The 57,671-nt window shown below is 42.2% G+C and carries 47 protein-coding genes and 1 tRNA gene (1 of these 48 running past the window's edge); 29 read left to right on the top strand and 19 right to left on the bottom strand.

Annotated elements, in window-relative coordinates; all coding sequences use genetic code 11:
- Positions 1 to 1,397, bottom strand: the 5' portion of a protein-coding gene (gene menD, locus V7K49_RS26780; RefSeq protein ID WP_335208333.1) for a 2-succinyl-5-enolpyruvyl-6-hydroxy-3-cyclohexene-1-carboxylic-acid synthase. 364 nt of this gene lie to the left of the window's left edge; 1,397 of the gene's 1,761 nt are visible here — the first part of the coding sequence; the start codon lies at positions 1,395 to 1,397; the stop codon falls past the left edge of the window.
- 365 nt (positions 1,398 to 1,762) lie between these two features.
- On the opposite strand from menD, the gene folB reads away from it, so the two are divergent.
- The 3 genes from folB to V7K49_RS26765 all read left to right on the top strand — a co-directional run bounded on the left by folB (position 1,763) and on the right by V7K49_RS26765 (position 5,919).
- Positions 1,763 to 2,131 (top strand): dihydroneopterin aldolase, encoded by a 369-nt coding sequence (folB, locus tag V7K49_RS26775; protein WP_335208332.1) that lies wholly within the window; start codon positions 1,763 to 1,765, stop codon positions 2,129 to 2,131.
- Between the two features lie 917 nt (positions 2,132 to 3,048).
- The gene (locus V7K49_RS26770) at positions 3,049 to 4,332 is read left to right on the top strand and encodes a GGDEF domain-containing response regulator (protein ID WP_335208331.1); all 1,284 of its coding nucleotides are present in this window, start codon (positions 3,049 to 3,051) and stop codon (positions 4,330 to 4,332) included.
- Between the two features lie 1,026 nt (positions 4,333 to 5,358).
- Positions 5,359 to 5,919 carry a sugar O-acetyltransferase gene (locus V7K49_RS26765; protein ID WP_335208329.1) on the top strand — a complete coding sequence of 187 codons (561 nt, stop codon included), beginning with the start codon at positions 5,359 to 5,361 and terminating at the stop codon, positions 5,917 to 5,919.
- Positions 5,920 to 5,922: 3 nt separating this feature from the next.
- Here the strand turns inward: V7K49_RS26765 and V7K49_RS26760 are convergent, their stop codons facing one another.
- Both V7K49_RS26760 and V7K49_RS26755 read right to left on the bottom strand, forming a co-directional pair.
- Positions 5,923 to 6,303 carry a calcium-binding protein gene (locus tag V7K49_RS26760; RefSeq protein WP_335208328.1) on the bottom strand — a complete coding sequence of 127 codons (381 nt, stop codon included), beginning with the start codon at positions 6,301 to 6,303 and terminating at the stop codon, positions 5,923 to 5,925.
- A 222-nt stretch (positions 6,304 to 6,525) separates the two neighbouring features.
- The gene (locus tag V7K49_RS26755) at positions 6,526 to 7,509 is read right to left on the bottom strand and encodes a DUF1517 domain-containing protein (RefSeq protein ID WP_335208326.1); all 984 of its coding nucleotides are present in this window, start codon (positions 7,507 to 7,509) and stop codon (positions 6,526 to 6,528) included.
- 855 nt (positions 7,510 to 8,364) lie between these two features.
- Between V7K49_RS26755 and V7K49_RS26750 the strand changes: the two genes are divergently transcribed.
- The 4 genes from V7K49_RS26750 to V7K49_RS26735 all read left to right on the top strand — a co-directional run bounded on the left by V7K49_RS26750 (position 8,365) and on the right by V7K49_RS26735 (position 11,857).
- Complete coding sequence (locus tag V7K49_RS26750; RefSeq protein ID WP_334874156.1) at positions 8,365 to 9,597, top strand: glycosyltransferase family 4 protein; 1,233 nt, start codon at positions 8,365 to 8,367, stop codon at positions 9,595 to 9,597.
- A gap of 294 nt (positions 9,598 to 9,891) precedes the next feature.
- Entirely contained in the window at positions 9,892 to 10,569 is a 678-nt protein-coding gene (msrA, locus tag V7K49_RS26745; protein ID WP_335208325.1) for a peptide-methionine (S)-S-oxide reductase MsrA, read from the top strand.
- 113 nt (positions 10,570 to 10,682) lie between these two features.
- The gene (gene msrB / locus V7K49_RS26740; protein ID WP_334874160.1) at positions 10,683 to 11,171 is read left to right on the top strand and encodes a peptide-methionine (R)-S-oxide reductase MsrB; all 489 of its coding nucleotides are present in this window, start codon (positions 10,683 to 10,685) and stop codon (positions 11,169 to 11,171) included.
- A 53-nt stretch (positions 11,172 to 11,224) separates the two neighbouring features.
- Entirely contained in the window at positions 11,225 to 11,857 is a 633-nt protein-coding gene (locus V7K49_RS26735; protein ID WP_335208324.1) for a glutathione S-transferase family protein, read from the top strand.
- Between the two features lie 355 nt (positions 11,858 to 12,212).
- Here V7K49_RS26735 and thiS read toward each other — a convergent pair whose 3' ends face one another.
- Both thiS and V7K49_RS26725 read right to left on the bottom strand, forming a co-directional pair.
- A complete protein-coding gene (gene thiS, locus V7K49_RS26730; protein ID WP_334874164.1) occupies positions 12,213 to 12,425 on the bottom strand; it encodes a sulfur carrier protein ThiS in 213 nt (70 codons plus the stop codon).
- Positions 12,426 to 12,514: 89 nt separating this feature from the next.
- Positions 12,515 to 13,633 (bottom strand): thiamine phosphate synthase, encoded by a 1,119-nt coding sequence (locus tag V7K49_RS26725; protein ID WP_335208323.1) that lies wholly within the window; start codon positions 13,631 to 13,633, stop codon positions 12,515 to 12,517.
- 960 nt (positions 13,634 to 14,593) lie between these two features.
- On the opposite strand from V7K49_RS26725, the gene V7K49_RS26720 reads away from it, so the two are divergent.
- Positions 14,594 to 16,507 carry a DUF1565 domain-containing protein gene (locus tag V7K49_RS26720; RefSeq protein ID WP_335208321.1) on the top strand — a complete coding sequence of 638 codons (1,914 nt, stop codon included), beginning with the start codon at positions 14,594 to 14,596 and terminating at the stop codon, positions 16,505 to 16,507.
- A 172-nt stretch (positions 16,508 to 16,679) separates the two neighbouring features.
- Here V7K49_RS26720 and V7K49_RS26715 read toward each other — a convergent pair whose 3' ends face one another.
- Both V7K49_RS26715 and V7K49_RS26710 read right to left on the bottom strand, forming a co-directional pair.
- Entirely contained in the window at positions 16,680 to 16,883 is a 204-nt protein-coding gene (locus tag V7K49_RS26715; protein ID WP_335071880.1) for a hypothetical protein, read from the bottom strand.
- Positions 16,884 to 17,126: 243 nt separating this feature from the next.
- Positions 17,127 to 17,681, bottom strand: a complete 555-nt coding sequence (locus V7K49_RS26710; protein WP_335208319.1) for a hemerythrin HHE cation-binding protein — start codon at positions 17,679 to 17,681, stop codon at positions 17,127 to 17,129.
- Positions 17,682 to 18,851: 1,170 nt separating this feature from the next.
- Here V7K49_RS26710 and V7K49_RS26705 point away from each other — a divergent pair.
- From V7K49_RS26705 to V7K49_RS26695, 3 genes are all read left to right on the top strand, one after another.
- Entirely contained in the window at positions 18,852 to 20,447 is a 1,596-nt protein-coding gene (locus tag V7K49_RS26705; protein ID WP_335208318.1) for an AAA-like domain-containing protein, read from the top strand.
- A 3-nt stretch (positions 20,448 to 20,450) separates the two neighbouring features.
- Positions 20,451 to 23,108 (top strand): AAA-like domain-containing protein, encoded by a 2,658-nt coding sequence (locus tag V7K49_RS26700; RefSeq protein ID WP_335208317.1) that lies wholly within the window; start codon positions 20,451 to 20,453, stop codon positions 23,106 to 23,108.
- Positions 23,109 to 23,567: 459 nt separating this feature from the next.
- Positions 23,568 to 23,990, top strand: coding sequence for a hypothetical protein (locus V7K49_RS26695; protein WP_335208316.1), 423 nt, complete (start codon positions 23,568 to 23,570; stop codon positions 23,988 to 23,990).
- Positions 23,991 to 24,127: 137 nt separating this feature from the next.
- Here the strand turns inward: V7K49_RS26695 and V7K49_RS26690 are convergent, their stop codons facing one another.
- Positions 24,128 to 25,357, bottom strand: coding sequence for a TetR family transcriptional regulator (locus tag V7K49_RS26690; RefSeq protein WP_335208315.1), 1,230 nt, complete (start codon positions 25,355 to 25,357; stop codon positions 24,128 to 24,130).
- A gap of 129 nt (positions 25,358 to 25,486) precedes the next feature.
- Between V7K49_RS26690 and V7K49_RS26685 the strand changes: the two genes are divergently transcribed.
- The 4 genes from V7K49_RS26685 (at position 25,487) to V7K49_RS26670 (ending at position 28,259) form a co-directional block, all read left to right on the top strand.
- On the top strand, positions 25,487 to 26,344 hold the full coding sequence (locus tag V7K49_RS26685; RefSeq protein ID WP_334874182.1) for an acyl-CoA desaturase: 858 nt from the start codon (positions 25,487 to 25,489) through the stop codon (positions 26,342 to 26,344).
- A gap of 421 nt (positions 26,345 to 26,765) precedes the next feature.
- The gene (locus tag V7K49_RS26680; protein ID WP_335208314.1) at positions 26,766 to 27,179 is read left to right on the top strand and encodes a hypothetical protein; all 414 of its coding nucleotides are present in this window, start codon (positions 26,766 to 26,768) and stop codon (positions 27,177 to 27,179) included.
- A 17-nt stretch (positions 27,180 to 27,196) separates the two neighbouring features.
- Positions 27,197 to 27,925, top strand: coding sequence for a PepSY-associated TM helix domain-containing protein (locus V7K49_RS26675; protein WP_335208313.1), 729 nt, complete (start codon positions 27,197 to 27,199; stop codon positions 27,923 to 27,925).
- A gap of 112 nt (positions 27,926 to 28,037) precedes the next feature.
- Entirely contained in the window at positions 28,038 to 28,259 is a 222-nt protein-coding gene (locus V7K49_RS26670; RefSeq protein WP_335208312.1) for a type II toxin-antitoxin system HicB family antitoxin, read from the top strand.
- 66 nt (positions 28,260 to 28,325) lie between these two features.
- Here the strand turns inward: V7K49_RS26670 and V7K49_RS26665 are convergent, their stop codons facing one another.
- Positions 28,326 to 29,633 (bottom strand): pentapeptide repeat-containing protein, encoded by a 1,308-nt coding sequence (locus tag V7K49_RS26665; RefSeq protein WP_335208311.1) that lies wholly within the window; start codon positions 29,631 to 29,633, stop codon positions 28,326 to 28,328.
- A 241-nt stretch (positions 29,634 to 29,874) separates the two neighbouring features.
- Here V7K49_RS26665 and V7K49_RS26660 point away from each other — a divergent pair, with 241 nt between their 5' ends.
- The 4 genes from V7K49_RS26660 to dhaL all read left to right on the top strand — a co-directional run bounded on the left by V7K49_RS26660 (position 29,875) and on the right by dhaL (position 33,784).
- Entirely contained in the window at positions 29,875 to 30,636 is a 762-nt protein-coding gene (locus V7K49_RS26660; RefSeq protein ID WP_335208309.1) for a 3'-5' exonuclease, read from the top strand.
- 227 nt (positions 30,637 to 30,863) lie between these two features.
- Positions 30,864 to 31,739 carry an MBL fold metallo-hydrolase gene (locus tag V7K49_RS26655; RefSeq protein ID WP_335208307.1) on the top strand — a complete coding sequence of 292 codons (876 nt, stop codon included), beginning with the start codon at positions 30,864 to 30,866 and terminating at the stop codon, positions 31,737 to 31,739.
- A 301-nt stretch (positions 31,740 to 32,040) separates the two neighbouring features.
- Positions 32,041 to 33,114: a dihydroxyacetone kinase subunit DhaK gene (gene dhaK, locus V7K49_RS26650; protein ID WP_335208305.1), complete on the top strand. Its 1,074-nt coding sequence runs from the start codon at positions 32,041 to 32,043 to the stop codon at positions 33,112 to 33,114.
- Positions 33,115 to 33,142: 28 nt separating this feature from the next.
- Positions 33,143 to 33,784 (top strand): dihydroxyacetone kinase subunit DhaL, encoded by a 642-nt coding sequence (gene dhaL, locus V7K49_RS26645; RefSeq protein ID WP_335208304.1) that lies wholly within the window; start codon positions 33,143 to 33,145, stop codon positions 33,782 to 33,784.
- A gap of 155 nt (positions 33,785 to 33,939) precedes the next feature.
- Here the strand turns inward: dhaL and V7K49_RS26640 are convergent, their stop codons facing one another.
- On the bottom strand, positions 33,940 to 36,234 hold the full coding sequence (locus V7K49_RS26640; protein WP_335208302.1) for an IMS domain-containing protein: 2,295 nt from the start codon (positions 36,232 to 36,234) through the stop codon (positions 33,940 to 33,942).
- 767 nt (positions 36,235 to 37,001) lie between these two features.
- Here V7K49_RS26640 and pdhA point away from each other — a divergent pair.
- The 7 genes from pdhA (at position 37,002) to fba (ending at position 44,322) form a co-directional block, all read left to right on the top strand.
- Positions 37,002 to 38,036 (top strand): pyruvate dehydrogenase (acetyl-transferring) E1 component subunit alpha, encoded by a 1,035-nt coding sequence (gene pdhA, locus V7K49_RS26635; RefSeq protein ID WP_334874196.1) that lies wholly within the window; start codon positions 37,002 to 37,004, stop codon positions 38,034 to 38,036.
- A gap of 93 nt (positions 38,037 to 38,129) precedes the next feature.
- Positions 38,130 to 38,999: an aldose epimerase family protein gene (locus V7K49_RS26630; RefSeq protein ID WP_334874197.1), complete on the top strand. Its 870-nt coding sequence runs from the start codon at positions 38,130 to 38,132 to the stop codon at positions 38,997 to 38,999.
- 73 nt (positions 39,000 to 39,072) lie between these two features.
- Positions 39,073 to 39,144: transfer RNA gene (locus V7K49_RS26625), tRNA-Lys, on the top strand.
- Between the two features lie 262 nt (positions 39,145 to 39,406).
- On the top strand, positions 39,407 to 40,243 hold the full coding sequence (locus V7K49_RS26620; protein WP_335208301.1) for an RNA polymerase sigma factor: 837 nt from the start codon (positions 39,407 to 39,409) through the stop codon (positions 40,241 to 40,243).
- Positions 40,183 to 41,781 carry a tetratricopeptide repeat protein gene (locus V7K49_RS26615; protein ID WP_334874201.1) on the top strand — a complete coding sequence of 533 codons (1,599 nt, stop codon included), beginning with the start codon at positions 40,183 to 40,185 and terminating at the stop codon, positions 41,779 to 41,781. Before V7K49_RS26620 ends, V7K49_RS26615 begins: the two co-directional genes overlap by 61 nt.
- Positions 41,782 to 41,955: 174 nt before the next feature.
- Positions 41,956 to 42,504: a hypothetical protein gene (locus tag V7K49_RS26610; protein ID WP_334874203.1), complete on the top strand. Its 549-nt coding sequence runs from the start codon at positions 41,956 to 41,958 to the stop codon at positions 42,502 to 42,504.
- A 738-nt stretch (positions 42,505 to 43,242) separates the two neighbouring features.
- Positions 43,243 to 44,322, top strand: coding sequence for a class II fructose-bisphosphate aldolase (fba, locus tag V7K49_RS26605; RefSeq protein ID WP_335208300.1), 1,080 nt, complete (start codon positions 43,243 to 43,245; stop codon positions 44,320 to 44,322).
- Between the two features lie 382 nt (positions 44,323 to 44,704).
- Here the strand turns inward: fba and V7K49_RS26600 are convergent, their stop codons facing one another.
- Positions 44,705 to 45,517, bottom strand: a complete 813-nt coding sequence (locus tag V7K49_RS26600; protein WP_334726356.1) for a carbon-nitrogen hydrolase family protein — start codon at positions 45,515 to 45,517, stop codon at positions 44,705 to 44,707.
- Positions 45,518 to 45,727: 210 nt separating this feature from the next.
- Between V7K49_RS26600 and V7K49_RS26595 the strand changes: the two genes are divergently transcribed.
- A complete protein-coding gene (locus V7K49_RS26595; RefSeq protein ID WP_273763648.1) occupies positions 45,728 to 46,321 on the top strand; it encodes a MarC family protein in 594 nt (197 codons plus the stop codon).
- Positions 46,322 to 46,475: 154 nt separating this feature from the next.
- Here the strand turns inward: V7K49_RS26595 and trxA are convergent, their stop codons facing one another.
- The 5 genes from trxA to V7K49_RS26570 all read right to left on the bottom strand — a co-directional run bounded on the left by trxA (position 46,476) and on the right by V7K49_RS26570 (position 53,242).
- A complete protein-coding gene (gene trxA, locus V7K49_RS26590; protein WP_069070846.1) occupies positions 46,476 to 46,799 on the bottom strand; it encodes a thioredoxin in 324 nt (107 codons plus the stop codon).
- A gap of 337 nt (positions 46,800 to 47,136) precedes the next feature.
- On the bottom strand, positions 47,137 to 48,300 hold the full coding sequence (locus V7K49_RS26585) for a GuaB3 family IMP dehydrogenase-related protein (RefSeq protein WP_298910068.1): 1,164 nt from the start codon (positions 48,298 to 48,300) through the stop codon (positions 47,137 to 47,139).
- Between the two features lie 553 nt (positions 48,301 to 48,853).
- The gene (locus V7K49_RS26580; protein ID WP_334874539.1) at positions 48,854 to 49,384 is read right to left on the bottom strand and encodes a YdcF family protein; all 531 of its coding nucleotides are present in this window, start codon (positions 49,382 to 49,384) and stop codon (positions 48,854 to 48,856) included.
- A 612-nt stretch (positions 49,385 to 49,996) separates the two neighbouring features.
- On the bottom strand, positions 49,997 to 51,250 hold the full coding sequence (locus V7K49_RS26575) for an exonuclease SbcCD subunit D (protein WP_335208299.1): 1,254 nt from the start codon (positions 51,248 to 51,250) through the stop codon (positions 49,997 to 49,999).
- Positions 51,251 to 52,123: 873 nt separating this feature from the next.
- A complete protein-coding gene (locus V7K49_RS26570; RefSeq protein ID WP_335208298.1) occupies positions 52,124 to 53,242 on the bottom strand; it encodes a PepSY-associated TM helix domain-containing protein in 1,119 nt (372 codons plus the stop codon).
- Between the two features lie 63 nt (positions 53,243 to 53,305).
- Here V7K49_RS26570 and V7K49_RS26565 point away from each other — a divergent pair, with 63 nt between their 5' ends.
- Positions 53,306 to 53,641, top strand: coding sequence for a DUF433 domain-containing protein (locus tag V7K49_RS26565; protein ID WP_335208341.1), 336 nt, complete (start codon positions 53,306 to 53,308; stop codon positions 53,639 to 53,641).
- Complete coding sequence (locus V7K49_RS26560; protein ID WP_335208297.1) at positions 53,641 to 53,955, top strand: hypothetical protein; 315 nt, start codon at positions 53,641 to 53,643, stop codon at positions 53,953 to 53,955. The genes V7K49_RS26565 and V7K49_RS26560 overlap by 1 nt, the downstream gene beginning before the upstream one ends.
- Positions 53,956 to 54,054: 99 nt before the next feature.
- Here the strand turns inward: V7K49_RS26560 and V7K49_RS26555 are convergent, their stop codons facing one another.
- The 3 genes from V7K49_RS26555 to V7K49_RS26545 form a co-directional block, all read right to left on the bottom strand.
- Entirely contained in the window at positions 54,055 to 55,824 is a 1,770-nt protein-coding gene (locus V7K49_RS26555) for a TonB-dependent siderophore receptor (protein ID WP_335208295.1), read from the bottom strand.
- Positions 55,808 to 56,830 carry an AMIN domain-containing protein gene (locus tag V7K49_RS26550; protein ID WP_335208293.1) on the bottom strand — a complete coding sequence of 341 codons (1,023 nt, stop codon included), beginning with the start codon at positions 56,828 to 56,830 and terminating at the stop codon, positions 55,808 to 55,810. Before V7K49_RS26550 ends, V7K49_RS26555 begins: the two co-directional genes overlap by 17 nt.
- 108 nt (positions 56,831 to 56,938) lie before the next feature.
- Positions 56,939 to 57,556, bottom strand: a complete 618-nt coding sequence (locus tag V7K49_RS26545; protein WP_335208291.1) for a helix-turn-helix transcriptional regulator — start codon at positions 57,554 to 57,556, stop codon at positions 56,939 to 56,941.
- Positions 57,557 to 57,671: the final 115 nt, after the last annotated feature.

Genomic DNA, 57,671 nt, shown 5'->3' with positions numbered 1-57,671 from the left:
GTTAAGATCACACTACTTTGCTGACGATGGGCAATTCCTAAAGCTGTGGATAATGTGCCATCAATACCATTTGCACCCCGGTTAAAGTGCGATCGCACTCCTAAATTATTCGGTTTCCAGAAATATTCCACATCCCGCACAGGCATACTATTGGCAATAAATAGAGGCGTTCCTGGCGGTAAAATCTGAGAAATTAACCAAGCCGCTTTACTCTCAATTATTTCATCTATTTTCCCCATCGTCTGGTCAACAACTAACCTGACTTTAGCTTCCGCATCACACCATTTCTTTCCATAGTCTGAGGAGAAAGATAAATTTCTCTCCTCTGCCTTTATATCTTCTACAGATATCCGTAAATACGTTGTCCTCCCGTGCAAAGGGTCTAGGTTTTGGTCGCTCTTGTCAATTATCCAGCGTCGGGGTTGGGTTGCATCTATCCAAGTACGCAGTTCTTTACTCGTAGGCATTTCTCCCACCTGAATCACCATTTCGGGCGCTAACTGCTTTGCTAGTTGCTGATTTCGCAAAATCAGGTCATAAGTGGAAATCAAATAAGGGTTGAGTTCGGCATAATTTCTCACTGGGGAGAGTCCCTCAGCTAGCACGGGCCATTTGAGAGTTTGGGAAAGTTGCGCGATCGCTCCACAATATTCCTGTGGTTGCTGTGGTTGGGCAACACCTGCGATAATAATGCCGCGATCGCATTCCTTCCATTCTTTGGGAATAGAGAATCGAGAATGCGGAATTGCAAATGGGGTGGTGTTTACTATTCCTGCGAAGAAGTCTTCTGGTTGAAACTGTGATTGCAAATAACTCAAGTCAGTTCCATCAGGAACAGGCGCTAAGGGATCGCGAAAGGGAATATTCAAATGTACTGGCCCCTTCGTAGGAGTTTGCGCCCTTTCCCAGCTATGAATTACCATTTGTCGCAGGTAAGCTAGCATTCCCAGATCAGCGGAGGGTAAGGCTAACTCTGTTTGCCAATTTGGGTAGTTTCCATATAATCTCAATTGATCTATAGTTTGCCCAGAGTGACAATCTCGCAATTCTGGCGGTCTATCGGTAGTTAACACCAACAGTGGTACGCGACTATATGAGGCTTCAATGACTGCTGAATAAAAATTTGCTCCTGCTGTACCAGAGGTGCAAACTAGTACCACAGGGCGTCCGGTTGCTTGAGCTTGTCCCAAAGCAAAAAAGGCGGCGGAACGTTCATCGAGAATGGAAATCGCTTCAATCTCAGGTACTTGTTGAGCAAAGGCGACTGCTAAGGGTGTAGAGCGTGAGCCAGGACAAATGATCGCACAACTCAATCCCAACCGCTTTAGCGTCTCTGTTAAGATATAAGCCCAAAGTTGATTAACATTCCTATAAGCGATCGGTATTAAATCAAACATAGCTATAAAACAATCTTAAATTTTAGATTTTTTCTAAGGAAATTCAATTTAAAATCCATTTGGGAAAGTTGAGCAAACAGAAGACCGAAGGAGGGAAGCCGAACCTCGGAACTTCCAAAGCAGCTTGACCTCAAGGTGGATTACAAGCCTGACAATTCAGGTTATCTGGAAAAGCCAACGTGAAACCTAACTCCCCAGCCCCCAACCCTTGTAGAGTTGGGAGAGAATTCAAAGCCTCTCCCTTAAAAGGGGAGAGGAATGGAAATGAGGTTTTCCAACACTGCTACGCGAGTTTGTGAGAAAGAAAATCTCCAAGCAAACTTGCTCCACTTTCTACAAAATGCACAATTTGCTCTCAAACTTTTATGGACTGCATTCATTTAACGGGAATTCGCTGCTATGGTTACACTGGGTATCTGCCAGAAGAAAAGGTGCTAGGACAATGGTTTGAGGTGGATGTAAGGTTATGGTTGGATATCTCCACAGCAGCCAAGACTGACGCGATCAAAGACACTTTAGATTATCGCAGTGTCATTAGCTTGATACAACATCTGGTCAAAACGTCTAAATTTGCTTTGATAGAGAAATTGGTAACAACGATCACAGATTCTATTCTCCAAGAATGCGATCGTGTAACCCAAGTCCAAGTCACTCTAAGTAAACCTGCTGCACCTATTCCAGACTTTAGTGGCAAAATTAGCATTGAACTAACTAAAAGTAAGTCCAATCTCTAAAGCACAAAATGTGTTTTTTTAAATATCTATAAGCCAGCAAAGAAAGGGGGTTTAAGTAAGTCGGCACGATAAAAACCATGTATATTTAGTTTTGTAAAAACTGTGGAATGATCAATTTTTTAGCTATTCGCTGATTTTATATTTACTCACATTGCTTGATTTTTTAACGCCAACTTACTTACGTAGATCGTGGAAGTATATCAAGAGAATCTTTCCTCCGATTACCCCCAGCACCCGCTCATTACCAAAAAATTAAAAAATCCCGTGATCTGCTGATGAGCATTTAACTTGTATATTTTCAGATCACAGGATTTGTGATTAAGTATTAACCAGAAGCGATGAGTAGTTCTAAGTAACACCATTTCACTCACTATTCAAAATTTAAGATAGTTTCAGACTGTAATTTAGACCCAGGCTGAGACAAAAACTATTTGTAGACAAAGCAGTATTAAACTCTTTAAGTGCAAATAAGGATTAATTTTTAGTAGTAATTTAGGGAATGAATATTATTATATATAAAATACAGTATATGATTTTTCTTAACTTACATAAAAATCATATACTGTAATTTTATGAACTTTTCTTATTGATTAATTTTTACATCAATTCTAAGTATAATATTTATACTTCTCTAAAGAAAAGCTATTACATATTTTTGAAAATCACTTTATAATTACTGATAATTATACACTAATTTATACGTGATCTTGATGACATGATATTAACTGTATAAACTAATCATAATTAGGTTTGACAAGCACAAAAATTCTAGTAGGTTAATAACACGTTATTTGCTTATTAGTCAGTATTTACATGAAGACAGGTAGTTACAGATTGTTTATGATAAGATAGTAACTTTTAGAGCGAGTTGACACTGACCACACAAATCTGAACCTTAGCAAACAGGTTATTGTAACATGTTCGCCCGTAAAATCCTAGTTGTTGAGGATGAAGAATTTTTTGCCTCAAATATTAGAAAAAGTTTACAAAAACTAGGTTATTCTGTTTCAGAAATAAATAAGTCTGGTGAAGATGCAATAAAAAAGGTAGCAGAAACTCATCCCCATTTAGTATTAATTGATATCTGCCTAGCTGGAGAAGTTGACGGTGTGCAGGTAGCGGATATTATCGAGAATCACTTCCATGTGCCTGTAGTGTATCTAACAGAGGGTTCAGAATATAAAACATTACATAAAAATCAGCTAAGTGAGCCTTTTAGCTACATAGTCAAACCATTTCTTGAAAGTGATTTACATTTTGCGATTGAAATGGCTCTGTATAAACATCAGAATAAAAACATATTATACGAAGAAAAACAGAGGCTGGCGGCAATTATTAACAGTATGGGCTGTGCAGTGATTGTCACATATGCAAATGGTTGTATTCAAATGATGAATCCCATAGCAGAACTAATCACTGGCTGGAAGCAAAGTGAAGCCTTAGGTAAAGATTTAGTAGAAGTCGTTAATTTAGTTGACAAAGATGTAGGAGAAACAATTAAAAATTTAGCCAGATATGTAATCGAAGCAGGTGAAGTTTTGAATCTCCCAGAAAACTGTACACTGATTACCAAAGATGGCAAAGAAATAGCGATTGGAGATAATGTTTCACTCATCCGTGATCAGAATGGGAATATTACTGGCGCGGTTTTAGTTTTTCAAGACATCACCAAACGCAAGCAGACAGAGGCGCAACTGATCCGCAATGCGTTTTATGATGGGCTGACAGCATTACCGAATCGTGTTTTATTCATAGATAGGCTCAGACAAGCAATTGAACGTAGCAAACGTAGAAGCGATTATTATTTTGCAGTTTTATTTTTGGATTTAGATGCCTTCAAGGAGATTAACGATCGCTTTGGGCATGGAATAGGGGATGATTTTTTAGTAGCGATCGCTCGACGCTTAGAGTCGTGTTTACGCGGTGGCGATACTGTAGCACGATTTGGTGGTGACGAGTTTACTGTTCTTTTAGAAGATATTAAAGACATTACCGACGCCACCAATGCTGCCAAACGTATTCAAGACTCTTTACAATTGCCACTTAACCTGAATGGATATCAATTATCTACTACAGCTAGCATTGGTATTGCTTGGAATTTTAGTAATTATGAGGAGCCTGCAAATATGTTACGGGATGCTGATATTGCTATGTACCAAGCTAAACGGCAGGGAAAAGCTACTTATGCCATATTTAGTTAATTAGTCCTTTCTGCCACCACTTAAATCAAATTACTACAATTTTCTTTACAACGAGAAGTAAATTTTATATAAATGCCAGTTGCAAAGATACGTTGTCGTCTAATTCTCTGACCGAAGAGGCAGGGGAGCATACTTCGACTTCCTTCCCTACGGGACGCTGCGCGAACGGCTCCTTTCGGCAACTCTTGGAGACGCTATGCGTAGCTTGCTTCCCCGTAGGGGTACGCTCAAGGCAATACTTCGGCTACAGGTCCGCTCAGTAACAAGGGGAGCAGAGCGCAAGGAGAGAAAGATTCTAGAATTACCCTGCCAAAAGCGTCTCAAGCCTCTAAATTTATTTATGAGCAAGAGAAATATTTATTTCGAGATGCTACGATTCTGCCCGCTTAAACTTATACAAAATCCAGCAGTATAATCTAAAAATTGTAAATATTTATAACAAACTCAAACTTTATCCACTTATCTTATACATCTTAAACTTGGGGTAAGACTTGATCTCAAACAGACATATGTAATGCTACATACAGATTGAGAGCTTACTTATGAATACTTACTATCTCAAATTACCAATTCATATAAATACGCCTAAGCGGCGTTAACAAAAAGAGTGGTTCGCGTAAATTAGGCATTAAGCGCGTATAAGCATTAATTATAAAAAAGGTAACTTATTTTAAAATAAGTAGGTGCAGCACTTCTCTACGAGACACTGCGCTCAGTACAAGTGCGCTCACCAGCTGCTCAGTGACCACACTTCGGCAAAGCTACTTCGACTGCGCCCAACTCACCAGAGGCTGCGCCAACGACTACGCCCTTCGGCTACGCTCAGGCTAAACTCAGGACAAGCTTAGTACAAGTCAGTGGCCGCCGCAGGTATTGCTCTTTGGGAAAAACTTTTTGGTTAACAACTATAGTAATCCTATTTGATTTGCTCTTCACCGAGAAACTCAGATCCCCCACTTCTTCAAGAAATCGGGGATCTTTTTGTTCGTAACTGATTTAAGATTTCTATATCTAGAATTTTTATTCATGGAAAAAACCGAAAAACAGAAAATGCTCGCAGGCGAATTATATTTGGCGGAAGATCCAGAATTGGCTGCCGAAAATAAGCGAACTAATCGTCTGTTGCGAAGGTATAATTCCACAACAGAAGAACAGCAAGAGCAACGACAGCAAATTTTGCAAGAATTATTTGGAAAGATCGGTGATAAAGCATCAATTGTGCCACCCTTTCACTGTGACTATGGTAGTAATATTTTCGCTGGCGACAGATTTTATATGAACTATGGCTGTGTAATTTTAGACTGTAATACAGTTAATATTGGTGAAAATGTCTTATGCGCTCCTTATGTACAAATTTATACTGCTTATCACCCTATAGAGCCGGAAATTCGGCTTTCTGGTAGAGAATTAGCTGCCCCAATTAAGATTGGTAACAATGTCTGGATTGGTGGCAGCGCAATTATTTGTCCGGGTGTAACTATTGGTGATCACACAACCATTGGTGCTGGCAGTGTAGTTGTCAAAGATATACCTGAGAATGTTGTAGCTGCTGGCAATCCTTGCCGCGTCATTCGGTATTTATCCTAGAATTTAAAACTTATAACCTCTGGCAATCCAATAGAGCCAGTCTGCGATCGCTTCTTGAGTCTCGCTGTCAGCATCAATGGCTGCTATTTCAGATAATTTTGCAGAATATACATCTTCATCCTTACCATTAATGTAAGCAACTTCTACAAACATATCTTTTAAGCACTCATCATCTGGGGCCATTCCCAGCACTTCGACTTGTTTTTCCTCGCTAGCAGCTGATTTACGTCCCTTCTTAGTCCATTTAGCCAGAAAGGGAAAATTCAGAGCCTCTTCCAGGTAGTAGTACCAACCCATGGCCCGGTCTTCTTTGTCTTCAGCATCTACAATTATCTCTGTTTGAATACGATGCTCTCGGTTTATGTCGGGTTCAACACTAGGCATAAGACAAGGCTTTGCGGATGATGCATTTTTGATAATACTACACTACCAGAGTTTTGACTAGGAATAATTTTTCTAAAATATAGTTAAGTATATCTAATCTCTACAAAAAACCGCTTGTTATTGACAAGCGGTTTTCTAGTTATTGCCCTCAAGGGGAAACTTATTTGTTGCACCAAGATGCAAAGTTTTTTCTTAGCATTAAAGCACGAAACTTTTTAGAGATTAAACAAGTCTCAAATCAGGATAACTTGCCAACACATCATCAGATGTCAGCGTATCATTTTCAGCTTGCGGAGTCCAAAGAACTTCAATTGCCAGAAGTTTTTCGCTAGGGATACTACCAATTTGGCGCAAAGCTTGACGCAAATCATCAGCACTGTTAATCGCTGTTGGAATTTCAAACTTGCCTAATGTCGCCGCCAGCAAGGTGACGATAATGTATTCTCCAGCGCCTTCGGTAAATAGACGGGTCGGGTTGTCGAGTTCACCAGCCGGGGGTAAAGCATCTTTAGCTAAGGCTGCTTTTAGCTGGTTGTTGACATTAGAAAGAGTTTCTTCGCTAAACTTGCTGCGTTCTGCCAGTGACAGCCGATTAAACTGACCTTCAGCTGAATTTAAACTGGCTTGTTGAGTGCCTCCACCTGCATATACAAAGTATTCGGGATGACGGAGTAAAGCTAGGCTGGCTTCTTGCAGAACTTCTGCTCTCCCCTCTGGGGTGTTAGTATCAGCAGTTTCAGCAATGTGGTTGAGTTCATTTTGCAATTCACGGGCTTGAGCTAACAAACCTACTTGCAAACGAGTTACAGAAACAGGAGAGTTACTGCTGTAATCTGCTTCTCCAGTTTCACCGCCAGAGACACGGCGGAAAGTTTGCAATAAGAAATTAGCGAGCGCAAAGAAAATTAAGACGCCAAATAGACCACCAAATCCTCCCCCAATACCCCAGAAGGGAAGTAGGAAGGGAAAGCCAAAACCACCACCAAAACCACCACCAGGATAGTATCCGCCCCCGCCAGGAGGTGCATAGGTGCGCGGTGTATATGTGCGGCTGGAAGGCGCTCTAAAGGAGCCGCCACCGATCCGACCTCCACTACGGGCCGCTAATGCGCCATCGGCGTGACTAAGAGCCAAAGCTAACACCAGGACTAGGGCTAAGAAGGTTTTTAACAGCGGTTTGATGGTTTGTTGTAGTTTTTTACGCATAATACAATCGCTTGGAAAACGGAATTTTTAATGATTTATCCCCATGCTCTTAGGAGTGTTGCGGTATGTCGCTTACGCCAGCCCGTAACAAGTAAGCTTTGTAGCATTCACTTTTAGAGGCTACATATTCAATTTACCGCGTCTTATTTTGGGTAGGCAGCGATCGCAGGGGGGATTTCTCGACTGGGGAACCGTACCTTAAGACTTCTTCATCATCACATAAATTTGCGATGTCTACGACGGGCTACGCCTACGGCCAATTCTTGCTACGTCTTGGACTAGCACTTTCAGACTACAGTCTTGGATTATACTGATAATTTTGACTGTTCTTTTTAATACTTTACGCTGCTTATTTTATTACAAGCCGGGAGGATATTTTTAAATTATCAAAAGCATTTACTAACATCTGGCGGCTTTTAATTTACGTATACGCAGTAGGCTAGCAAGTGTCCATGATGCCCATCAGTAAGCGCAGCCAGCTCCTAAATAGCTATCAAATACTTATCCAATTTTTTGGCATTTTGGCACAACAGTCCAGAGGATTCAGGATATTCTATTGAACGGAGCTAAATTTCGTAATTTTCGCAACAGTTGTTTACTGAGCAATTTGGCTATAAGTGCTAGTTTCTATTTATTGTTCATTATGCACAGAAATTCTCAAGGATTGAGAAATTTGCAGCAAAAATAAAATAAACACAATAAAAAAATAATCTTCCTGGCTAATCTTGTAAAATCGGCTTTAAATTTGTCTACCACATTCGTTTTAAAAGAAATAAAATAGTAATTAGGGCTTTGAAAATAATCCTAATTGTAAATAAATTAAAAATTATTTGAAATATAGTCATCAACTTTGTTATGGAACATATTTCTCAACTTACAGCCGAAATCAGAGACAAAGCTGCATACCCAGATATCCTAGTCATATCCAGGATCTTCCTACCGAAAGAAGCTGTAATTGGGGAATATATCTACAATCGCTGTCTCCAAGATCCAGAACGAGTTATTGTGCTGGCGGCTAGTTGCTCAGGAGATCAAGTATTTGATCAAAGTCAACAGTTTCCCGTGTATCGCTGGTTTTACCCTAGATACTGGCGTAGTGGCTTTGTGGGGAGTATCCTGAAGCCTTTGGTCAATATCCTCTGCTCATTTGTACTAGCAATCAAACTTTATTTTCGCTATCACTACCGTTATATAGAGTGGGGTCACGGCTATGACTTTCCTTCACTGTTGCTATTGAGCTATTTGCTACCTATTCGCTTTTTTATCTATCTGCACGGTAATGATCTTCTTTATGTATTACACAATCCCGTGCTGCGATCGCTCTTTAAATTAACACTCAAACGAGCCGAAGGCATTGTTTGTAACAGTTCTTATACAAGAGACTACCTCAGAACTGCTTTCCGATTAGATACTCCTACCCACGTGATTAACCCAATAATCAGACCAGAAAAATTTGGTAATAATGTAGCGAGTCCCAGTAGCCTTGATGATTTACGTGTTCGCGTGCGTCAGACTTACAACATTCCCGAAACAGCAATAGTTATTCTTTCCATCGGAAGGTTAGTAAAACATAAAGGTTTCGACCGAGTAATTGATAACATCCCACTATTGCTAACTTTTGGGGTCGATGTCCACTATATACTCTGCGGTCAAGGGCCAAGTGAATCGGAACTGAAATCTCTGGCGCATCGGTTGCGGGTAGATAAGCGAGTCCACTTTGCCGGATATGTGCCAGAGCGAGAATTAGCAGGTTATTATGCAGCTTGCGACATATTTGCGATGCTGACTTTATCGGATACTAAAGCTAATAGTATGGAGGGTTTTGGTATGGTTTATTTAGAAGCAAGTTACTTCGGTAAACCTGTAATTGCCCCTCGCTTAGGCGGTGTTTTAGACACAGTTCAGCATGAAGAAAATGGGATACTGGTTAATCCCAATTCTGGTTATGAAGTTTTTCAAGCTTTCAATCGGTTGTGCAAAGACCAGCAACTACGTGAGCAACTCGGTCGCAAAGGTAAAGAATTAGCCAAGCGGAGAATCCTTCATCGATCGCTTTACAAATCAGAGGGGAGAAACGCGATTTTGTAAGATGAATACACATTGAAGACATTTGTAGGGGAGTAAGTCCTTACGCCCCTACGATGGGATGTTTTTTAACTGGAAGTCCCTTAGTGAATTACCGAATTGTATTACTAGTCCTTCATGGTAGCAACTTCTAAAATGGATTGCCGATCCGATTGGATTTCAGCCAAAATATTTTTAATAGATAGTGCCCACCATCGACATCTAGGATTATCTCGGCAACTTCTAATGTTTCTCTAATGTTGCTTTCAGAAATTAATCTTATGGTGATGACTACACTAAGAAAGAATCAGCTATTTTATGTCAACTCGTAGTTTTACCCTCAAGGGATACTTACTAGTTAGTTTGTCCATTATTTTACTGATATCGGTTGTACTCGTGCGTGGTGCGTCGGAAGCAGTCCTTCCTAATCCCGCCACCGATATCTCAAATTCTACAGCGAAGGGAAAACAGACGGCAGTTTTCGCAGGAGGATGCTTTTGGGGAATGTCAGCAGTTTTTGAGCATCTCAAAGGTGTTTCTGATGTTGTCTCTGGTTTTTCTGGTGGGAGTGCAGCAACAGCAGACTACGAACTTGTCAGTTCTGGGTTGACAGGTCATGCTGAGTCAGTAAAAATCACCTATGACCCATCACAAATATCATATGGCCAACTGCTGAAAATTTACTTTTCTGTGGCACATGACCCAACACAGTTGAATAGACAAGGCCCTGATTCAGGGAAGCAATATCGTTCAGTCATATTTTTTGCCAACGATGAGCAAAATCAGGTTGCGCTTAATTATATTAATCAACTCAACAAAGCACATATTTTTCATCAGCAGATAGTTACTCAACTACTCCCTTTGAACGGTTTTTATAAAGCCCAGGAGTACCATCAGCACTTTATTGATCGCAATCCGAATTATCCCTACGTGGTGGTAAATGATTTGCCGAAGTTAGCTCAATTAAAATCACAGTTCCCCAATCTGTATAAGTAGGTGTCGCTTTCTGGCAAAGATACTTTTGCTACTGTTCAATACCGCTCACCTTGACTTGAAAAATTCTCTTCGCTTATGTTAGTGATTCAAGTAATTAAATCAGCCACTGAATTATGAAAAAACGATATTTTTTACAAGCTGGCGCAGCACTTGTTGGTACAGGATGGTTATCACGGTATTTAACTGGGAGGTCACAAGTTATGGCAATTACAAAAGAGGAGTTTGAAATCACTAAAACTGAGGAAGAGTGGCATCGGATTTTAACGCCCCAACAGTTCGATGTGCTGCGGAAACATGATACTGAACTAGCTAACACCAGCCCACTTGATAAACAATATGCAAAAGGGACTTATGAGTGTGGTGCCTGCGACTTACCATTGTTTACATCTGAAACTAAATTCAACAGCGGCACAGGCTGGCCTAGTTTTTATGCACCTATTGATGGGGCAGTTAGTACATCAGTAGATAACTCCTTTTTGACGACCCGAACTGAAGTACATTGCCATCGTTGTGGTGGGCATTTGGGTCATGTCTTCGATGATGGACCTGCGCCTACTGGCAAACGTTACTGTATGAATGGGGTGGCGATGAAGTTTGTTTAAGATTAAGTCTTACCAATTCTACTGTGGAAATTTTAATTGAGAATTTGAAAATAATGGTCAAACTCATACTTTACGGAACTCCAGTCAGTACTTATGTTCGCACTGTCCGGTTGCTGCTAGAGTCAGCAGGTGTAGATTATACCCTTAAAAAAATTGATATCTTCAATGGAGAAAACCAGTCAGCAGAGTATTTGTCCAAAAATCCTTTTGGTAAAATACCGACTCTGGAAGTGGATGGAGAACTGCTTTACGAAACAGCAGCAATTACCGAATACCTCAATATAGTGTTTGCTGCTCACAAGTTCAGCCCATCTGAACCGATGCTCCAGGCGCGGATGCGTCAGATAATAGCGATTATTGATAGCTATCTTTATGCTCCTGCTATTAGAACAATTGTGATTGAGCGCTTGATTGTACCAAGTCAGGGCGGCAAGACAGATTCTGACTTAGTGAAAAAGGCACTCACGCCTGCACAAAGGGCTGTAGAGGCAATTGAATCGCTAGCTGTTGCTAGCCCGTATCTACTTGGCAGCGAAGTAAGCATTGCCGATTTCTACCTGATTCCCATCTTCATCTACCTATCACAGACTTTGGAGTTTGAGGCAATTACTGTTCAAACTCCGAAACTGCGGAGTTGGTGGGATGAGGTCAATCAGCTTGAGAGTGTGAAAAAAGTGTCTGCCTAACTTCAAAGTCCTGAACGTAGTCGTTGGCGCAGCCTCTGGTAGAGTTGGGCGCAGTCGAAGTAGCTTTGCCATATCTCTACGGGGAAGCAAGCTAGCAAGAGCGTCTCGTAGAGAAGTGCTGGCTATGACGCTCTCTTACCAGACGCTGCGCGAACGAATACTCGCTCTAAGCGTACCCCCGCAGGGGTACGCTATCTGCGTCGCATGGCGCTTTCATCAAGGGCAGTGGTAAAGATGTAGTGATAATAAATTTAAGCGCTACAACTCTTGAGATGTATAAACCAGAGGATGCACCCGCCCGCATCGAGATTACACGACGCAGCCTCAAGGATTTGGGCTTGCTGGCTCAAATTAACTAACCACCACCGACAATAGTTACCACTTCTAAGCGATCGCCTGGTTGCACTTTTGTTTGCGGCCAAAACTGGCGGTGTAAAATTTCGCCGTTATATTCTACAGCCACCAAGCGGGGGTTAAAACCCAACTGTTGGATCAAATCGGGTAAAGAAGTTTGAAACGAGCAGCTATGGGTTTCCCCATTTACCTGAACCGTAATTTCATTGGACATAAGTCATGTTAGAAATTGGGCATTGGGCATTGGAGCCTAGTTTTTCATCGTTTGTGCTAAGTTGCAGAAAACCATTTTGAATTTAGAATTTATAAAGGTTCTGGTTTAATGCGATTGAGTTGGGAGAGGAAATATTGTGTTACTAGGGTAGGCTGTTCGGCTTGCATGAGCGATCGCACCACTGCTACACGTTCGGCTCCGGCATCGATCACATCATTGATGTTATTGGCATCTATTCCCCCAATAGCAAACCAGGGAATTGAGCAATTTTTGGCAGCATAGCTGACATATTCTAAACTTGTTGCTGCCTTACCTACTTTCGTGGGAGTTTCATAAACTGGCCCTACCCCAATGTAATCTACACCTTCAGCAATTGCTCCTTGCATTTCTTCTTTATTTGTGGTAGAAAGACCTATCAGACGTTGCGAACCGAGTAATTGCCGAGCAACAGCAATGGGCATATCTTGTTGTCCCAGATGCACCCCATCTGCATCGACTGCCAAAGCCAGATCCACGCGATCGTTAACAATGAACAAAGCACCGTAGATATGGCATAACTGCCGGAGTTTTCTAGCTTGTTCCAAACGCAAAGAATCATCGGCGGTTTTGTCGCGGTATTGTAAAAGCGTTAATCCACCTTTAAGTGCAGCTTCGACGTTGTTCAATAAATTTTCCCTAGGGGAAGTAACAAGATACAAACGCGATCGCCACAACAATTGATGGCGCTGATGACCCATTAAACTACTTTCTAGGGTATAAACCTGATAGCGCATCTGCTTACAAGCTTTAGCCATAGTTGGGTGGTAAAGCTTGCCATATTCTTCCAGTACCCGCAATGCTTCTTCTATGCGGCAAAAGTTAGCTTGCAATACTGATTTTATACTAGCTCGTTGTTCTTCCTGAGGATGGGTTAACTCAGTTCCAGGATCGCCTGGTGTATCTCGCGCCGCCCGCAATTCCGGGGTATGCAACTTGGCTACCTCTTGGCGCAAGCGCTTGCATTCAAGAGCCAACTGGGCATTATTCAATCCAAAGCGACACCATTCCTCAATAATTCGCAAGCCTTCACGAGCGCGGTCTAAATTGGCATCTAAAATGCGGTAGACAACCTGCTGTATTTGCTCTTTTTGGCTGTATGGCTCGACCATTACAACAACCCCGTTAGTGCTTTCATCGAAGTGTGAATTATCATATATCCTAGTAACCATAATTAATTAATTTGCTTTTTTTTACTCAAATATTGCGTATTTTACGCAAAACAACGTAGCAGTGAGGGTTACGGTAAATTATCCCATGTTCCTATAGGCAGTGATAAGGGTAGTTTGAGGCTACAGTTTTGCACTAAGGTTAGTCAAGTATTTTACGGTAAACGACAAGCTTACAAAGGACTGGTAAGAGCAGATACACCAGAAAATCCCCAATGGGCAAATTAAACTTGAGACTGCATGGATACTATTTAGAGAGCATTAGTCTTTGAGGATAATTTAAATATCAATGTTGGTATCAAGGTGGAATGCAAATAGTTTCCGTTAGAGAACTTGAGAATGTTCTTAATTCAAATACTGTAAATCAATCGCGACGAATTCGTTACAACTTCTTATTAAACGTTTCCCAAGAGATTCAAAATATTATCAAAAATCAACGTTTTATCTGGGAAGGAAACGACCCTCTAAATGCGTTTCCTGTTTTAAACGCCAACCTGATAGCCGAAAGCAAATTTTTGATGTAAATTCACTAGTACGTCACGGCGTAAATAGAGCAACCATTTAAAATTCCTAAAGAGCTTATTCCATAATACTTTTGACTTTTACTTCCGCTACGCCCAACTCTTAGAGAGGCTGCGCCAACGACGCCGCCCTTCGGCTACGCTCAGGCTAAACTCAGGCTAAACTCAGTACAAGTGACTTTTTACCCAACTCTTAGAGAGGCTGCGCCAACGACTTCTCTACGAGAAGTCGAACCGTTGACTTTTGACTTCCGCCTTGCGGTACTAGCTGCCACCCCGAATACTACCATCTGGGATGATAGTGCTATAAAGAATAACTCAATATCAATTATTACTATGTATTAAAAATCGCCAATTGCACAATATATGGGTAATATTATCGACATAATACTTTTTATAGAGTATAAGAATTTATTGTTAATTATAAGGAGTTGTGTTAAAGATGATTCCCCCTAGTGTGTTTACTGAGTACCTGAGAGTAGATGTTATGCTTGCAAAGCTGAAGTTTCTGAAATCAGCAAGACTTTTATTTTTTAGTTTTTATGTATTATCTTTTACCGTAGGCATGGTAGCGGTAGGTATAGCGTTCTTGGGTACAAGCCTGGGTAGTGCGATCGCTCAGATTCCATTGACACCAGATTCAGCACCTCTGGGTGAAAAAACAAATTCTCAGGTTAACGTGCTGTTTGTCAACCCAAGTGGCGGAAATGACAGCACAGGTAATGGCAGCGAATCCGCTCCGGTGAAAACAATTACCCAAGCGTTGCGATTAGCTAATACCAATACTGTAATTATGCTCTCCACGGGCACTTATAGCGCCGAGACAGGAGAGATTTTCCCCTTAATACTGAAACCGGGTGTTTCAATTCAAGGCAATCCTAGCAATCAAGGTAAGGATATTATCATTCAGGGAGGTGGTGATTACCTGAGCCGGAGCTTTGCCGGTCAAAATGTCGCAATTGTCGGAGCAAACCAAGCCTTCCTGACTGGGGTGACGGTGACGAACTCCAATCACCGTGGTTACGGTTTATGGATTGAATCTAGCAATCCGGTAATCGCGGAAAATACATTTATTGGTAGTACCCAGGATGGGATTTCTGTCAGTGGTAATGCTGCACCCACCATTAGCAAGAATTACTTTGATCACAATGGAGCAAATGGGATCACAATTGCCGGTAACTCCAGTCCCCAAGTGAAGGAAAATGTCTTTCACCAAACGGGTTATGGGATCAATATTGCCCAAAATGCTGCTCCTATAGTCATAGGCAATCAAATTCAGCACAATAGATCGGGAATTGTCGTGCAAGCAAATGCCCGTCCAATTTTGCGGAATAATTCTATTCAAGATAATAAAGAAGATGGTTTAGTAGCGATCGCTCAAGCAATGCCAGATTTGGGTAATGCATCCGAACCTGGGGGTAATGCATTTCAAAATAATGCTCGCTACGATATTAACGCCAGCGCTGCTAAACAGGTGATTTCTGCTGCTGGTAATAATCTTGTGAGTAGTCGCATCACTGGCAAGGTAGATATTAACGGTACAACAGCACTAGCAACCCAAAATTCTCAACCCGCCCCTGTTCCCAATAATGTGTTAGGAGAAATACCAGCAAATAGTGAAATCACCTTCTCGGCTGCTGGAGTTTCTGAAACTACTAATGGGCAAACCAGCAACAGCATTTCACCAAATAATCCTGTTCCTGGACAATTAAACAGTCAATTGCTGCCATTGCTGCCAGCCAATATACCACTTTCCGTGCCTATATCCAATCAACAGCAAGCAACCTCTAAAGTTGCCGGTTTTCCTACTCCTAGCAGCTTGTCAGGTAGACAAATACCAACTGACACTTCAAGAGTTGCAACTTCCAGTTCAGCACAGCCTCCTAGTACACCACAGTTGAATTATGTGCGGATTGATCCTAATACGATTGAGTTTACTGCTCCTCAGTACCCATCCAATTCAGTAGCACAGCCACCAGTTCCAAGTATGAGGGATCAAACACAGCAGCCATTACCAATACCAGAAGCTGCTACCCCAAATGCTGAAGCCCTTTTACCAGTTCCTGATCGCAATATCTCTACTCGCAATATACGAAAAGCACCAGTACCTACAAGTATGCCCGATGGCGGGAACTCTGCGACACAATTTGGTGTACGCTATCGCGTAGTAGTGCCACTAGCAACTGATAAGGATAAAGATTTAGTACGATTCCTTGCTCCAGATGCGTTTCCCACAGTCTGGCAAGGTCAAAGAGTTATGCAAGCAGGAGTATTTAGTAGTGAATATAACGCTAAAGAAATGCTCAAAACACTCTCTAGCAAAGGTTTAAGGGCCATTATGGAACCGTTGAATTGAATAGGGAATTGTGCATCCCTTCGGCTTCTCTACGAGACGCTACGCGAACGCTCAGGGCAAGTGGGTATGGGGCAAAGATATGCAATTAGCGAGAAAAGCACCTCAAAATGAATATTGATCCACTTGAGAGAGCGATCGCTTTTCTAATGTGGAGGAGGCAATCGCGGTTTCATCAAAGGAGCGATCGCACACCCTTATATCTGCACTGATTTGGCGACTTGCGTCTGGATACAGCAGGCTCAGTTTTTTCCGTTTTACCAACTTTCGGTGATTGGGGATCGGCTAAGATATCCAGGGCAGACAAATGACGAAACTCGACGGAACAAGGGGTAGCGTTACCGCCAGGGCTGCCAGATTTTTCTCGTTTTACCAACATTCGGTTATTTGTTGGGATTTAAGTTCTATCTTTATCAGTAAGCATCACTGTAACTACTGTTACAATGATGCTCATTATGAAACGTAATTATAAAGGTTTCAGTCGGTAAATTTGAGATCCCCTTAATTGGGATAATTGTTTTGAGTTAGAGATGATTCACTCTTGAAAAGTATGCTTCAATGTAGCATAAATCATCTGAATCTATTACGCTCCCATAAATGACGCGCCCTCTGCCACTCATTGCTAGCTTACCGCGCTGCTTACAACACCCTTAAGGGCTGCAATCCCCTGTTCAATGCTAGCCCATAGACCCATGTCAGGTTCCTTACCGGCTATTTCTCGCGTTCCGACGAAGTAAAGAACGCCTTTAAGAATCTCTTGGTGAGCGCGATTTTCAAAATTAACTCGGTTGAGCGGTTCCATCATATCTTGAAGGTCATCATTCAAGGACTGGGCAACCTTGTGTAGAACCAGCCCGGTCATTGTCTGTTGATGCTTTAGCAACTCAAGCTGTAAGTACTTGTCATACAGAGTTAGCTCGGAGCCGCTCATCATTTGGCTTACCTTCTGGGCATGTTGTTGAGTAATGTCGCGAGGTTCTGCTGCGTTGCCGTATCTAGAAATAACTGCTTCGATGATGCCGAGATTTTCGCGATCACTCTTAATCATTCCTTCGAGCCGCTCGCAAATCGTATTGTCCTCCGTCTGTGCGATTAACTTTTGCTCAGTTTCCAACAGAACATTCTGAAAAAGCTTTAGATCAGCAAGCTTAGTCGCTATATTTGTCACATCGGTCATTATTATTAACTCCAGACTACAGGTTTTATCGGTTATCACAAGCAAACTCACTTTTTCCATCTTCTCGTGAGGTTTAAGTAAGTCCGTCCCTCTTCAGAAAGATTTATATCAAGTTCGTCATAGTAGGCTATCAACGCTGAATGGCACGAATAAAAGCGGAAATCCTTGCCAGATTGAGATTACAGCTTTTCATGAATGAGTAGTGAATGAATAGTCAGGCGATAGCCCTTGGTGGGCACTCCGTGCCATCGTGCATCCCCATACCTACGTTGAAGAGGAGACTTGCGCCTGGAAACAGCAGGTTCACTTTTTTCCGTTTTCCCAACAATGGGTCATAAGTTGGTATTTGAGTTATGACTGGATTAATTAGTAATTATGTACTAAAAAAGGTCTAATGAGTTTTTTTCACGCAATCAAATAGGACTCCTATATTGCTTTTCTAATGTGGAAGAGGCAATCGCGGTTTCATCAAAGGAGCGATCGCACAGTTAGCAAAGACTTGTATAAATATACAGTGACAAATTATCTTAGGACTTACGCAAAAATCGCCAACTTCGCTTAATTTATCTAACTGCCAAGACGCCAAGAACGCCAAGAATCGTAGAGTGTTGTTACAAGTTTGTTGTGCTGAGGATACATACATTGCTCCAAAATTTTTACCAACTTTCGGTGATTGGGGATCGGCTAAGATATCCAGGGCAGACAAATGACGAAACTTGACGGAACAAGGGGTAGCGTTTAGGTAGGCATAAAAAAACTAATCTATGTAAAGATAAGTCAATACGGAGAATGTATCTACCGAGGTAACTTAAAGTATGGGCGCTCGTCTAAGAGTATTTTTGACTCCGTTGAATTAGAGTGGCAACATCTCAAAAAAGATGAACTCTCAGGGCAAACATTTGATGATGAATTAGACCTTGCTTATGCCGTAATTAATGGTGTTGAAACTAGGACAGAAAAAGTAAATTACAGTATGCAAGGTGTTAAATTTAACTCTAATTCAGATAGTCAACGTTTCGTAACATGCTTATAAATTTTTCCGCCTACCAACTTCCTATATTATTTATATTAGTTGTGTAGATTAGGATCACAGACAACACGAAAAAAAAAGGGTTGACGTAACCTGTGATGTAGGTTGAAGATAAGCCAAATAATAAGGGAACTTATGTAATGTCCAAAAAGAAAGTATTAATTTTGGCAGCGATTCCTCATGGATTACGTTTAGATAAAGAAATTCGGGAAATAGAAGAAGCTATTAAGCGAGCAACAAAACGGGATTCATTTGAAGTTAAAATTATTACTGCTGTACGTCCTCAAGATATTCGTAGGGCTATTGCAGAAGAACTTCCTCAAATTGTCCATTTTTGTGCACATGGTATGGAAGATGGCAGCTTGGTGTTAGAGGACGATGCTGGAAATTCTAAATATATATTACCAACAGCATTAGCGTCATTATTCCAGCTACATACTGAGTATGTTAAATGTATATTAATAAATGCATGTTATTCCGAAAAATCGGCTTTAGCTATTAGCCAATATATTGATTACACTATTGGTATGAATCAGTCGATTAATGATCAAGTGGCTATTGTATTTGCTAGTGGGTTTTACGATGGGCTAGGGTATGAAAATTTAGATAGTCAAGATATTATTCAAAGAGCTTTTAATGAGGGTATAGTTGCTATTCAAATGGAAGACTTTTCACAAGGAGAGATACCAATATTGAAAAAAAAACTTTTGTGGGTTGAAAATTGCCCCATAACACCAGATAGAAGTATATATATTGAACGACCCCCCACCGAGGATAAATGTTACAAGGCAATTGTACAACCAGGAGCAATGATTCGGATTAAAGCTCCACAGAGGATGGGTAAAACACTTCTGAGTGAGAAATTGCTTGACTATGCTAGACAGCAGGGTTACAAAACAGCAAAATTAGATTTGAAGCTAGCTGATAGTTCTGTCCTTACTAACTTAAAAACTTTTTTACAATGGTTATGTAATAATATTTCTGAGATTTTAGAATTAGAGTCTAAATTGGATGACTACTGGCAAGATGAGACGGGAATAAATACTAGTTGTACTCGCTATTTTCAAAAGTATTTATTACCAAATGTTGATACATCTCTGGTTTTTGCTATAGATAATTTTGAGCTGCTGTTTAAATATAAAAATATTTTTTCTGAATTATGTTTACTTCTCCGTAGTTGGTATGAAACTGCTAGACAGAATGATAGGACGGGGAAAATTTGGAAGAAACTCAGGTTAGTAGTAGTTAATTCTACAGAAGTTTATCCAACCTTAGACACTAATCGCTCACCATTTAATGTTGGATTACCAATTGAGTTACCTGAGTTTAACACTTCTCAAATAGAAAAAATGGCTCAGATGTATAAATTAGATATCAAGTTGGGCGAACAAGGCATAATTAAATTGATGAGATTATTAGGTGGACATCCCTATCTAGTGCAAGAGGCACTTACCAATCTTAATAGTCAGGAAATGTCATTAGAGAAACTATTGGCACTTGCACCGACAGAAGAGGGAATTTTTAATCACCATTTACGACAACAACTGAAGTGTCTGCAAGATGATTATCAGTTAAAGTCGGCATATAAAGAAGTAGTAAGAATTCTTGAACCCATTCAACTTCAGCCCGAAATTATGTTCAAACTGCATAGTCTGGGGTTAGTTAAAATTATTCGCAATGAATGCGTTCCCAGTTGTGATTTATATCGTCAGTATTTCTTAACGTATTTGGGGTAATATATGATTGATAAACATGCTAACGAATATATCTTTTCCGGTACCTTGCCTGGAAACGCCAGCACATATGTGATCCGGTTAGCTGATAACGAATTATTAGACGCACTTCAAAAAGGAACGTTTTGTTATGTACTGAATTCTAGACAAACTGGGAAATCCAGCTTGCGAGTTAGAACAATGAACCGACTTTTATCAGATGGCGTAGAGTGTACATGTATTGATTTATCTTCCATCGATATCCAAAGTGCTACACAAGAAAAATGGTACGCAGATTTGATTGTTAAGCTTATTGACAACTTTGACTTAGATATCAATTTTAAGGAGTGGTGGTCGAACAACCAGTTTAACTCATCTTTGTTAAAATTTGGTAATTTTATAGAAAATAAACTACTTGCACAAGTTCAAAAAAATATTGTTATTTTTATTGATGAAATTGATAGTGTTCTTAATCTCAATTTTCCTACTGATGATTTCTTCGCATTTATTCGTTCTTGTTACAATCAACGTCCTGATAATCCTGAATACAATCGCCTCACCTTTTGTTTATTGGGGGTTGCATCACCCAGTAATTTAATAGAAGATAAACAACGGACTCCATTTAATATTGGGAAAGCTATCTCTCTGACCGGGTTTCAATTACATGAAGTTGAGCCGTTAGAAAAGGGGTTATACCAAAGATATTCTGACGCTCATGGGGTGATGAAAGAAATATTGTATTGGACAGGAGGACAACCGTTTCTAACGCAAAAGCTGTGTCAGTTTATGGTGGAAGAGTCTTTTCAAGATAATTATCGTTCTGTTGAACAGGTAGTGAAATCCCACTTCATTGAAAATTGGGAATCTCAAGATGAACCAGAACATTTACGAACTATTCGAGCTAGAATTTTACGGGATGAAAAACGGGCTGCGTACTTACTAGAACTATATCAGAAAATTCGACAGACTGAAGAACAGTCTGAGATAATAGCAGATAATACTTTAGAACAAAGCGAGTTACAGCTTTCAGGATTAGTTGTTAAGCAGCACAACAAGCTAAGAGTTTACAATCCCATTTATCAAGAAGTCTTTGATTTCTCTTGGATTGAAAATCAATTAAAGAATCTACGACCTTACTCTGAAAGTTTTAAGTTTTGGGTGACTTCGGGAGAAACTGATGACTCACGATTGTTACGGGGTTTGGCTTTACAAGAAGCTTTTGAATGGGCGATTGATAAAAACTTAAGTTATCAAGATAAACAATATTTAGCTGCTAGTAAAGAGAAAGAAATTCAAGAGGCAATTATTGCGAAAGAACAAGAAGCTGCTTTAGAAAGAGAGAGAAAAGATAGAGAAGCAGCAGAGCAAAGAAATCAGGCATTAAGTAAGGCTAATAAGAAAGCTCAACAAAAAATTACTTTTGGGTTCATTATTTTATTTATAACAGTACTAGGAGCAGTAACTGTATGCCTTAAATCTATAAATTTAAATACTGAAAACGAAAAGCTTAAAGAAGATATTGATGCTGTTCAAGAACTAAATCATCAAGCTGCAAATTTACAAAAAAACGCTAACTCAAATAGAGAAAATTTCATTAATTATAATGAAGATATAAGGCGTTCTGCTTTATCATTTAATATTAATGATCACGAGCTTCAAAAAGCATTAATATTTGCTACGCATTCACAAGTAGAACAACAGCTAGGATTACCAAAAGCAAAAGCATATCAAAAAATTAATGAAGCTCAAAAACTTTTATTAAAAGTAGATAAAAAAGCTTTAAATTCTCCTTATGGTTTACAAGCTCAGGTGTTAATTCATAGTTTTCAAGGAAAATTATTATCTCAAAAAAAAGAAACTTATAAAAAAGCTATAGAATCTTATTCTATAGCTTTTGATATTTTGAGACATCATCGACAAGAAACTGGTTTTCCTATGTATAATCAGTTGCTCACTAATGAAAATGTTGAATCTGTTTATCGAGAATTAATTTATCTATACTATAACGATAGGACTTACTTAGAAAAAAGAAAAGAGGTTGAGAAATTTATAACTAAACATCTTTACGATCAAGTTGAAAGTTTATTAAAAGTAAAACAGTGGTCATTAGCTAATGAACAAACATTTAAACTCATGAGTAATATTGCTAAAGATTCTCAAAGAGGAGACTATTTAGATAGCAAAACTGTTAATAGTTTTTCTTGCCCTGACCTACGACAAATAAACAACTTGTGGCTCCAAAATTCAAATAACTTTTATGGCTTTAGTGTGCAAGAAGAAATATGGATGAACACCATCGGAAGTAAGCAATACATAGAACCTAACGAAGGTAAAGATAGTCAGCGGTTTTTTAAAGATTATCTACGGTTTGCTGAGGTAGTTGGTTGGAAAGTTGAAGAAGAAGCAAAAGAAGTAACAGCGCTGGGAACAGGAATGTGGAGGGCGAATCCTAAGATTAAAGGCAGTCTCCCGTCACCAACCTTTTACGGCGCTTTCAACATTCCTCCAGCATTTGATCTAGAACGGCCAATCTCTCTTGCATTGCGATTAAAGAAATGTCAGTTAAACAACTGGCACAATGAAATGATTCTTCCGCCGATGGGCGATCACTTACCGGTTCCTGATCAGAATCGTAGGGGAATATTGATGATTTGTCCAACAAAGACTAAGTGTAAAAGAGGTTGAGCCCAAGAAAACCATCCTCTAATACTCCGACACGATTTCAAAGTACCTCAACATGACTTTGAAGTCCTCCAACACAAATTTCAAGTACTCCAAGACGACTTTCAAGTACCTCGACACAAGTTTCAAGTACTCCAAGACGACTTTCAAGTACCTCGACATGACTTTGAAGTACTCCAAGACGACTTTCAAGTACCTCGACATGACTTTGAAGTACTCCAAGACGACTTTCAAGTACCTCGACATGACTTTGAAGTACTTCAACACGACTTAGAGGTATTTATTACTGAATTAAGTACCTTTTTTGACAAATAAAATAAAAGTTTCAGTATAATTTACTAAAAATAATTAAGTCGATGTCAATTTGCTTTAATTTTTCCGAATTATTTCTCAGAGAAGTTTATGGTTGCATTGGCTAAAGTATATGCAGTAACCCTATAACCTCCTTCAGGAGCGCATTTCATGGCACGACTAAAACGCAGTTCACCTACTCTCGAAAAAGCTCTCCGTCGAATTGCAGGAATGCGATCAATTAGCTCTACGCTAGAATTTGGCAACGGATTGAGTTTGACAGACTACGACAGCCGCATCCTAACTTTGCAAACTCAGCTATCAACCTACAACACTTTACTATCTACCTTGGATGAAATGACAGGTCGCCTTTCTCTCACTGAAGAAGAATTGCGCGGCTATTCTGAAAAGATGTTAATGAGTGTGGCTACTCATTATGGTAAAGACAGTTTGCAATATGTCCAGGCGGGAGGCAAGCAACGCAAAAATTTATCACGCCGTTTGAGCAACACCCAATCCCCATCCGATAGTACAGCTACACTCTTGAATAGTGCAAACAACAATGGTAGAGAAGCCCCTGTTGTATTACCTTAATCGTTTAACTGCATCATGCTGATGATTGCTCCTTTATCTAGTTACAAATGGGGCGATCGCTTTCCTATTTTTCTTCTTCAGTTTTGTTTAAGTTCCCGTTATTCTCCTTATCTCCCCATCTCCCTCATCCCCACTCCCTATCCTGGCTTATGATCCAAACGAGTTGCTTGCTCTAAGGCGGCTTTTTCTCTGGCTCGGCGGGCATAGGGTTGTAATTGGGCGCGATCGCAACTTGTTAAAATACTCAGGTTTTCTAAGGTGATCCCCCGCATTAACATTTCTACGCGCCAGGTTTGTTGTGCCTGAGCTACAGCTGGCCTTTGTGCTTGGGGAGTTAACAGTCCCTCACTCCATACTTGCCAACGTGTCTGAAGCTCTGATTCAGAGAGCGGTTTGCCTATTTCATTCAAAAACATGGCTGTTTGAGCATCTTTACGACTTTTCAGCAATTTGATTAAGGGATTATTGGTGAAAGAGCCATAGCGTTTGCCCAGAATCCACTGATTCACAGGTACTTGACGAACAAGTCCTGGGATTGTGATTTGCAGGAAGTGCCCTTGAGGATCATAGATTTGGTGCGATCGCTCTAAGCTAATTATTTCTGTGGCAGATAATCCAGCCCCAAATAACACATAAGCCAAGGCATAATCTCGTACTCCCCATTTTCTAGCTTGTTGCAGAATTTCATGAACTAAACTAGCTGGTAAATCAGCTACTTCTGTGGTAGGGAAGCCTCCTTGTAAGGAGTTTGTTGCTGATTCCGCTGAAGATGACATGGCTCCATGTAAAAACAACTCCACCAAATTTTCCAGAAAATCATCCCGATCCTCCCAAAGTTCGTGAAATTCGCTGGTAAACTCAATTACGGCATATCCCAAGATCATCCCATTTAGCAAACTAGCTAATTTTTCTGCGGGTAAATAGGTATTTAGGTGTCCTTGCTGGATTACAGTAGCTAAATACTGGGCTACATAGCGGTTTGCTTCTGTTACTCCCCTGCCTAGTGCGCGGCGATTTTCTGCTGGGAATTGGTCGGCTTCACCGACCACAGACCGCACGAACTCTGGCACTCGTTCTAATGCATGTAAGCTATCACTTGCATAATCTTTTAGAGCTTGGTAGACATTGCCGGGAGGCGTTGCCCGCCGCACTAGGGACTCACCTAAATCCTTGAAGGCTGCGGACTCTTCCAGCACAGCTAAAAGCAGTCCATGCTTATTGCCAAAATTCCGAAATAGAGTCACTTCGTTGACTTCGGCTTTTTCAGCAATTTGGCGGGTTGTGGTAGCGCTAACTCCCTGAGCAGAAAACAACTCAAGTGCAGCTTGAATCAGGCGTTGACGAGTGGAAATGAGTTGAGATGACATAGAGAAATGCAAGTGGCACTTGCACGGATATCAGAGTTCTGCTAGCATAACAAATGTAAGTGATACTTGCTTTACTCTCCCCTCCGGGTGACAAGCAAATCGCTTTATCATCCATCAACAGGAATTTTTATGACCGCAAATTTTGGGGCCATCGCCCCTGAGAGAGGCAACTCACCTCGACTCAGTTGGACAAATGTAGTATTTTTTGCTGCATTTCATGCTTTAGCACTTCTGGCTCCTTGGTTTTTCTCCTGGCCAGCATTAGGTTTGCTAGTGTTTCTGCACTGGTTATTCGGGAGTATTGGTATTTGCCTGGGATATCACCGACTACTGAGCCATCGGAGTTTCCAGGTTCCTAAGTGGTTAGAGTATGCGATCGCCCTGATTGGAGCGCTGGCTATGCAAGGCGGGCCAATTTTTTGGGTGGGTGGACACCGCCAGCATCACGCCCACACCGAAGATATCAATTTAGACCCCTACTCTGCTCAAAGAGGATTTTGGTGGAGCCATATCCTGTGGATTTTCTACCCACGTCCAGAATTTTTTGACTATGACACCTATAAAAAATATGCCCCTGATCTAGCAAGACAACCCTTTTATTGCTGGCTGGATCGCTACTTTTTGCTGTTGCAAATACCCTTCGGGCTGCTGCTCTATGCCTTAGGAGGATGGTCTTTTGTGATTTACGGAGTGTTTGTCAGGTGTGTCTTGCTTTGGCACTCAACCTGGTTTGTGAACTCAGCATCACACCTGTGGGGTTATCGCACCTTTGATGCCAATGATGGCGCTCGTAATCTTTGGTGGGTATCCATCGTTACCTATGGAGAAGGATGGCACAACAACCATCATACTTATCCCCACATGGCAAAATCTGGGTTGTCTTGGTGGGAAATTGATGTTACTTGGTGGAGCATCCTAGTTTTGCAGACTTTGGGTTTAGCCAAAAAGGTTGTCTCGCGTCCCCCTCAAGGTGCAACTCACGGCTAAATTGCAACTAAATTACCATGAATTTGTTATGCCGATTGCTTCCCGCAGTCGGCTTACTAATTTTTATTAGTATAGGACTTACGCAAAAATTGCCAAAAAGCTTAATTTATCAGAATCACCAACGCGGAACGTCTCATTAGAGAAGAACGCCGAGAATCGTAGAGTGTACGTAAGTTCTAACTTTTAAGATAGATTTCAATTAACTTAAACAAAAAGGTAACCAAAATTATAGCTGTAAAAGTAAAATCCTGCTGGATGTCATCTCTTTTTGTAAATAAATTATGACAATTATTTGCAATTATTTAGTCATCTCCTGTAATGTTTATTTTTAAGCAGTTGATTATTATTCTTAACAAAGCAGTAAATAGTTGCCGCTTTGTTAAGAATAATAGCAAGTAGAGAGTAGGTGTAGGGGTGGCAAATGGTATTGAAGCAAATATTAAAGATTCTTTTGGTCACAAGCTCTATTTGGTTTTGCGTTGCCAGAAGTGCAACTGCTCAGAAAGTATTCTCTCAACAGATACAAAATGAATCTGCGTTCACTAAAGTACTACTCAATTCCAGGATGATTAGAGAGATTCCACGACTAGGGGAAGTAGAACCAACGATCACCAACGCTCAAACAAGAGTGCAGTCACCAACAGCAGAAACACTGCCAACTCCTGAAGTAGTGCAAGTAATGGGAGTCAAGACAAATTCCACCCCTAAGGGTGTGGAGATTATTTTACAGACTTCCATGAATACAAAAATACTCCGCAATCTGGCATTCCAACGACATCGCTACCTCAGCTTAGTCGTAGGACTGGTAGTGATGTTGAATTTTAATTTTGAGTAATTTTAAGAGTATTTGCCATGAAATCTAAACAAATACGCGATCTGACATTTTACTTACACCGCTACCTCGGCTTAATCGTTGGACTGGTGCTGATTATCATTGGCTTCACTGGAAGTATGCTGGTATTTGAAAAGGAAATCAACCAATTCCTGATCAGTCAACAGTTTGGACAGGTGATTCCCCAAGAACAGCGCCTTCCCTTAGAATCCGTACTGGAAACTGTCAAAACAGCTTATACTTCACAACCCGATCTGAAACTGTTGGGTATTAATTCCCTGCCCGACTCTCACACCCTTGATCGCGTCTTTCTGCAATCTCCTGATGACAAACGTACCGAAGTTTTTGTCAATCCTTACACAGGTAAGATTATGGGTGCGCGTCAGTCGGAAAATACTTTATTTGGGTTGATATTTAAACTTCACTACCAACTACTTGCAGGTGATATCGGCACAATCATCGTCGGGATTGTTGGTTTGTTGCTGTTTATTCTTTGTATTACTGGAATTATTCTCTGGCCTGGTTGGAATAGGCTGATGGCTGGTTTTAAAATTAAGTGGAATGCCCATATTAAACGTGTCAACTTTGACCTTCACAAAGTAGCTGGAATTGTTACAGCTGTTTTTCTGACTATGATTGCCTTTACAGGCTTTTGCTGGAATTTTTACGACTTCACCAAACCTCTTATATATGCTGCTACTCTGACACCGATTCCACCCGATCCCGTTTTTCAACCGATCGCATTTTAAGAAATTAAAAAATATACATAATAATTAGAGTTTGGCGTATTTGCGATTAAAAGCAAAATTTCAATTATAACCAAATTGATTAAAAAGCTGAATGAAGTTGTAAAAAATATAAATGTTGACAAATTACATTCGTACAGCAATGCACAAAGCAACCTACGAGTTGCTTGAGGATGGGATTTTTTATGGCGAAATTCCAGAATGTCAAGGAGTGTGGGCAAATGCTGCAACACTAGAAGCTTGCCGGGAGGATTTGCAAGATCCTCTTGAAGAATGGATTGTACTAGGATTGCGTTTGGGTCATACTCTACCGATACTTGATGACGAAGTTACCTAATTATCAAAACTTGATCAAAAATTATTGCAATCACTCTCTCAGCAAAAATCAATTGAAGCCTAACAACTAGAAATGTTCAGATAACTTGTCTTCAGGACTGCGCTCATAGTCCATACCATTACTCATATCATCATTGTAAACATCTCCTGAAGGTGATATTGTTCCCCTTATGTCCGCCTTCATCTGCATTACACCATGCTGGTCATTACCATAAAGTTCAGTCCCAGTAAGGTCAGCGTCAGTTAAGTCAGCATACTTCATATCTGTATCATCGAATTTGACGTGACTAAGGTTCGTACCCTTTAGAGAAGCATTACTGAGATTAGTACCTCTTAAATTAGCCCCACTTAAATTAATGCTATTCAGGTTAAAGCCGCTCAAGTTTGTGTCGCTCAAATTAGCACCAGTCAAAATGATATTACTTACATCAGTATCTTTGAACTTGGCTTGACTAAGATTGGCTTGAGTTAGGTTAGCTTGGCTAAGATTAGCTCCATTGAGATTTACTCTAGTTAGATTGGCATTAATAAGGTCAGCATTGTTGAGGTTCGCTCTGCTAAGATCAGCCTGATTAAGATCGGCTCTATTAAGATTGATTCTACTGAGATCAGTATCAGTTAGGCTGCCACCTTCTAGCGTTGCATCACTAAGATCAGCATTGATAAGCTTGACTTCACGTAAGTCTACCCAACTCAGATTTGCCTTCCTGAGTTTGGCATTCGTCAAGTCTGCTTGTCTTAAATTAGCTCTGACTATATTTGTATGATTTAATTTTGCTCCTTTTAAGATTGCTCTACTGAGGTTTGCCCATCTTATATCTGCTTGCTCTAGGTCAGTCTCGCTGAGATCAGCCTCAGTCAGTTCGGCATAAATAAGGTTTGCAGAAACTAGTTTAGCTGAACTAAGGTTTGCTGCTCTTAGGCTCGCAGAATTTAGGTTTACCCCTTCCATATCTGCTTGTCCCAAGTCTGCTTGATCCAAATTTGCCTTGCTCAAATCAGCCTTTTGTAGGACAGCTCTAGTAAGAATAGCTCTAGTTAGGTTTACGCCGCTTAAGTTTACACTACTGAGATTTGCCTCTGTCAGGTCTACTCCAGAAAAATCTCTCTCTCCAGCCTGATATTTTTGTAGAATTTCATCCTCTTTTACTCGTGCTGAGGAGCCACCCACAAGTGAAAACAATTCGCCTAAGTCACAGTGGAAGTAGTCGCACAAAGCCGCAGCCGTGTTACAGTCAATTCGGTCAAACTCCTCCTTGTAAAGCCTGCCAATGGCATTAACGCTAATTTTAGTTTCTTTAGCTAGTTGGTACTGGGATAAATGCCGTTTTTCCATAAAATCTTTTAACTTACAGCAAATTTTTATTTTTCTCATAAATACAAATACTCTATTCACTACTTAAAACTTAATCAAGAAGTCTATGAAAATTATAACGCTAGTGGATAGTAATGCCACTTTCTAGTAGGTAAGTTTCAATAGAGTAGTCACGCTAGTGTTGACAAAGTAACATCGGCAAAGTAATCTGTATATATTCGGCTGCAAAAAGCCAAAAAAAATGCCCCCAAGCTTTCAACTTGGTAGGCATGTTTTCAATTATTTATTTCTACTTCCTATTATGACCCAAAATTCCTTCGTTTCATCCAATGCTCAGTTTCCTACACCCGATCAGGTTCTAATCCTTGATACAGAAACCACAGGCTTAGACGTTAAGACAGGGCAGGTTATAGAGATAGCAGCTATTCTGTATTCGGTGAAACATCAAACCACCATCAAACAATATTCAACTCTTCTCCCAGCACAGAATAATCCGGCAGAGCATATAAACCGGATTAAGCCAGCACCATTAATGGAAATAACAGAAGAACAAGCGGCTGAAAGTGTATGGATGATAACTGAGATGGCAAAGAAGGCACAAGTTATTGTGGCACACAATGCTGAGTTTGATCAGAAGTGGTTTGGTTCTTCAAATAGTGGGAAGAGTCTGCTACCTGTTTTGTTGAACTCTAAAAATGAACCACTTCATTGGGTTTGTACCTGTACTGAATTTGAATGGCCTCGTCAAATCCGATCTGGTCAATCTCTTATTGAATTAGCAGCAGCGCATGATGTTGGTATTTTTGGGAATCATAGGGCATTAACAGACTGTCAATTGATCGCATATCTTTTTGATCGGATGGAGAACCTGAACGCCATGTTTCAAATGGCGTTAAGACCCAAAGCTTGGTTTAAAGCTCTTGTAACCTATGACAATAGGGAACTTGCAAAAAAGGCAGGTTTTAAATGGATTCCTGAACTTAAGAATTGGGTGAGGAAAATGGCTGTGGATGATACCAAACAACTTCCTTTTATGGTAAGCCCAATTGAATTTTGTCAGTAATCTAGGCAAAGTTCATGTATTTCCTCAAATAAAGTGATTGCGCCTATGGTATCCCAGCCGTTGACTAAAGGTGTGATCAATCTTTAACTGTAAGTCCAGATAGGCTGTCTTGCTTTAGATAGCCTGTATCTATCCTTCAGGAGTCTACAGTCTCAGTCCGTTTTTGCTAGCGTAGTGATATAGAGTTTATCGCTCCCCGGTAAGCGGCTGGAAGCAAAAGGATTAATATGGCTCATTTAAATCAACGTCGCTCCCAAAATGTCAACGGCGATTTTTATGTAGATACTACCTGTATTGATTGTGATACCTGTCGCTGGATGACTCCTGAAGTGTTTTCTCGTGTTGATGAACAGTCGGCGGTTTATCATCAACCAACGAATGATGCAGAAAGATTAGCAGCACTTGAAGCACTTTTGGCATGTCCTACTAGTTCTATTGGCACAGTTGAAAAACCAAAAGATATCAAAGTTGCTCAACAACAGTTTCCAATATTAGTAGCGGAAAATGTTTACAACTGCGGCTATCATTCTGAAAAATCTTACGGTGCTGCTAGCTATTTAATTCAACTTCCAGAAGGTAACATTTTGGTGGATTCTCCCCGCTTTACACCGCCTTTAGTTAAGCGTTTAGAAGAGATGGGGGGAATTCGTTATATGTACCTAACTCATAAGGATGATGTGGCAGATCATCAAAAGTTTGCCGAGCATTTTCAGTGCGATCGCATCCTTCATACTGATGATATTACTGCGGGTACTCGCAGTGTGGAAATACAGCTAACTGGTTTTGAACCATTTACTTTGACTCCAGATTTATTAATTATCCCAGTTCCCGGTCACACCAAAGGACAAACTGTTCTACTCTACAAAAATAAGTTTCTGTTCACTGGCGACCATCTCGCTTGGTCAGAAAGCTTGCACCAACTGGCTGCATTCCGCGATTTCTGCTGGTATTCTTGGTCAGAACAGACTAAATCAATGCGTAACTTGGCTAATTACTCTTTTGAGTGGGTGCTACCAGGTCATGGGCGAAGGTTTCATGCTGATCGGGAAACCATGCGTCAGCAGATGCACAAGTGTATTGAGTTGATGGAATCTTTGAATTGACCGAATAATTCATAATTATTTGGTTATCTGAAAAAGCCCACGAAAAACCTAACCCCCTAACCCCCTTCCCGTTTCGGGAAGGGGGAAAATTCAAAGTCTCTGACGCCACATGCTTCTCCCTTGGCGCTAGCCTCTCCCTTTGGGAGAACGGGAGACGCTGCGCGAACAAGTCGGCAGAGCCGCCCAACGCAGTGGCTCCTCCTTTTAGGAGAGAGAAATAGAAGTGAGGTCAGACTGTATTGCATACAAACGAGAAGCGCTATAACCTGGGTTTTAGCACCCTTTTAACCAAACACGGATTATGAAAAAGCTGATTAACAAGCCGGAAGACTTTGTGCGGGAAAGTTTAGAAGGTATGGCAGCGGCTCATTCCGATTTAATTAAACTCAATTATGATCCCGTTTTTGTCTATCGAGCTGACCCATCTATACAGGGTAAAGTAGCAATTATTTCTGGTGGCGGCAGTGGACATGAACCAATGCACGCTGGCTTCGTGGGCAAAGGAATGCTTGATGCAGCTTGTCCTGGAGAGGTTTTTACATCACCTACTCCTGACCAAATGCTAGAAGCAGCCAAACGGGTAGATGCAGGCTCTGGTATCCTTTATATCGTCAACAATTACAGCGGCGATGTGATGAACTTTGAGATGGCAACGGAGTTAGCCCGTGGTGAGGGCATTCGAGTGCTAAATATTTTGATTGATGACGATGTGGCAGTGAAGGATAGCCTCTATACCCAAGGACGCCGGGGTGTGGGAACAACAATACTGGCAGAAAAAATTTGTGGCGCAGCGGCTGAGATTGGGTATGATTTGCCACAAATAGCAAATTTATGTCGCCGAGTAAATATGAATGGGCGGAGTATGGGAATTGCTCTAACATCTTGTACAGTCCCCGCTAATGGAACGCCGACATTTGAATTGGGCGATCGCGAAATTGAATTAGGTATCGGTATCCACGGAGAGCCAGGAATAGAACGCACAGCCATCAAATCAGTAGACGAAATCACCGAAATTTTGACGCGATCGCTGATTGAAGATACAGCATACAGCCGCACACTGCGTGAGTGGGATGAAAACAAGGGAGAATGGGTAGATATAGAACTAATAAATCTCCCATTTGCAAAAGGCGATCGCCTGTTAGCTTTCGTCAATAGTATGGGTGGAACTCCCATTTCTGAACTGTATATTGTTTACCGCAAACTCGCCCAAATCTGCGAACAGCAAGGATTGCAAATTGTGCGAAACTTGATAGGCCCTTACATCACATCTCTAGAAATGCAAGGTTGCTCCATTACCCTGCTGAAGTTAGATGATGAGATGATCCGGCTATGGGATGCACCAGTAAAAACGCCGAGTTGGCGCTGGGGAATTTAACTAATTACGATTTATGAATTAGGTTGATATGGTGAGTCAGGCGCAGATATTAGAATGGTTGCAGGCGTTTGCAACCGAGATAGAGCAGAATAAAGCATATTTGACAGAATTAGATGCTGCGATCGGAGATGCTGACCACGGGATCAATATGGATCGTGGCTTCAAAAAGGCGATCGCTCAGTTACCAACTCTTACAGATAAGGACATCAGCAACATTTTCAAAGCTGTGAGTATGACGTTGATTTCTTCCATTGGCGGTGCAAGTGGCCCTCTTTATGGCACTTGGTTTTTACGAGCCAGTACAGCAGTAGTAGATAAGCAAGAATTAACAGTACAAGATGTGTTAGAGCTACTCCAAGCAGGCTTAGACGGCGTGCTGCAACGTGGCAAAGCGCAACTAGGAGACAAAACAATGGTGGATGTGCTATCTCCGGCTGTGGCGGCTTTTGGGCAGGCTGTAGGGGAAAGTAAGCAGACGGTGGAAGCTATGCAACAAGCTGTAGTAGCAGCCCAAAGGGGGTTGCAGGAAACTATACCAATGCAGGCGAAAAAGGGACGGGCTAGTTATCTCGGCGAGAGGAGTATTGGACATCAAGATCCGGGAGGAACTTCTACTTATTTGATGTTGAAAAGTTTGTTAGGGGTGTTAGAAAGTTCTGGGAAATTTTGAGTTGAAATTTATTGCGGTTCTCGGGTGGGTATCAGTTTCAGAGTCAGAGCGATTGAAGAATTCAGGAATGAGAATCACTCTTCCTGGAGGATTGGAACCGCCCACTTCGTACTAAGCGAGCTTATCGTAGACATCGCCTAAAAATTCCAACTTATCTAATTGACAACAGATATACTCTGGATACGCCATTTACCTCGTTCTCGAATCAAATCATACCGAACTCGCAATTTATCATTAGAAGAGTTTTGAAACTGACCATTTTCATATAGCTGTGTCGCTTCCTTAACCGTAGCTTCCACTGCGGCACGATCTGCAAATAAATCAATTTTCTCTACAGATTCCACCTTCAGACTATGGTCGTACTTGCGGTAGCGGTTGTCTGACCTATCCTGTTGAGCAATCAGCCGCCATTGAGATAAAGCTGAACCAGTTAAAATCTGCTCTAAATTATTAATCTCATGATTGGGCCCTAAAGCTGCGGCTTTAGTAGATAGCCAAGTCCGAATAACTTCCTCTGCCGTTGCATCTGTTATAGAACCATCTAGTGCTTGTGGTTTACTATTTGGATCAGGAATGGCTATTGGTGGTTGATTTATTTGTATAAACAACTGTGAGTCACGCACAGATGGTGTCGGAAAAAATAGATTTTTTAACCATCCAAAAGTTGTTGTGGCTAACACCCAGAAAACTAATATACTCACCAAAGAAATAAACACTCTCCATACCAACCGTGTTTTCCCTTCTATGGTGTTAGCAAAAGTTCTCCGCCGCCGAGGACGACGAGACTGAGGACGATTATCTGGTACACGCTCTCGGCTAGCAGATGGAGTCGGTTTTCTCCTTCTACGCTTTTGGTTATGACCAGGTGCAGCAGTCTTAGCTGAACCATTCAAATGCTGATTAGTATTTCTGCTCATCCGTTCGGCAGTAGGAACATCTGATTTTACACTCCCAAATGAATTCCACATGGGTGGTAATAAATTTGAATATTCGGGTGTTTGTTTTGTTGGTGTTTCTGGCAAATCTGGGTCAGGTGTTCTGCTGTGATTAAATTGCCCTGAAGTCCTAGTTGAATTGTTGGGGAAATCGGGATTATTTGTCTGGAACTGGGGAAAATACTGGGGGTTAATTACAGCCCATTCATTAGTTGTTTCTGCATCAGTTGGCAGTGCTTCTAAATAAGCTTGCACCTGTTGGTTAGCAAAGTAATCTTTTAGGAAAGCTTGCTGGTTTACTAAATCTCGAAAATGGGGAAATACTTCGTGTTGCAACCACTGTTCTGCATATAGACACAGCCCCGGTAACAAATCTGGAGAGTCTTGAGATTTTTCCCGAATAAAAGCTAAAGCTTCGTACTCCTGACTAAGTTCTAAAACACGAGTTGCTTCTTCAGTTTGTCCCAAGAGTAATGCACATAGCGACTGCTCTAAATGTACATCTTGGCGTTTGCCCAGGCGCATGAGCATTTGCCTTGCTTGACGAATTAAAGCGGGTTGCCGTTGAGCAAACCCCCGTGCTATCAAGGCATAAACAGCTAAGTAAGTGGCAACAGCAGAAGGACGTTTGCTTTGGGCTTCAAATAACTTGTGCTGCTCTGCGACTGTTAAGTGGTTGCGTAACTGCTGGATAAATCGCAGAAAGTCGTCTATATTTAAACCAGATTCATCATTGCTCGTGCCATCAATGCCGCCACGATCTTCTAAAAGATTTTGCAATAATTCCAAGCCTTGGCGTCGTTCGGCAGTCTTCTCTTGAGGTAGTGCCAGCAACTCCAAAATTCGATATGGTCGCAATTTGTAAAGATCTGCCTGAATTTCTGCCTGTACACTAGAGAACAACCCTTCGCGTGCTAGCAGTTCTTGACCAGTTTCTAGGGATATGGCGGCATTTTCATAGTGACCTTGCTGCCACTGTTCACGACCTAATTCTAGACAAGCAAGGGCAACAGTGAGAACAACATCTGGATGTTCAGCACTTTCGTGTATTTCTTCGTCTGCTAAATTATTGCCTTTTCTTGCACTTGTAGCACCATTTTTATTTACCAGGTACGGACGACCTAGTTTCAATACAAGTTCGTATTCCCCCAACTCTTGCAAAATTAATAAAGCGCCAACTAATTCGTCTTGGGGAATTTCGATGCCCAGACTCTGGGTGTTAATACCTCTTTTGTGGCTCTCTGTGCGATTTTCCAGTGCTACTGCGGCAGCAGCAAGGTTATCAGGGTCATAAGCGTGGGCAAGATAAAGCTGATCGTAGATACTGCGTTCTTTTGGATCTGATAAAACCACGTAAGCTTCTTCTATGAGTTGTTTACGAGAAGAAATTGCTGCCTGAGAATACTCACGTCGTGGCAATTGTACAATGCGATCGCTGTATGCCTGCCGCAATTGTTCATCACTTGCCGCCAACGGTAGTCCTAAAATTCGGTAGTAATCTAGCGGAATTCGCACAGCCTACTTCCCCTGCACCGTGATCAACATAATTCACCTAGAGCTTTCCAGGCCTGTAAAACTGTGCCATAAAAATGCCGTATAGAATTTACTCTACAAGTGTATATTGCAACAACTTGTTTTGTACCTTCCCGAAATTTTGAGTCACATTCTAGTACTAATTTTTTGCTTTCGCCTAGAAAGCCTCAATTGTTTGTCTTAATTCTTAGTATTTTTGTTTAACACGACTATTATCAGCCTTCGATACCACAAACCACAACTACCGCTTTTAATCACGGCAAAAATGTTGTGGTTGCAAGAATCTATTGATGATTGATTTTTTTGGGACTTTCCCAGTAGGTGGTAACAAAAATACCAATATTGGGAGTTTGACTCTGATAACAGGAGAAAAAAATCATATCATAATTAACCTTCAATTACAATTACCTATTTGGATATATAGACTTTTACTTCCTTTTTTTTAAATTGTTAATGAATATGCAGAAAGCAGCCTATCTTGATTGCTAGTCTATAAAGGGCAATCGTGAGAGAGAAAACCCAAAGCGACAGATATTGTCGTTAGAGTCAAATCCTCACGGGGCATGGGCTGAAAACTTAAAAATCAAAAATTAAAAATTCAGCTATTCCCTAAGACCCTTTTTTGGTGCATAAATAAAGTTTGATTGTTGAGTCTTGGAAACGCTAGCCTGTTAAAAGTTGAGGTGTTATCAGACCAACTTATTTTAAGACTGTAACTTTAAGTTGTACAACAGGGATACTCAAAAATAATGGTTCAAGAGCGTACTTTACCCACATTTAATCCTGCTACTACGCACATTACTAAGGAAGAAGGGTTACGGTTGTATGAGGACATGGTGTTAGGGCGCTTATTTGAAGACAAGTGCGCTGAAATGTACTATAGGGGCAAAATGTTTGGTTTTGTCCATTTGTACAACGGTCAAGAAGCCGTTTGCAGTGGGGTTGTGCAGTCAATGCGACCGGGTGAAGATTTCGTTTGCAGTACCTACCGCGACCACGTTCATGCTCTGAGTGCGGGAGTACCAGCAAAAGAGGTAATGGCAGAATTATTTGGTAAAGCCACAGGTTGCAGCAAAGGGCGCGGTGGTTCCATGCATATGTTTTCTGCCGAACATCGCTTGCTGGGTGGCTATGCTTTTGTGGCTGAGGGAATTCCTGTGGCAGCTGGAGCGGCTTTTCAAAGCAAATACCGCCGCGAAGTACTGGGAGATAAAAATGCTGACCAAGTGACAGCTTGCTTTTTTGGTGACGGTGCAGCTAACAACGGTCAGTTTTTCGAGACGCTAAATATGGCAGCCCTATGGAAACTGCCAATTCTGTTTGTAGTCGAAAATAATAAGTGGGCCATTGGGATGTCTCACGAGCGAGCCACTTCCCAGCCAGAGATTTATAAAAAAGCCAGTGTATTTAACATGGTGGGCGTGGAAGTAGATGGCATGGATGTACTAGCAGTCCGAGCCGTAGCCCAAGAAGCTGTAGCCCGTGCCCGTGCAGGTGAAGGCCCAACATTAATTGAGGCACTTACCTACCGCTTCCGGGGTCACTCCTTAGCAGATCCTGATGAAATGCGAAGCAAAGCTGAGAAAGAATTTTGGTTTGCCCGTGATCCAATTAAGAAGTTGGCAGCTTATTTGGTGGAGCAAAACCTGGCGGATGAGCAAGAAATCAAAGCTATTGACCGTAAAATTCAGGATGTAATCGACGAAGCGGTTAAATTCGCCGAAAGCAGCCCCGAACCAGACCCCAGCGAATTATATCGTTTCGTGTTTGCAGAAGACGAATAAAAAGTTAGGAGTTAGGAGTTAACAATTCTTAACTCCTATACAGACGCGATTAATCGCGTCTCTCCTAACTATCCTAAACTCAGGACTAAATTTGTGTTTACCATTGCAGTTCAACAGCAACAATACAAAACCTACATCCTTTCAGATGAAACCGCTGGTTCTCAACTGGAAGTTGTCCCAGAACGTGGTGGGATCATCACTCGTTGGCGGATACAGGGGCAAGAAATTTTCTATTTAGATACGGAACGCTTTGCTAATCCTGAGTTGAGTGTCAGAGGTGGAAATCCTATTTTGTTTCCGATCTGCGGCAATATACCGGATAATACGTATACTCACAATGGGCAGCAGTATACTCTAAAACAACATGGCTTTGCCCGTGAGCTACCGTGGGAAGTGGCTGACCAAGTTACTCAAGATAAAGTTAGCCTCACCCTCGTCCTCAACAGCAACGAGCAAACACGGGCAGTTTATCCTTTTGACTTTCAAGTGCTGTTTACTTACGAACTTCAAGGTAATACTTTAGAAATTCGCCAGCAGTATAAAAATCTCTCATCCACATCACTGCCCTTTTCTACAGGTTTCCATCCTTATTTTCTAACGGTTGATAAAACTGGGTTAGAGTTTGAAATTCCTTCCCAAAACTATCAAGACCAGATAACCAAAGAAATTCACCCCTTCAATGGTAATTTTGACTTTAGCCGCTATGAAATTGACGTTGCCTTTAAGCAGCTAATCAGTCAATCCGCCGCTGTGACAGACAACAGCCGCAAATTGAAACTGACTCTGGATTATAGCAATGAATATCCGATTTTAGTGTTTTGGACGCTCAAAGGCAAAGATTTCTACTGTCTAGAACCGTGGAGCGCTCCCCGTAACTCCCTGAACACTGGTGAAAACCTGACTGTGTTAGAACCAGGAAGCAGCTACACGGCATCTGTGCGGTTAACAGCGAATTTTTTCTAAAGTCCTTCTAAAGTCCTTTACAAATCTATAAATTTATATGATATGATGGCAAAGTTGCGAAAAGCAAATTAACGGGTCGCTAACTCAACGGTAGAGTACTCGGCTTTTAACCGATTAGTTCCGGGTTCGAATCCCGGGCGACCCATATAAAAGTTTAAGGAATACTCGCTGAAGCTTTTGAGATGAAGGCAGAGGCGAGTTTTATTGTTAGTGAAATTTTGTGAATGCGATCGCACTGGGGAATAAAACACCTGAGAAAGAGCGATCGCCTTTTGCTGAAGATAAAAGAAAGATTACGATTAAGGGAAATTAACTAAGTTGTCAGTGTATTTCAGTGATTTTACGGTTATTTAAGTGCGGGCTGAAGGTGAATAACTGAATTTGAGCTTTTCAACTGGAAGTAACAGATGCAGGTGAATTTTGAGCAAAAAGCTTTTATTTCCTTAGCAGGTCTGGAAACTAAGAACTTACCGGCAAAGCAAATACGATTACAGGGTTTGTCTGGGAGCGATCGCGACTTTTGGCACTTATGGGAGCAGTATCAAGATTATCTTTACAGTCGCTGCTTACAGTGGATGGGAGGTAATCGTCATGATGCCGAAGACTTGTTCAGCCTGGCAATGCTCAAAGCCTGGAATCAATGGCCAAACTATGTCAATAAAATCACCAAGCCCAGGGCTTGGTTGAGCCAACTCATCCACAACCTCTGCATGGATCTACATCGAGAACGTAAACGAGAGGCACAAAGGATCAAAAATGTTGAGGACATTCAATTTAGAGATCACGCAGTAGTTACTTCCAGGCTTGAATCTCCTGAGTCAGAAATGTTTGGTCATGAACTGAGGGCATACCTCTGCCATAGAATTGAGTCCTTACCCACGAGACTGCGCGAACCTTTTATCCTTCGCTACTGCCAAGAAAAGTCTTACAGAGACATTGCCAAGCAACTCGCCCTCTGTGAAGACAACGTTTACAAACGGGTTCAACAGGCGCGAACTATTCTGCAAAAGCAGTTAAGCAAATATCTGGCCGGGGAAGATGACACTTCCCTAGATTCCTTCCCACCCCGATTCAAATGGGTGGTTCCGATGGTGGAACCTAAACCTGATCAAAGGGTGATATCTGACTGGGAAGTGCCGATAACAACAAGCATCGAAGAAATTAATTACAAAGTAACCGTTACATGTCTGGAAACCTTGCAACATACTTGGTACAGTTCCCCCAGCCTTCTGGGGTGGAGATGAATGTTCATCTGGTTTTAGACGAAAAGCCAACTAGGCAAGATCAGAAGTTAAAAACATTAAGTAAGTACATCCAGAAGTATCCCCAAGGATGGAAAAAACGATTAGAATTAGCTGATTTGCTGTACACAATGGGAAGCTGGGAGCAGGCGATCGCAGAGTATCGCCAAGTGATTGAGCGATCGCCTCAATTGCTCAATGTGCGGCTGCAACTGGGGAAAATCTTACAAATGATGAAACGAGAGGCAGAGGCTATAGAGGTATATGGGAGCGCCTTACCACTGTCCAGTAATAGAGCAACTCAGCACCACATAGGCGGATTAATTGCTGTCTGTAAAGGTGACACTCAAAAAGCAATCAGAGCTTTTGATTCTGCGGCTGACCTAGAACCTGACAAAATAGTTCACTGGTTGGCATTGGGACAAGTGCAGAAGGGGAGAGAAAATCCGATTGGGGCTTTACGAGCCTTTTCACGGGTTTTGTCACTCAACTCAGATGATATTGTGGCTTTGATTCACAGCTATGATGCACTGATGATAATGGGGGACTTTCAAGAAGCTAGGCAGAAGTTGAGTAGAGCTATCGCCTTAGCTCCCGATGATTTCCAGGTACTCCAACGACAGTTAGATCAGCGTTGCGGGATGAGATTGGTATCCGGTGAACAAGGGAAGCAGACTAAAAAGCTGATTGGTTCTGTGCTGCGACAGGCTCCTCATGCAGCGGAAGCTTACAAATCACTGGCGTATTATCACCTTTATCGGGGAGATTGGGCGCAAGGGGTAGGGGTGTTAGCAGAGTTTGCCGAGCAACACCCGAATAACCCAAGTGGTTGGTATTACTATGGACAGTGCTTGTTCCACAGGGGGGAATATCAGGCGGCGGCTGAGATGATGCTGAAAGCTTATGGTTTGTATCCCAATGATTGTGAAATCTATCGGGCGTTGTGCGAGATTTTGCCTGTTGCTGGGCGACTAGAAGAATTACAACCTCTATTAGAAAAGATGCTTGAGCGTTTTCCTGAACGGTGGAGTCTTTGGGCGACGGTGGGGCGAGTACTGGTGGAAAGCTTTCAAGAGATTGAACGAGGATGTAGTTTCTCTGCCAAGGGAATGCAACTTCAACCCCAATTAGCTGATGCTTGGTTTGGTCATGGGCGGGTGTTGGCTTTAGCGCTTAAATATCAAGAAGCGGTGGCGGCTTTGGAAAAAGGATGGCAGTTTTTGTTAGCAGCGGCAGATGATCTGCAATCTGCGCCTGCTGCGGTGTGGCTGGGAGAAAGTTACCGAGGGCTGGGAGATGATGGGGTTAGTCGGCGGTGGTGGGAAGAGGCTTGTGTGCGAAGTCAGGATTTGAGGTCGTTTAACTGGGCTACAGCTGATTACTGGAAAGGGAGAGCGTTGGATGGGTTGGGGGATACTTTAGGGGCGATAAAGGCTTATCAAAGTGCCTTGAATTTGCAGTTGTTTTATCCGGCTCGTGGGGAAGTTAAGGAAGCTTTGATCCGGTTGCAAGCGATGGTGCAGAAGGGTTCTCATGCTTGAGTCTGGTTTTATCCGGTGGATTTATTTAGAGAAAAAACGCCTCTAACTCGAAAAATTCCAAAATCGACCAGTGGAAACGTCTTATAGATGTGAAGAACAAAAAAAGGCATTCAGATGCTTATTAACAGAGTGCCCTTCTGAACACAACACCAAACACAAGAGGCCAAGAAACTTATGACAAAGCTAAAAGTCGAATTAGTTGACGTTTATTGCCGAGATACCGAAGATGTAACCGGTGCTGACGATTTTTATCTCATCGGTGGTTTGGTTGGAGGACAAACCACCAAGGCAATTCTGACAACTCCGATTAAAATCAATGATAAGCAAAAGAAATCTTTCAAACCAGACCAAACTGTTTTATTTGAGGGCGAAATCCCACAAGGGCAAAGCATCAAAGGCGGACTAAAGGCTTACGACGAAGATGCTGCAAAAGACTGGGCTAAGTACGGTGAGACAGTTAAAAAGATTAGTAGTGCTATTTCAGGTGCTATAGCAGCAACAGGTCCACAAGGAGCTGTTGCGGGAACGATACTTTCAGCAGCTACAACCGCGGCAAGCTGGATCGGTTCTTTGGATAAAGATGATTTACTCGGTACTACCGAATTAGAAATTTCCTCCACAGGACCCTCGCATGAAGAGCGAGCCTGGGTAATATCCAAAAAAAGCGGTACGGGCTGGTCTACCTGGGACTACACACTTACCTATCGTATTAGCCGTTCCTAGAGGACTGATTAATTACAGTATGAGCGCCTGATCTGGGAAGGGGCGTTAGCAAGAAAGCTTACGCACCTTCTTAGGTGTCTGTGCGATGTCTACGATGGTCACTGAGCTTGTCGTACCCCGTAGGGGAAGCAAGCTACGCGCAGCGTCTCGTAGAGAAGTGCGGGCTGTTTGGCGTCGCGTCTTTGTTAAGCATTTGAATTGAGACAGCTTTGAAGATGTAAAGCGATCGCTAATCTTTGCCTTTGCCAGTGCGATCGGTTAACAACACTATACTGATTTTTGATTGTAAAAAGAGCGATCGTGTAGGGCGATCGCTCTTTTAATTGCAGTCAGTGCGATCGCCACTTTATGATAAAATTTTGCTAATTCCGTAGGCTACGCTTAATCTAATCCCAAATGCAATATTTAGGGAAAAACACCCTTACAGCATTTGTCAAAAGTTAGTATCTTTAGGTTGAAGCGATCGCTTTGAGATGACCATTTTGGATACCGGGCTACCAAAACTACTAGTTGCAGGGTAGCTAAATGTACAGCAATACACAGCAAGTATGGGGCATAGTACAGTAGTATAGAGCAAGTATAGGGCGTATTTATAGTAACTATGGCGTAAAGTTTTTCAACATAGACACACCACACTAGTTATAATTTCCTATAAGTTGAAAAAACTCTTAAGATTTAGCGTGATTATTACGCTTCTTTCACACCGACTAGCTGACAACCACATTAGGAGGACTATCTATGGCGCTTGTACCACTGCGGCTGCTGTTGGATCACGCAGCTGAAAACGGTTACGGCATCCCAGCTTTCAACGTTAACAATTTGGAGCAGATTCAGGCGATCATGAAGGCTGCTGTCGAGACAGATAGCCCCGTAATTTTGCAAGCTTCACGCGGCGCTCGTAATTATGCAGGAGAAAACTTTCTCCGCCACCTGATTTTGGCAGCCGTAGAAACCTATCCTCAGATTCCCATTGTCATGCACCAAGATCATGGTAATGCGCCTGCTACCTGCTACTCAGCAATTAAGAACAACTTCACCAGCGTGATGATGGATGGTTCTTTAGAAGCTGATGCGAAGACCCCCGCTAGCTTCGAGTACAACGTCAATGTTACCCGCGAAGTTGTAAATGTAGCTCATGCTTTGGGTGTCAGCGTTGAAGGTGAACTCGGTTGTTTGGGTTCTCTAGAAACTGGTGCTGGTGAAGCTGAAGATGGTCACGGGTTTGAAGGTACACTTGACCACTCTCAACTGTTAACTGACCCCGATGAAGCTGTTGACTTCGTAGAAGCAACCCAAGTAGATGCTTTGGCAGTTGCCATTGGCACTAGCCACGGTGCTTACAAGTTTACCCGCAAGCCGACTGGGGAAATTTTGGCAATCAGCCGCATTGAAGAAATTCACCGCCGTCTGCCTAACACCCACTTGGTAATGCACGGTTCTTCTTCTGTACCTGAAGATTTACTTGCACTGATTAACCAGTATGGTGGTGCAATTCCTGAAACCTACGGTGTACCTGTAGAAGAGATCCAAAAAGGTATTAAGAGTGGTGTACGTAAAGTAAACATCGACACCGACAACCGTTTGGCTATTACTGCTGCTGTCCGGGAAGCTTTGGCTAAAAAACCAGAGGAGTTTGACCCCCGTCACTTCCTCAAGCCTTCTATTACATATATGCAGAAGGTTTGTACTGAACGCTATCAGCAATTTGGTACTGCTGGCAACGCAAGCAAGATCAAGCAAATTTCTTTGGAAGATTTTGCTACTAAGTATGCTAAAGGTGAACTCAACGTTGTTACCAAGTCAGCTGCTAAAGTTTAATTTTGACAACGAATAAATAGGGGCACAGTGCTGCTATGCTCCTAAAAGACTGAGGATTCTTAATATCGGCATAAACCGGGTGGTTACCCGGTTTTTTGTTTTATTCCCAGGTAATGGGCATTGGTTATTTCCCCCCTGCTCCCCTGGTTACTGAGCGACCTGTCCTGAGCTTGCCCTGAGCGGCGTCGTAAAGCCTGCGGCATAGCTTCGCTTAAGGCGCAGCCTCTCGTAGAGAAGGGCGCAGCCGAAGTATTGCCTTGAGCATACCCCTATGGGGATCTTGCTAGCAAGAGCATCTCCAAGAGTTGCCGAAAGGAGCCGTTCGCGCAGCGTCGCGTAGGGAAGGAAGTCGAAGTATGCTTCCTCATCCGCCTTCTAGCACCTAAAATACTCGATGTTGTAAAGAGGGCATTTGACGGCGGACTTGTTCGAGCCTAGTGGGCTTGATTTGTGCGATCGCAATTCCCGGCTTTTCCCCAGCATCGGCTAAAATTACGCCCCAAGGGTCGATAATGACGGCGTGTCCGTGGGTTAGACGGCGGGCGTAGTTATTGCCTGCTTGGGCAGGAGCAATGACGTAAGCGGTATTTTCGATAGCTCTGGCTTGTAGTAGTACTTGCCAGTGGTCTTTGCCAGTAAAGGCGGTAAAGGCAGCGGGAATAAAGATAACATCAGCTCCCTTATCTGCTAGATGACGGTACAGTTCAGGGAAGCGGACATCATAACAAATAGAAAGTCCTAAATTACCGAGTTTTTCTGAGAAATAGACGGGGGGTAGTTGCGTGCCAGCCACAACAGTGCTGGATTCACGATAGGTGTTCCCGTCAGGGACATCAACATCAAATAGATGTACTTTATAGTAGCGGGCAAGTTCTTGACCGTTCGGGTCGATAAGTAGAGTGGTGTTATAAACTTTGCCTGTATTGTCTACAGGAAGTGGAAAGCTGCCGCCCAAGATTGTAATTTGAAAGCGTTGAGCCATTTTTTTCAGAAATTTTTCACTTTCAAGAGCGATCGCATCCCCTTGGGCGAGTTTGTCTTTTTCTTCTCCCATATAGGAAAAGTTTTCTGGCAAACCTACCAATTCAGCACCTTGACGCACGGCAAGCTCGATTAATTCTTCTGCCTGGGCCAAATTTTTCTGTAAATCTGGCACACTGGTCAATTGAATAGCGGCGGCTAAATAAGATTTCATAGGTTCAACAACGAACAGTTGATTTATGGAAGATAGATTATCAAAATATATCGCTAGTTAAACATTTGTGGAATTTAATTAGAAATGTGTTAGCGAAGATTTTCTTTAATAGACTTGTTTTATTGCTGATCTTAATATTCCTCTGGATTCTAGCAAACTGATCAAGATTAAGATTAGGTTGTGATTAAACCCTGATCAAAACTACCCGCTGTGGATATTCCTATTCTCATTCAAACATTTATCGCTGTGTTTGTCCTGGCAGATGCTGTGGGCAATATACCAATTGTTTTAGTTTTGACTAAGGGCATGATGCCAGACCAAAGAAACAAAGTTATAGATAAAGCAATTATCATTGCGATCGCAGTTCTTTTGCTATTTGCCTTTGCAGGGCAAGTAATTTTAAATTATTTGGAAATCAGTATCGGCTCTTTGCGAATAGCAGGAGGACTATTGTTGCTGTTAATTGCTTTGCAAATGCTGCGGGGAGAATTAGATCAGCCGATTATTGAGGAAGGACGCGATGTCGCAATTACTCCACTAGCTTTACCACTGCTAGCGGGACCGGGGACTTTGACAACGGTGATGTTGCTGATGTCGAAATCACAGAGTCCGCATATTGCTGTGGCGGTGGGTATCTTAGGGGCGATGTTTATCACTTGGTTGATTTTGCGTTTAGCAAATCTGATCGACCAGTGGATTGGTGCAGAAGGTGGAATAATTGTGACTCAACTTTTGGGTTTTTTGTTGGCGGCGCTAGCAGTGGAAATTGGTAGTACGGGAATTAGGGAGTTGTTTTTGAGCTAGAAAACTCCTAAAATTATTCGCGATCGCAAACTGTATAGAAATGTAAATAAGTTTGAAAGACGAGAAATTCGCGCCTCTCAAACTTGTTTATAAAAATTAACCTAAACTTAGAACAACATGGATAACTCAAGAGGATTTTATTGCCGATTGAGTTTCAAAGATACTTTTCGAGGGTGGAAGCTAATGTAGTTTTAGGCACAGCGCCCACCACCATATCCACTTTTTGTCCACCCTTAAAAATCATTAATGTGGGAATGCTGCGGATGCCGTATTGACTAGCAACATTAGGATTTTCATCTGTATTGACTTTTACGACCTTAATTTGACCTTTGTACTGTTCGGAGATTTCATCGACAACAGGAGCTACCATACGGCATGGTCCGCACCAGGGTGCCCAAAAGTCAACTAAAACTGGTACATCGCTGTCGAGTACTTCTTGCTTGAAACTAGAATCGGTAACTTGTGCGGCTGTTGACATGCCTAAAACCTTCGCCAATAATATCTGAACTTGGTGAAAATTCTACCATAGCAAAAACCTCAGCTTGGAAGTGCGAGGATGTACATTTGCAAAGAAGCTCTAGAATTTATTTATAAACATAAGGAACCGCCCGAACAGTAGTCCGGGCGGAGTGTGGTGTGAGGAGTGAACGGAAACATGCGTCTCCGCTATTTCTATTGTAGGCGACATATCGGATTTTTCCAGCAATTGTTTAGGGGCCTGGAAAAATTTATTCCAAAATTAGGTATTGGGCACTTGTACATTGGGCATTTATTATTTCTTCCCCATCTCCTTCATCTCCCTACTCCCTACTCCTTTATTTCCCCATACCTAATTGTTGAGCTTTTTGATAAACTTTACCCTCAGTTAATAAAGAAGGCGCAATCACAACTTCCACTTGTTGCATTTCTTTAATATTTTTAGCTCCTAAGGTGCCCATACTCGTCTTTAAGGCTCCTAAAAGATTGTGAGTGCCATCATCTAGTCCTGCTGGCCCAACGAGTATTTGCTCTAGGCTACCAGTGGTGGCAACACGAATGCGGGTGCCACGAGGCAAGACTGGGCTGGGAGTCGCCATACCCCAATGATAACCTCGTCCTGGGGCTTCGGCGGCTCTGGCAAAGGGGGAACCAATCATCACACCATCAGCACCACAGGCGATGCATTTACAAATGTCGCCACCGGTGATTAAACCGCCATCAGCGATGACGGGGATATAGTTGCCAGTTTCCTTGTAGTAATCATCTCGTGCCGCAGCACAATCAGCGATCGCAGTTGCCTGTGGCACACCCACACCCAACACGCCACGAGACGTACAAGCAGCACCAGGCCCAATTCCCACCAGTACCCCAGCCGCCCCAGCTTTCAACAAATTCAACGTGACTTCGTAAGTCACGCAATTCCCCAATACTACGGGGATAGGCATGGAACGGCAAAATTCTGCTAAATCAAGTGGTACTAAAGACTCTGGTGACAAATGTGCAGTAGAAACTACCGTAGCTTGGACAAAAAATAAATCTGCCCCAGCTTTTGCCACCGCCTCACCGTATTTACTTGCACCGGCTGGAGTTGCACTCACCGCCGCAATACCACCTTGTTGTTTAATTTCCTGAATACGTTGTTCAATTAATTCCGGCTTTATTGGTTCGGCATAGAGTTCTTGCATCAAGGCAACAAATTCATCTTTCCCCACAGAGGCAATCCGATCTAATATTGGCTCTGGGTCAGCATAGCGAGTTTGAATCCCCTCTAAATTGAGGACACCTAATGCTCCTAACTGTGACAAACGTACAGCCATGCGAACATCTACTACGCTATCCATTGCACTGGCAATTATCGGGATTTCTCGCTCAATATTGCCAATACGCCACTTAGTATCTGCCAAACTGGGGTCTAGTGTTCTGTTACCGGGGGCTAGAGCAATTTCATCTATTCCGTAAGCTCTGTGAGCTGTTTTTCCCCGCCCAAGTTGAATTTCCACGCTTTAACTTTTCTCAAATCTGTTTAAGCTAGGGTATCAAATTGTGAGATAGATTGGGACGTTTTTTTTCCGAACTACACAGATAAATTCGAGTTACCCAAGCCGTCGCTCAAAACTTTGGTGGACGCAAAGTATGCACCAAGGAAGCAAATGAGCAAAAGTTGTTAATTGGTTTGAAGGTTAGTGTTGTTTGAAGGTTACTGTTGCGCTAGTTTTTCGATAATTGGACTTTGATGTGTCTGTTATTACTAAGTTAATGTCAAGATGATTGGCATTAGTTCTCTTAATTTCCCTGTATTGACTAAGGTCAAGCTCATACAAATTCTTATAAATGATTCCAAATTGGAATAGTTTGTATTGTTTCAAATCGATAAACCTTCTGAATATGAAGATTTTCAATTCCATTATCCAAAATCGTTTGACTGAGCGACTTGTAACGACTTGTACTGAGCTTGTCCTGAGCTTGCCCTGAGCGGCGTCGTTGGCGCAGCCTCTCCAAGAGTTGTAGCGAAGTCGAGGTAAGCCAAAGTCCAAAATCCAAAATTGGTTTGATTTATCGTTTATTTTTAGCTGCATCCACACCAGTGTAACCAGTGGCTAACCAAAGTATCGCTCTGGCTCCATCGCGAATAGATTTTTCGATAGATTCAGGAGGTTTTTCGGAAGGAACTGGCACTGGTTTTAAATAAATACCCCGACTACCCAAAATAATTTCGCCGATGACACAAGCCCGGCGCATATGGAAGTCTGAAGTAATCAAATAAACGCTTTTAATGCCGCGAGCTTGCAAATCATCCACCAACGTAGTAAAATTGGTAACGGTATCTACAGCTTCATAGTCCAAGTGTAAACGTTTGGGATCAACACCAGCTTTGGTAAACACTCGTTGGGTGAATCTAGGTGGACTACCTCCAGTAATCCAAATTGGTATATTTGGATGCTCTCGAACAAATTTTGCTGTAAACTTCTCTCGCTCTAAATGTCTCGTTGAACCACCTAACACTACAACTGCTTGCGGCTGTACAAATTGGTTTTGTACTTCTTTGTATCCCCACCAGATAATTAAGGGTAGGACAAAAGCCATAAAACGAAAATATTTACCTGTAAAGAGTAGCTTATTCAAGGCTGGATAACTTTATTTACTGAGTCCCTAATTTTCTCTGGCTAGAAAAAAACAACAATTGATATGTAGAGTAGCAAACTCCTCAAAAATCTGCCCAAATTTATATTTGAATGGTTTTCATGTTACAGCGCGATTAAGCGTGCTTGAAGTTTTCCTCTAATTGATGGATTATCCTAACCTGTATCGGACAATCTATCAAAGGGTTGTAGCAGCTTGTTGGAGAACCCCATTTAGTGGTACATTGTATTTTTTTAACCGCCCACTGTTGCAAAACCCAAAGTTACAACTCATTCCTTGGCTGTTCGAGCATCAGCGCTCTATGGGCTTGCTTAAAGCTGTTCTGTCAACGACACCGATGCAACGCTGCAAGGTCTCTTGACATTCTGGGCTGATGCTTTAACTTGATACCAATCGCGAGATACTCCGAAGTTCTGAGTGCTGGAAGCCGGCGCTTAACTTCTCTCCATCCCACAAGAAATAGTTGGATATTTTTTTACTTAGAACTCCCTAACTAAAAACAACTTTGTTAGGAGACATTACCCTTAGAAAATGAAAATATAATTAGCATCTATTCTACTCACTAGTTGCTGCTTCCAGCCAGACTTCCACATCATCTGCTAATAACTTCTGTGCAGCCTCCAGCATTGATGTTGCTATGTCTTTGAGGTCTTCGCGGTTGTTCAAGTAAGTTTTCAACGCTTCCATTGGGTCGATGCTGCTACTTGCACTCAATTCAGGAATCCGGGGTCGAGCTAATTGACTGACTAATTCTGCTTGAATGGTGTAGGTATGAGCGGCACTTAAAGCAGTATGTAGAGAAGAACTGTCAATTAAATCCATCTGTTCAGAGCGGAGTTTGTAAATTAGCCGCACTACTGCATCTTGAATATCATATTTGGCGATCGCTTTCATTAATACTGCCTGGGGATCATCTGCTTTCGAGACATCCACTTCAATGGTGCGGAAAGTCCGAACTGTTAAGGGACAAAATTCCCACTCAGCGCTCCCCCGCTCCAGTTCTAACATCACATAGCCTTTGTCTTCTTTTTCTTCACTAAAATCCACCCGCTCAATACTCCCTGGATAAATCACCGGCGGGTTGTTGGATTTATTCAGATTTTGGTGGCGGTGGACATGTCCCAACGCTACATAATCAAAACAAGGTCGCGTCAGCAAAGATAGGGGTAGAGTAAAGCCTTTACCTACTGCCAAAAAGCGTTCTGCGCCCAAGGTAGCATTGTCAGACATCAAGTGAGCCAGAAGGACAGTTGGCACATCAGGGTCAAGACGGCGAATTTCCCCTTCCAAGACAACTCTCAGGCGTTCCGTTAACAGTTGGTTGACTTCTGCCAAACACAAACCTTCAGTCTCTTGGCGAGTCATCAAGGTGGAACGAGTTAGCCAAGGGAGGGTGATTACTTGCACTTTGCCATTGCGGGTTTCGATGCGGTGAGTTGTTAATGTATCACCAACAACAAATCCTGGCACTCCCAAAGTCCGGTAAATATTTAAACTCGCTCCTCCCTGTCCTTGGGAATGTTGGTCATGGTTACCTACCAACAGCACTGTTGGAATATTGGCATCCATGAGACGGCGAAACTGGCTGGCAAAAGCTTGTTGTATATAGGGCGGTGGTGTAGCATCCGGGAAAGCGTCACCACCAAATATCACCATATCGACAGCATCTATCAGCGCTCTGTCAATACATATAGATAGGGTGTTGACAAAATCCTCCAACCGTGTATTTAATCCAGTCACAGGATTAATTCGTCCGTGGGAAAAGCCGCTTCCCATGTGGATGTCGGAGAGGTGGAGGATTTTGATCATATTTGTCCTTTGTTCTTTGTCTACATATTAATGACAAATAGCTATTGAGAACTGTCTAAATGTCTAAAACTTACCAATGACTCGTCAATCAATTTTGGATTTTGGATTTTGGATTGACCCCGGCAAGATTGGGTATGGGGCAAGCCGAATTTTAAATTGAGAATTTTGGATTTGTTCCGCCCACGTTAGCGCAGCGGGACGTTCGCGTTAGCGTCTCTAAGAATTGTCCGGGGCGGGGCATGAACCAAAAAATCTTTTATCTAAAATCTAAAATTCGTAGTCAATATTCTAAGTCTTTACCCTGCTTTAATTGTATACTTTACAGCATTAATTTTATAAAATTTAGACAAAAATCTCCACTTTATGAAAAACTTTACTTAAAACTTAAAGTAAACTTAAGAACATCTAAATTGCATAATCGAATTAAATCAAACTCTTGTGGGTGGGCCGAAAAGCCCGTGCTAATTATGCTTTGGTTTTTGTGGAACAGCTGATCAAAAAAAAGCCTGTTTTGATTAACTTCTAGTAATCGGAAGCGAATGAGTAACCGCATAAATCCTGCAATTCAGCAAAAAATCAAGGATTGGAGGGATAAACTTGCTGGTTCAAGTAACAGTAACCCACTACTTGACTTCCGAAAGAGCAAAAAGCCAAAAAAATTGACGTTGTTACACCACCTTTAATCTTATTTAATAACCTCGCTGGATATGAATCTGAATCAATTTCCTTTAAGGAGTTGAGAACTAACCAAGTCTAACTCAGGTTTATGCAATGCTTTTGGTAACACCTCCGGTGTACGCAATCTTAATTATCAGTTAATTGCGGCGTGAATGTGACAGTTCTATTGAGCGTAGACGCTTCTTCGGCTTGTCGTCAGACATCGCTATTAGTAGTTTTTGCCTGATAGCGATACCACCACATCACAAAACCAGTAACAAACAGGATTAGCGGTGCAAGTCCCACAAAGACGTAGAGAATACGTGTTGGTAAGCCACCAAAAGTACCAAAATGCAATGGTATAAATGAGTCTAAAACTTTGTCGCCCAGAGATTTCTTGAGTGCATCTTCGATCTGAATAGTCTTACCTGTGTATTGGTCTAGGTACACACCTGAACGACCTAAGATTGCCTCTTCATGAGAATATTTCTTACGTATATAGATAGCTGCTTCCGGGGTTTGAGGTAAATAAACAGCAGTGGTAACGGTATTTGGTAGGGCGGCATCTGCTTTTTGCAGCAATTGTGTTAGGCTTAACGCCGTTGAGCCAGCAATGGGTTGGGAAACCGGGTCAGGTGGATTAGGAGTGAAAGTAATCGCATAAATAATCGGTGTAACGAAGCCTCTAAAATTCAAATAGAATCCAGTAAAACCTGTTAGTGCCAGAAACACAGCGGCAATAATCCCTGCTACTTTATGAATATCAAAGTTGACTCGTTTGGGATGTGCATTTTTCCATTTGATCTTAAAACCAGAAATGAGTTTTCTCCATCCAGACCAGAGGATGATACCTGTAATACTGAGGATAAAGAGTAATAGTGCGGCTACCCCCATTATTTGGGTTCCAGTTTCGCCAGCAAGCAGTTGTTCATGTAGTTCAAGGGTGAATGTCGTGAATGTGCGATCGCTAACACGGCTGCCCATAATTGCACCACTGTAGGGATTGACATAGACTTCTATGGTTTCGCCTTGTGGGGGTTCGAGGTTGAGTTGATAAGGAGCATCTGGTTCTTTTGGTGTGTAGATGGTTTGAACTTTGAGTTCTGGCACTTTGCTGTATGCTGCCTTAACAGTATCTAGTACTGACTCAATGGAAACTCGTTGTTCAGAGGGGATGACGTGTCCAATTTGACGAGTGAGCAGAAACTCATCGATTTCAGGAGTAAATACTAGCAAGCTACCTGTTAAGCCAACGATGATTAACAGTACTCCCACGACTAAGCCAATATAGCGATGTAATTTGAATACAAAATTGCGAACTGTTTTGGCGTTCATGGTAGAGTTTCCCGGTGTTCTTCTATGATTGAAGTGGAATGTTCATTTGAGGGGTCTTCCTTGATGCAACTGGAAGAGTATTTCAACGTGCTTGCACCCGATGACATCCGACTCAAAGGAACCCGCATTGGGATTGAGAGCATTCTTTACGAGTACATCTATCGCTGCAAAACACCAGAAGAAATTGCCGAACAATTTCATACGGTGACTTTGGAACAGGTTTACGCCACGATTTTGTATTACTTGCATCATCGGTCAGAGGTTGATGTGTATCTGGCAGATTGGTTGGAATTTTCTCGAACCATGCGCGAACAACAGCAGCGAAATCCTTCTCCTGCCAGGATGAGGTTTCGGCGGATGCAGGAAGAAAATGCTCCCAAGCAGTTACAGGAAAGCTAATGGCAATCCGGTATCTATTGGATGAACATCTCAATCCGGCATATCGTTCCCAACTTGTACGGCGTGAACCTGAGTTGGTTGTGCGGATTATTGGGGATTTAGATGCACCCCCTAAAGCCACCCTAGATCCAGAGATTTTGATTTGGTGCCAAACCAATGGATTTATATTGGTGACGAACAACCGTAAGTCGATGCCAGGACATTTGGCCAACCATTTAGCTTCAGGTTGCCATGTTCCCGGAATTTTCACGATTGATACAAACCAAAGCATTGGGCAAACCGTTGAAGAATTGATTACTATTGCGGGAACTTAGTTTGAGGATGAATACCAGGATCGAATTGAATATCTACCCCTGACCTGATAGCGCATTCTTTACTCCTTTACCCCTTTACCCCCTTACTCCTCACTTCTCCTAAAACTGCCACGAAATCGTGCCCTGCACGACTAACGGATCGCCATAGTAAACATTCAACTGGTTCCGAATAGATTCAAAATAGTCTACGTCAAACAAATTCTTGAAATTAATCGCTGCCCGGAATCTGTCTTGTTTATAGAAAATGGCAGCATCGGTGCGGAGATAACTGGGCAAAGTGTAAGTATTGTCTGGATCTGCTTGTCTATCGCCAACGAAAAACACTCCGGCACCCACGCCAAATCCTTTTAGAGCACCCGATTGAATTTCATAGGAAGTCCAGATGTTGAAGCTATGTTTGGGAACATTGGTCGGTATGTTACCTACCACACTAGGATTGGTGTCTTTGGTAACTTCTATATCCGTGTAAGCGTAGCCCGCAATCACGTTCCATCCTGGGGAAATTTCACCACCAATGCTGAATTCAACCCCCTTGCTGCGTTGCTCACCTGTTTGGATGGAGTAGCCTAGATGAGCTGGCTCTGGATCATCCGTTAAGACATTGGAGAGTGTCAGGTCGTAGTAGGCAAGGGTCGCAGAAAGTCTATTGTTGATATCTCCTTTGATGCCAACTTCATAGGAAGTGCCGTACTGTGGGTCAAATAGACTGCCATCAAAGGCGGTTCCACTGTTTGGCGTAAAGGCACGACTGTCGCTGGCATACAACGAAATTGCTGGAATCGGTTGATAGACAAGACCAACACGGGGACTAAAGGCATGATCAGATTGCGTTTGTCCCGTTATATTACCCTGATCATCATCCCCTGAGCTTTGGTTGAGTGTATCAAACCGCAAACCCAATAGCAGTTTCAGATTATCAGCCAGTGTCACCTGATCTTGAACATAAATACCTAGTGTATCTGACGATTGGAAATTCCGATCAATCGCAACATCACCGAATGGCTGGCTACCGTACACCGGGTTGAACAGATCAAGGGCAGCAATTTGGGGGTCATTATTGCTGGTAGTACTGTTTAGCCTGGTGAGATTAAAACCTGCAACCAATTGATGCCCAATGCTGCCGGTAGCAAACTTACCCACCACATACGTGTCAAGATTATAGACACTGTCGTCATTAACACCGTAGCTGTAGAATCTAGTTAGAGTATGCTTATCGTCCTCTAAGGTGTCGGCACCGACATCATTTTTGTACCGTTGAGCCGATGTAAATGCAAAAGCGTTACGTAGCTGCCAGTTATCATTAAAGCGATGTTCGAGATCGTACCCAACACGAAGGGTACTTTGATCGATTGTACCAAACGGCTCCGATACGTTGCGATCGCGCGGTATTTTGCCATTGGGATTGAGTAGGACACTCCCCTCAGCGGGAAGCCCCTGCTGACCAGACTTTTTGGGTCGAACCTGATATTCGCCGGAGAATGTAATCTTGGTGCGATCGCTAATTTGCCAGGAGAGCACAGGGGCTACAAAGTATTTTTGTTCATCATAGAAGTCAAGGAAACCTTCTGTTGTCTGAGCCGCAAGGTTAAGACGATACAACACCGTCTTGTTGGGATTGAGGGGACCTGTCAGGTCTATGACACCGCGATAGAAATTGAAGCTGCCAGCAGAGACTTCTGCCGCGTAGTATGGTTCACTCAGGGGTTGTTTGGTGACATAGTTAATCACCCCTCCCAAGGAACCCTGACCATAGAGAACCGAGGCAGGTCCTTTGAGCACTTCAATCCGTTCGATATCAGCCGTATCACTTTGATAGATATTATTACTGTCTCTCAACCCGTTTCTCAGGATATCACCACCAGCCAGCACCAAAGCCTCGGATCACAGGTTGATCAAAACTTCCACGGGTTGATGAATTAGCTCCTTGGGCTACACCGGGTACATTTCTGAGGGCTTCAGCCAGGTTCCTCACCTGCTGATCTTCTAGCACTTGCCGGCGTACCACCTGAATCGACTGGGGAATGTCACGCAAGGGCGTATCAGTTTTAGTAGCAGTTGAGCCATCTGTGACGCGATACCCATCTTGTTCACCCGTCACCACCAACTCAATTGGCTGATCACCAGATGCTGATGGTTGAGTTGGCTGTGTCTGGTTTTGTGGCTGCTGTGTTTGGGGCGTTTGGGGTGGCTGTTGTGGAGAAGTCGCCGTTGCAGCAGTTGATATACCAAAAACCAGCCCGGCATTATCATCAAATAACTCAACCGTAGGCATAGCTGCAACACCCACCACCGTGACTCGCACAGTATTTGCATCAATATTCGTTACTGTTATCTGAGTAATTCCCGCAAGCGGTTTCTCCGAACGAAATGTGAAAGCATTGCCATCAGCTAAACGTAACTGCACACCTGACACATCTGCGATAAAATTATTACCAACACTGCGATTTGTAACTTGCAGCTGAGTACCAATAGATGTCTCTAAAATCACCTCCACGCCTTTGTCAGTGGGATTGGCTTTCACAGACGTTATTGGTATAACTTCATCCTCCTGTTTCTCTCCTTGGTTCAGTGTTTGTACTAGTAATAGTTGGGCGTTGGTGATTGGGGTTTTGAAGTCGCTCAATTGCCGAATTTTTCGCTCCCCCCAATCCCTTTTCAAAAGCAAGACTTTTTTGCCCTGCTTTTCCCCCTTTCTAAAGCTCCTGCCAAGATATGAAGCTTTTACTTGTTGATTGAAACTCTCAATACCTTTTTGGGACAATTGATCTCGATTCTCCAGTATCGCCTCTGCCCAAGCAGCTTGAGTTACTAGGGTGCTGATAATTCCGACTACACTTGCTGCAAGCATAAAACAGATATTATGCCAATTTTTCATCCCACTCCTCACACAGTTTTGATTCAAAACCTTATTGCAGATATTTATTAATTGCAATGAAGCATAGTCTAAAACGGGACTCGTGGTTTGGTCTATCCCGAAAAGGGATCATAGTCCCGTCAGGGACTTTTTACCTGACAAACATTCACTCGGTGTAATACCAAACTTGTGTTTGAAGGCAGCAGCAAAGTGTCCAAGGTGGGCATAACCAACTAAATTAGCAACTTCGGCAACAGTCAAGTGACTACCGCGTAAGAGTTGCTCTGCTTGTTGCATACGTTTATCAGTCAGATAACCGAATACTGTTGTGTTAAATAATTGTCGAAACCCACGTTTGAGAGTGCGATCGCTCACCCCCACCAGTTGTGCTAATTCCAGTAGCGATGGTGGATTCTCTAAACGGCAGAGCAAAACTTCCCTGGCATGATAAATTCGGGTAATAGTTTCGGGCTTCAGTCCTGGTGATGGTTGCAGTTCACTTTGATCTACCAGAATAGAACTTAAGTGCAACCCGAGCAGTTCTGGCACTCTTGCCTGCAAAAACACCCGCTTAGTGATTCCTTGATAGGGACAATTGATGATTTGCTGTGCCGCAGAGTTGATAGCAGCCGTCTTTTTAGGCTGTAGCATTGTCTGCCAATCATTACCCTTTGTCAGTAGGCTGAACTGGGAAGGAATTTCACCATCTGCTGTTGGGAAAAAGGTTCTCAATAGCTCAGGTGGCATATGAATATTAATAAACACACTCCCAATACGGTTCGGTTAAGCTCTAAGCGGTACTAAGAATAGAAAAAGTGAGTGTTTCTAATTTAGCTCCTTGCCCTCTATGTATCGGTTTCTT

Source organism: Nostoc sp. (assembly GCF_036919675.1).
Classification (GTDB): Bacteria; Cyanobacteriota; Cyanobacteriia; order Cyanobacteriales; family Nostocaceae; genus Nostoc.
The sequence above is the reverse complement of the archived record's forward strand: the minus strand, read 5'-3'. Positions and strand labels throughout refer to the sequence as shown.

What these genes read in the sequence shown, in the direction of transcription:
- V7K49_RS26720 (WP_335208321.1), top strand. Translation starts at nt 14,594, where the DNA reads ATGATTCCCCCTAGTGTGTTTACTGAGTACCTGAGAGTAGATGTTATG.
- V7K49_RS26610 (WP_334874203.1), top strand. Translation starts at nt 41,956, where the DNA reads ATGACAAAGCTAAAAGTCGAATTAGTTGACGTTTATTGCCGAGATACC.
- V7K49_RS26700 (WP_335208317.1), top strand. Translation starts at nt 20,451, where the DNA reads ATGATTGATAAACATGCTAACGAATATATCTTTTCCGGTACCTTGCCT.
- V7K49_RS26655 (WP_335208307.1), top strand. Translation starts at nt 30,864, where the DNA reads ATGGCTCATTTAAATCAACGTCGCTCCCAAAATGTCAACGGCGATTTT.
- V7K49_RS26715 (WP_335071880.1), bottom strand. Translation starts at nt 16,883, where the DNA reads ATGTTGGTAAAACGAGAAAAATCTGGCAGCCCTGGCGGTAACGCTACC.
- pdhA (WP_334874196.1), top strand. Translation starts at nt 37,002, where the DNA reads ATGGTTCAAGAGCGTACTTTACCCACATTTAATCCTGCTACTACGCAC.
- V7K49_RS26710 (WP_335208319.1), bottom strand. Translation starts at nt 17,681, where the DNA reads ATGACCGATGTGACAAATATAGCGACTAAGCTTGCTGATCTAAAGCTT.
- V7K49_RS26565 (WP_335208341.1), top strand. Translation starts at nt 53,306, where the DNA reads ATGCAACTGGAAGAGTATTTCAACGTGCTTGCACCCGATGACATCCGA.
- V7K49_RS26760 (WP_335208328.1), bottom strand. Translation starts at nt 6,303, where the DNA reads ATGCCTAGTGTTGAACCCGACATAAACCGAGAGCATCGTATTCAAACA.
- V7K49_RS26770 (WP_335208331.1), top strand. Translation starts at nt 3,049, where the DNA reads ATGTTCGCCCGTAAAATCCTAGTTGTTGAGGATGAAGAATTTTTTGCC.
- V7K49_RS26705 (WP_335208318.1), top strand. Translation starts at nt 18,852, where the DNA reads ATGTCCAAAAAGAAAGTATTAATTTTGGCAGCGATTCCTCATGGATTA.
- V7K49_RS26765 (WP_335208329.1), top strand. Translation starts at nt 5,359, where the DNA reads ATGGAAAAAACCGAAAAACAGAAAATGCTCGCAGGCGAATTATATTTG.
- V7K49_RS26755 (WP_335208326.1), bottom strand. Translation starts at nt 7,509, where the DNA reads ATGCGTAAAAAACTACAACAAACCATCAAACCGCTGTTAAAAACCTTC.
- V7K49_RS26550 (WP_335208293.1), bottom strand. Translation starts at nt 56,830, where the DNA reads ATGAAAAATTGGCATAATATCTGTTTTATGCTTGCAGCAAGTGTAGTC.
- V7K49_RS26575 (WP_335208299.1), bottom strand. Translation starts at nt 51,250, where the DNA reads ATGATCAAAATCCTCCACCTCTCCGACATCCACATGGGAAGCGGCTTT.
- thiS (WP_334874164.1), bottom strand. Translation starts at nt 12,425, where the DNA reads ATGTCCAATGAAATTACGGTTCAGGTAAATGGGGAAACCCATAGCTGC.
- trxA (WP_069070846.1), bottom strand. Translation starts at nt 46,799, where the DNA reads ATGTCAACAGCCGCACAAGTTACCGATTCTAGTTTCAAGCAAGAAGTA.
- V7K49_RS26615 (WP_334874201.1), top strand. Translation starts at nt 40,183, where the DNA reads ATGTCTGGAAACCTTGCAACATACTTGGTACAGTTCCCCCAGCCTTCT.
- V7K49_RS26670 (WP_335208312.1), top strand. Translation starts at nt 28,038, where the DNA reads ATGTTGACAAATTACATTCGTACAGCAATGCACAAAGCAACCTACGAG.
- dhaK (WP_335208305.1), top strand. Translation starts at nt 32,041, where the DNA reads ATGAAAAAGCTGATTAACAAGCCGGAAGACTTTGTGCGGGAAAGTTTA.
- V7K49_RS26725 (WP_335208323.1), bottom strand. Translation starts at nt 13,633, where the DNA reads ATGGTTACTAGGATATATGATAATTCACACTTCGATGAAAGCACTAAC.
- msrB (WP_334874160.1), top strand. Translation starts at nt 10,683, where the DNA reads ATGAAAAAACGATATTTTTTACAAGCTGGCGCAGCACTTGTTGGTACA.
- V7K49_RS26695 (WP_335208316.1), top strand. Translation starts at nt 23,568, where the DNA reads ATGGCACGACTAAAACGCAGTTCACCTACTCTCGAAAAAGCTCTCCGT.
- V7K49_RS26735 (WP_335208324.1), top strand. Translation starts at nt 11,225, where the DNA reads ATGGTCAAACTCATACTTTACGGAACTCCAGTCAGTACTTATGTTCGC.
- V7K49_RS26660 (WP_335208309.1), top strand. Translation starts at nt 29,875, where the DNA reads ATGACCCAAAATTCCTTCGTTTCATCCAATGCTCAGTTTCCTACACCC.
- V7K49_RS26620 (WP_335208301.1), top strand. Translation starts at nt 39,407, where the DNA reads ATGCAGGTGAATTTTGAGCAAAAAGCTTTTATTTCCTTAGCAGGTCTG.
- V7K49_RS26600 (WP_334726356.1), bottom strand. Translation starts at nt 45,517, where the DNA reads ATGAAATCTTATTTAGCCGCCGCTATTCAATTGACCAGTGTGCCAGAT.
- dhaL (WP_335208304.1), top strand. Translation starts at nt 33,143, where the DNA reads ATGGTGAGTCAGGCGCAGATATTAGAATGGTTGCAGGCGTTTGCAACC.
- V7K49_RS26680 (WP_335208314.1), top strand. Translation starts at nt 26,766, where the DNA reads ATGGTATTGAAGCAAATATTAAAGATTCTTTTGGTCACAAGCTCTATT.
- msrA (WP_335208325.1), top strand. Translation starts at nt 9,892, where the DNA reads ATGTCAACTCGTAGTTTTACCCTCAAGGGATACTTACTAGTTAGTTTG.
- V7K49_RS26685 (WP_334874182.1), top strand. Translation starts at nt 25,487, where the DNA reads ATGACCGCAAATTTTGGGGCCATCGCCCCTGAGAGAGGCAACTCACCT.
- V7K49_RS26545 (WP_335208291.1), bottom strand. Translation starts at nt 57,556, where the DNA reads ATGCCACCTGAGCTATTGAGAACCTTTTTCCCAACAGCAGATGGTGAA.
- V7K49_RS26570 (WP_335208298.1), bottom strand. Translation starts at nt 53,242, where the DNA reads ATGAACGCCAAAACAGTTCGCAATTTTGTATTCAAATTACATCGCTAT.
- V7K49_RS26560 (WP_335208297.1), top strand. Translation starts at nt 53,641, where the DNA reads ATGGCAATCCGGTATCTATTGGATGAACATCTCAATCCGGCATATCGT.
- V7K49_RS26665 (WP_335208311.1), bottom strand. Translation starts at nt 29,633, where the DNA reads ATGAGAAAAATAAAAATTTGCTGTAAGTTAAAAGATTTTATGGAAAAA.
- V7K49_RS26580 (WP_334874539.1), bottom strand. Translation starts at nt 49,384, where the DNA reads ATGGCTTTTGTCCTACCCTTAATTATCTGGTGGGGATACAAAGAAGTA.
- V7K49_RS26675 (WP_335208313.1), top strand. Translation starts at nt 27,197, where the DNA reads ATGAAATCTAAACAAATACGCGATCTGACATTTTACTTACACCGCTAC.
- V7K49_RS26690 (WP_335208315.1), bottom strand. Translation starts at nt 25,357, where the DNA reads ATGTCATCTCAACTCATTTCCACTCGTCAACGCCTGATTCAAGCTGCA.
- folB (WP_335208332.1), top strand. Translation starts at nt 1,763, where the DNA reads ATGGACTGCATTCATTTAACGGGAATTCGCTGCTATGGTTACACTGGG.
- fba (WP_335208300.1), top strand. Translation starts at nt 43,243, where the DNA reads ATGGCGCTTGTACCACTGCGGCTGCTGTTGGATCACGCAGCTGAAAAC.
- V7K49_RS26750 (WP_334874156.1), top strand. Translation starts at nt 8,365, where the DNA reads ATGGAACATATTTCTCAACTTACAGCCGAAATCAGAGACAAAGCTGCA.